Source organism: Fredinandcohnia onubensis (genome assembly GCF_002734285.1).
GTDB classification, from domain to species: domain Bacteria; phylum Bacillota; class Bacilli; order Bacillales; family Bacillaceae_L; genus Ferdinandcohnia; species Ferdinandcohnia onubensis_A.
In genome coordinates, this window is record NZ_NSEA01000014.1 from 173,014 (window position 1) to 230,684 (window position 57,671).

Below are 57,671 nucleotides of genomic sequence, written 5' to 3' on the forward strand. Positions count from 1 at the left end.
AACACCTATGATTGTTGGACTTTTCATCATTAAACTTCCTTTTGCTTTTTTCTTCATAGTAACATGATTGGAACAGTCCACCAAAACGAAAATCAAAATGAACGATAAAAAAGTGTAGACAAAGCCTTTTGAGACTTTGCCTACACCATGTGAGAGAACGGAATTTGTGATTGATTATTATTTTTTACCGATTGCAACGCGCCATACTTCTGGGCCCTGTTCAAGGTATTCCCAAGTGAATGCATCACCGCGTTCCATCATAAACTGATATTGGAGTGGTCTTGGATCATGGTCATTTGATAGCTCCATGATTTCACCTGGTTGTAAACTATCAAATGTTCTAAATATTGTTGGGTGCTTATCCTTCGGTGCATAATCTGGTGCGTTTACTTTCGCTGCAAATACCATATTAATATTCCTCCTTTTGATTTATGGGTCCATTGTACCCGAGTCTTTTTAGATCATGTTGTGAAGCTAATCACTATGTACGTATGTTTTTTATCATATGTACCGAAAACTATGCGATAATTAGATTGAACATGAATATCCCACGTAAACATCTTGTCATTCTTCATGATTGTGGAGTTTTAAAGAAATAACGGGGTGAACATATGAAGGAATTTGTTGGAAAATGTAAGGAATGTGAAAAAGAAATTTATTGTTTAGATGGTTTTATAAATGGGGTTATATTAGATGATAAAAATGGAATACTTTGCTTTGATTGTGCTGAAGAAAAGCAAGCGAACTAAGCTAGGAGTTTTGCTCCTAGCTTTTTTGTGTCCATTTTTCGAACATTGATTGTCATTCTCACCGACTATGATTTAAATCACTGTCTTAAAAAGTGGAATTGTTACACTAAATGTTGAGTAACCGAATATAGAGTTTATTTGAACAAGGAGTGAGACAGATGGGACTACCATCGATTCGTGAACAATTGAAAGGAGTACCCTTGTTTCGGGAACTAACACCAGAAGAACTCGACCCAATTGTAGAAATTTCACAGTCACGATTATATAGACAAAAGATGTTTATCTTTATGCAAGACGATCCACTTGATCGAGTATTTTTCATCCAATCTGGAAAAGTAAAAATTTATAAGTCTGATATGCATGGGAAGGAACAAATTGTTTCCGTTCTAGAAGCAGGTGAAATGTTTCCTCATGCCGGCTTTTTTCGAAAAGGTGGATATCCCGCACACGCCGAAGTAATCGAGGATTCAAATATCATCTTCACCCCCATTGATAAGTTTGAAGAGATATCGCTTAAAAATCCGGAGCTTTGCATTAAAATTTTTAAAGTGCTTGGTGAAAAAATTATAGACCTTCAAAAACGTCTAGAAGAACAAATTTTATTAAACACCCAAGAACAAATCATTATGCTTTTACTTCGTCTATGTAGGAGTAATGGAGAAAAAACTGGAAATCGTTTTAAACTCACAACTCATTTTACAAATCGAGAACTCGCCAATATGATCGGAACAACACGTGAATCGGTAAGTCGAACGATCTCTGTTTTGAAAAAGAAACAGATTGTTGATCTGACTACAGATGGTTATTACTTATTAGACCATATGAAACTGCATGATGAAATTTTCTAAGTTAATTCAGCCTGATTGAGCCTAAATAAAATTCGCATTTTTGTGATTCATGTCACAACTTTTCTCATTGAAAATGATTATCATTAGATTATAAATGTTAGATAAGGGGGACTTTTAAGTGGAATCAAAAGTAGTAGAAGTAGATGTTAGGGAAGATCTTAAAAATAAAATTGAGCCTTTTCAAAAGATTATGGAAGCCGTTAAACCTTTACAGGATGGAGGTACATTCATTTTACACGCACCTTTTAAACCGACTCCTTTATTTCCTATTTTAAAGGCAAAAGGATTTTCAAACGAAGCAGAGCAAATTGATAAAAAACAATGGAAGGTTACCTTTACTAAAGAGGTGACAAATAATGAAATTAGATAATCGAGGTCTTGAGCCACCAACTCCAATGATGCGAACGTTAAAGGCTCTCGAAAAACTAAACAAAGGTGAAACATTGACGATTATAAATGATCGTAGACCCATGTTTTTATATGAACAGCTTGAAGAACTTGGCTACAAGCACATAACAGAACCACATCCTGAGGGCGGCTTTCAAATTGAGATTACAAAATAAGGAGCTGCTTGATAATGATACCTCAATTATCAAATGAAACAAATATCAGGCTACCGCTTTCATTCATTATTTTTAGTGTTGTGGCATTGGTCGCATCCCAAGTCATCCTCCTATTCAATGGACATATGGTGATTGAAGGGAACTTTAGAAACCCCGCCATCTTATCATCAGCTCATTTACTTATCCTGGGTTGGGCCTTAATGGTTGCGATGGGGGCTATGTATCAGCTTGTACCAGTAGCCTTTTTAACTCCAATTTGGAGTGAAAAATTTGGATTTATTCAATTTTGGATAACTGCAATTGGTTTTGGTGGATTTGGTATCACTCTTTCCTTTTCACCTACCATATCTATTTTTACAGGTTCACTTGCTGTAATTGGAATATTTTTATTTCTTGTTCAAATGTTTATGACAATGAAAAAACAGGCAAAGAAAAACATTCTAACGGTTTTAGTTGGTAGTGCTTTAATTTGTTTGCTAGTCACTATCTCACTAGGAATCCTATTGATTGTTAATTTAGGAGCTGGAATCGCACACCTTGATCATTTCGCTGTTCTAAAAAGTCATATTCTACTAGGTGTGGCAGGATGGTTTACATTTTTAATTTTCGGCTTTTCTTATAAAATGGTCCCTATGTTTTCGTTAGCACACGGATTTTCGATGAAATTATCAAGTTGGGTCTATACTGTTTACGCCATCGGACTTGTAGTAACCATTTGCAGCTTTATTACTGAAGTGAACTTGTTGTTACAAGTTGGTATGGTCCTACTTTTTGCAGGTTTTGCCTTATTTTCTTACCATATTTCCACTATCATCAAGGTTAGATTAAAGAAAAAGCTGGATAAACCATTTATTTTTTCATTAGTTTCCATTTGTTTTGGCTTAGTTATTCACTTTTTCGGGATGGTTCTTGCGTTCCTACCAGGGTATTACGAAATTTATGGCGTCCTTGTCTTTCTTTATATCTTCTTGTGGATTGCAGGTAGCATTCTTGGCTATCTATATAAAATTATTCCTTTTCTCTGGTGGACACATAAATATAGCAAACTGATTGGTAAAAGTAATGTACCTACTCTAAAACAAATGATTGATGAAAAAATGGCAACTCCCATTTTTACAGGTTTCGTTGCTGGATGTGTTGTCGTAATTTTAGCCATTGCAACTGGACAATTGCTCATTTTTTCTATTGGCCAAAGTTTTGTTGTCGCTTCAACTTTCTTTTTCAGCTACAGCATTATAAAAGTACTATTTAAATAAAAGGGGAGAAACACAATGGAATTAAAAGAGAAAATCCTTGAGCAGTTAAAACAAGTGATTGACCCTGAATTGAATATTAATGTTGTTGATTTAGGACTTATTTATGAAATTAATATTAAAGAAAATAATAATGTATATATTGAAATGACGCTAACTACTCCTGGTTGCCCACTACATGATAGTATTACTAGTGGAGTGAAGCATGCAGTTGCCTACCTTGAAGAAGTAAATGATATTGAGGTATTAATGGTATGGCATCCTGCTTGGTCTCCTGAACGCATGTCTGAAGCCGCCATGAAGCAACTCAGAGGTTAACTTTATTCAGTAAAAAGCAGGGGATTTCACATTCTTAGATTGTTTCGTTATACTTAAGAAAAGCACAAGGCGCGCAGTCTTAGGCGACAAGCATAAGACGAGCGCTGACAGAAGGTGTTTTTTACCTTCAGAAGCGATTGGCTTATGACCTCGAGCCGATGGCGCCTGGAGCTAGACACCTTTTAAATAAGCTATTTCTCGAAAGGAGAGGTTTTAAATGGATGAAGCTTTAAAGGAAAATATGTTGGGTGCACTTGAGCAAGTTGTTGACCCTGAATTAGGTATTGATATTGTTAACCTAGGTCTTGTCTATGATGTGGATATGAATGATGAGGGTGTCGCACAAGTTTCGATGACATTAACATCAATGGGATGCCCACTTGCTGGAACGATTGCAATGGACGTAAAACGCGTTCTTACTGAATTACCTGAAGTAAAAGACGTAGATGTTAACATCGTATGGAATCCACCTTGGAACAAGGATATGATGAGCCGTTACGCAAAAATCGCTCTAGGAATTAGATAAAATAAATGGAAAAAGAACGTGTCGACTATGACACGTTCTTTCTCTATTTATAGGTGCTTTTTAAACCATTCAACTGATGCGAGTAGTCCTTCTCTTGTCACTTTATGATCTGCTCGTGTGTCAGCAATAAAAGATAGGTTCTCCTCTTTCCCTTTATACAGTGGTTTAATTTCTTGGTAAAATTCATACGTGTATTTAAAAGGAACCATCTTGTCTTTTTCACCATGCCAGAAAAACAATGGTCTTCCGTTTACTTTTTCAGGTTGCATGCTTAAATCATATTTCCGTAATTCTGCATATTTTTCTTCCAAATCAGCATCTGAGAAAGGAAGTTCAATGTCATGTCGCTTCAATTCCTCAATTTGGCCCCGACAGAATTCTTCATAGTAGGGACTCCCCATTAAACTTACTGCAGTCTTAATCCAAGGATATTGAGTCAGTGCTCCTAACGTCACGATACCTCCCATTGAAGTACCTGCCACACCGATTCTTGCCTCGTCAATTTGGCCTTGGTTTTGTAGCTCGTCCTTAATGATCTGAAGTTCTTTAATTTCATTGACGACAATATCCCAAAACTTAAAATCCATCTCATGATCATCTATGCCATTATCTCTTTCACCATGATAGTCTGCTTCAGGCAATACTACACGAAATCCTTGTTCTGCATAAAGATAGGCATAGTGTAAATTATGTTCTTTCGCACTACCAAATCCATGAACAAAGAGGATCAACGGCAACGCTTCATCTTTTAACTGATTTTTAACAATATGTAATGCTGGTATTTCTGCATATTTCTTATTTTCAATAATAATCATCTTTTGTATGTACTCCTTTTAAGAAAACTTTTGCCATCCTCTAGTGTATCATTTGTTGGAAGTTTATTGAAAAATATTGACTTTTCAATTGACGATTATTTTAATATCTGTTTAAGTTAAGGAAAGAGATAATAGGTTCACAAGGAGATTGATATGACTAAACAACACTTAATTGCACTTGACCTAGACGGTACTCTACTAAAAGATGATAAAACGATCTCAAAAAGAACAAAAGACACGATAGAAAAAGCCAAAAAAGCCGGCCATATGGTGATGATTGCGACAGGAAGACCTTTCCGTTCGAGCTCAATGTATTACCAAGAACTTAGTCTTACAACACCAATCGTTAACTTTAATGGAGCCTTTGTCCATCATCCACTTGATCAAAAATGGGGAGTGTATCACGATACACTCGATTTAAAAACAGTAAAAGAAATTGTTAATGTTGCCGATGAGCTCCGTGTAAAAAACATATTAGCGGAAGTAATAGATGATGTGTATTTTCATTATCACGATGAAACAATGTTAGATATTTTTGGAATGGGGAAACCAAATATTGAAACGGGTGATTTACGAAAAATTTTAAAACATGATCCAACTTCATTATTAATTCACCCTGATGAAGAAATTGCAGATAAAATCCGAAAGTATCTTTCTGACATGCATGCTGAAGTAGTCGATCACCGCAAATGGGCCGCCCCTTGGCATGTGATTGAAATTGTTAAATCAGGATTAAATAAAGCTGTTGGTATTCAGAAAGTTGCTGACTTTTATCAGATTCCAAAAGACAGAATTATTGCTTTTGGAGATGAAGATAATGATTTGGAAATGATTGAATACGCCGGTCACGGGATTGCCATGGGTAACGGGATTGACGAGCTAAAGAGTATTGCTAACCATGTAACAATGACTAATGAAGAAGACGGAATTGCTCTTTATTTAGAGGATGTTCTAAAATTGCAGAAAAATAAGTAGGTTGGTTCAGAAATAATTACCTGATATAACCCAAACGTAAAACTCAAACAATATAACTAGTGCTACAAAGAAGCACTTCTTTTAAAGCTGTTAAAGGGGGAATTTACGGATGGGTAGTAATAAATCAAAACGATTTGTTCATCAAGGTGCAGATGCTGTTCAACAACATGCTCAGCGCTTTCCTTACCGTTCCACTCTAGCTGAAGCAGAAGCAAAGAAAAAAGCGAATGTCGAAAACTCATCACTTGGAGGAATTTAGTATGGGAAACCGTTTATTCCAAAAGGCTCGTGAAACCGTAGAAGTTGCGAAATTAGCGAGTGCTGGCCAAAGTGATACATCCTTACAGGATGCTGTTTCGGTTGCTAAAAATGCACTTTCTTCTGCATATGCTAACTCTACAACAGCCGAAAAAGAACAACTCCGCGAATTACAAAATGAATTAGACCAACTTCAATAATCTTTGGCTAATTCAAGAAAAACAGGGTCAGACTCAACGTCTGACCCTTCCCCTAATTTTATTGGAATTGTTGAAGTTTTGCATGATAAAGATTTGTGATAGAACCGTCTTTTGCACTTCTTTCGTATAAATGAAGAATCAATGCTCCATTTGTCGGAATTTTATCCTTAGGAATCGAAATGTTAATTTCAAATGGTGACCACGCTGGTGCACCCTCTGATGCCGTTTGAAGTGTTTCAGGAATTACATAATCATGCCCATCCTCTACAGCATAGAAGAAGGTTGCTTCAAATACTCTTACTTCCCCAGTTACCGTATATTCACCATTTTCACCTAGTACTCGAACATTACGAAATGCTGTATTTCCTTCTTCAGGAATTGTAAAACTCTCTTCTGCCTGTAATGCATTGCTTTCAATTTTTTGTCCATTAACTTCTGATGCTGTTATGAAAATATGTGCTTTATATTCTCCGGGAGCAAGCCTCGTTCCCTCGTTTGAAGTGTAATCCCATGGCTCTTCCCAAACCTTTTCTTGACCAGGCTTTAATTCCATTTCCTCTATTGACTGGATAAACATTTTATCGATTGAATAGCGGTAAACTTCCTTTCCATCTGCATCCTTCACAATAATTTCATATTTTTGACCAGATGGTATCGTCAGTTTTACAGGATTGTCGCTTGTGTTTTTAATTGTAATAGTAAAAGTTGCTTCGTTTTCCCCTGTTTTAATTGAAAGGTCAGTTTGAAGTTTTTCAACCACGTTCTCTTCACCCCCAGGTTCTTCACCCTCTTGTGTTGGTGGTGTTTCTTTTTCTGTATCTACTTCTTCACCACCACCTGAATTTACTGGAAGTGCCTCTTCGGTTTTAGTTGAGCCACATCCTGTGATGATAAATAGACTCATTACAAATACTAAAGTCACTAGAAGCCATTTTCTCATGTTTGTCACCCCTTTACTCTATTTGTCGAAGTCTCCTACTAAAAAGTTACTACTCTTTGCGAAATAATCCATAAACGCCAATTGTTTGTACAATATTTGTAAATGCATGAGGGTCAACTTCTTTTATTATACGCTCTAAGTCATATAATTCATATCTTGTTAAAACAATCATTAACATGTCCTTCGTCTCACTTGAAAATGCTCCTTTGGCAGGTATCAACGTAATTCCTCTTACTAAATTTGAATGAATTGCACTTTTTAATTCGTCCGCTTTCTTCGTAACAATCATCGCTGTAACCTTTACATGACTTGTATGTACTGTGTCAATAACCTTAGTCAACACATACAAAGCAACGAGTGTATATAATGCCTTTTCCCAACCAAATAAAAATCCTGCAGTAATAATGATTAGCCCGTTAAGTGTAAAAATATAGGTACCAATTGGCTTATCTTTTGATCTTGATAATACAAGCGCTATAATATCAAGACCACCTGTAGATGCTCCCCACTTTAAGGTAAGACCGATTCCAATTGCTTGTATGACGGCCCCAAATACAGCATTTAGCAAAATATCATTTGAGATGCGTTCGAGTGGGATAATCGCCAAGAATAACGTTGTCAGTGCAACAGAAATAAAGCTATAAAGGGTAAATGACTTACCTACCTTTTTCCATCCCAAAATCGCAACGGGTATGTTTAATAATAGTAGTATCACACCTGTTGAAATATGAATTGGGGTGTAATCACCAAGGATTCTAAACAAAAGCTGTGACACACCAGTAAAACCAGAAGAATAAACATCAGCTGGAATTAAAAAAAGATTTAGGGCAGCAGCATTTAGTAGTGCACCAAAAGTCACAATCAATATTTTTTTTACTTCTCTATTCACCATTCAAATAGTCCTCCTGGAACAACATTCTTCAATCCTAGTAGTAAATTAGTCGTCATACAAAATTTTTCCTCAATTGTTGTATTTTTATCCAATACTCGCTACACTTACGATAGGCAAGTTTGTTTCAAATTTGACCAAAGAAAAGAAGGTGAGACTTTTGACCGTTAGAATTCTTACTGATAGCGGTAGTGACCTACCACTTCAATTTTTCAAAGAAAATAATGTTACATTATTCTCCTTAGGAGTTCATCTAGATGGGCAAGATTACGAAGATATTGCAACAATTAACCCTGTAAAAGTATTTGAAGCGATGCGAAATGGGAGTGCACCTAAAACATCCCAAGTTCCTCCACACCGTTTTAAAGAGGTTTTTACTGAAATTGCAAAAGAAAAACAATCTGCTGTCTATATTTCCTTTTCATCACAATTGTCAGGAACCTATCAAACAGCAGTGATGATGAGCGAGGAAGTAAGAGAAGATTATCCAGACCTTGACTTAACAATTGTGGACACAAAATGTGCGTCCCTTGGCCAGGGTCTTGTTGTTAAAGCTGCGGCTGAGCTTGCTAGCAAAGGTGCTTCAAAGGATGAAGTTGTGAACCTTGCTAAATTTTACAGTACTCATATGGAGCATCTTTTCACTGTGGATGACCTTGAATATTTAGCACGTGGGGGAAGAATTAGTAAGGCTTCCGCTTTTGTTGGTGGACTTTTAAACATAAAACCACTTTTAAATGTTGAAGATGGAAAGCTTATCCCACTTGAGAAAATTCGAGGTAAAAAGAAAGTGTATAAGCGAATCGTTGAGTTGATGGAAGAGCGCGGGACTGATTTATCAAAGCAAACGATTGGAATTAGTCATGGAGATGTAGAAACTGAGGCACTTGAGGTAAAGAAATTATTTGAAGAAAAATTCGGATGTAACTCCTTCTTTATTAATGTAATCGGTGCTGCGATTGGTTCTCATGCTGGTCCAGGAACGATTTCGATCTTCTTCCTAAACGAATTGCCAAACAGCTAATCTTACATAGTTTGAAAAACGACTGGATATCCTAAATTTGAACGGATTGAAGGGAGTGTTATTTATGCCAAAAACAAGTGACAATGATAAAAAAGCAAAAGATAACAATGCATTACGCCATGAAAAGAATATGATGAGAGAAAAGAATCGTCAGGCGGGCAAACATCAATATTCAAAGAAAACAGATCATCTTTAAAATGAAACGAAACGCATCGGTAACAGCCGATGCGTTTTTCTTTACTCTTCTTTTTTAAAGTATGTCCAACCATCCTCTTGGTATACTTTTCCTTCTTTCATTAGCTTTCCAATTGCTCGTTTAAACGCTGCTTTACTCATGTCAAACCTGGCTGAAATATCTTCGGGAGAGCTTTTATCCCAATATGGCATTGCCCCACCACGGCTTTCTATATACTGATAAATTTTTCCAGCATCGTCTCCCATTATTTCATGACTTCGGCCCATTAGCGACACATTTACAGTCCCATCTTCCTTTACGTCAATAATTCGCCCTTGCACCTTTTCTCCGACTCTTGGTTCCCTTGTTCTTTGAGACTCGTGGATAAAGCCGAGGAACCCTTCCTCTGAAATCATAAAAGAGCCAACCATTAATAATCGGTAAACAGTTCCAGTTATGTTTTTATTAAAATCTTTTCTTGTAGCTGGTTTTGAAATAGAACGAATGACATCCTCAGTCGCAAGCTTTCCAAAAAGTCGTCCGTTTTTATCTGTTCGCAATGAAATATATAGTTGATCGCCTGGCTCTGGCCAAAGATCCCACACCTCATGCAAATCATCCTTTGAGACTAAAATATCCTTACTAATCCCAATATCAACAAAAACTCCCAATTCACGTTTGACCTCAACTACACCGGCCCAATCATAGGTATCGATTTGAATAGTCGGTATTGTCATAGAGGCTGCCAGTCTTCCTTGATGATCTTGAAAAAGAAAAACAGTTACGTCCTCTTCCGGATCGAATCCGTCTATAATTTCATTTTCATGTAAAAGCACATCTTCTTCACCGTTTGTTAAAAAATAGCCAAACGGAGCATCTCTATCTACACGTAAAGTTACAACCGTACCCGGTATTAATTCATTCATTTATTAAAGCCCTCTTTCTTATGTACTTAGCTTATCTTGCTATTGTCTTTCATAGTATAGACGTTTACGACCATCATTTACTAGTATTGTTTTGGAAAAAGTTGTCCTAATTGCTAAGATTGACTATAATCAAGGGAAATAAACTATTTTTTTGGAGGTTGGCAATGGCAAAGGAAAGCTCATTCGATATTGTGTCAAAGGTAGATTTGCCTGAAGTAACAAATGCAATAAGTATTGCAAAAAAAGAGATTCAAACTCGGTATGATTTCAAAGGTAGTAAAAGTGACATCACGCTTGATAAGGAAGAACTTGTTTTAATATCTGATGACGAGTACAAACTGGAGCAACTGAAGGATGTTCTGATCAGTAAAATGATTAAGCGTGGGGTTCCAACTCGTAATATTGATTATGGAAAAATTGAAAATGCATCTGGTGGAACCGTACGTCAACGTGCGAAACTCATTCAAGGCATTGACAAGGAGAACGCGAAGAAGATTAACACCATTATTAAAAATAGCGGCCTAAAAGTAAAGAGCCAGGTTCAGGATGATCAAGTTCGTGTAACAGGAAAAAGCAGAGATGAACTTCAACAAATTATCAACGCCATCCGTGAAGCCGATTTACCGATTGATGTGCAGTTTATAAACTACAGATAATAAGAATGCAGCGGACTAATACCCGCTGCATTTTTTTATTCAAATATGTAAGTTAACACTTCTAGTGCTTGATCAACTGTTTCAACAGTGACGTTTGCTTTATTGGATAGTTCCTTTAATGGATGAATCAGTGATGGTGGTCTAACAATAATGGTTGGTTTATTCATCGTAATGGCTGCACTCGCATCCATTGCTGTATTCCACTGTTTGTATTTTTCCCCGAACAAAGCAATGACCACATCAGACTTTTGCATTAATACTTGTGTTCTGAAATTATTAATGGCTGATGCTGCATCGTCCTTGTAATAACTACCAGGTTGTTCACCCAAAATTTGTTCTCCAATATCATCAGACTTATCATGGTCGGTTTGTGGTCCAACAAATGTTAACGGAAGATTTTTTGACTTCGCTTTATCCTTAATTTCCTCTCGCCAATTGTCATGAATTTGCCCAGCTAAATATACTGTTAATTCCATGTTTTCTCCTCCTATTCTCTTTTCATTATCTTATCATACAACTATGACTATTTTACAAATTTATACATTATGATTTCATCTTCATAATGCGTATCACTAAAATAAATAGAAGACCTCCTTTTAAGAAAGTCTCCTGACTAAAACTTAGTAAAAACCAACAACTTGCAAAACAAGCACGCCCACGATTGATATAATACTGCCTGTTAAAAGCACTATAAGAAGAGTCCTTAATTTCCTTGTATCTATCCAAACGACGCCCCCAACCAAAATTGTAAACAGCAATCCAAAAAAGAGAGATGCATATGGATTTGTCGGGGTGATCCAATCATTTACACTTAGGAAATCCATTTACTCAACTCCTACTCTAGGATTGTATCGCAGGTGTACTCAAGAAAACTGTAAGTCCCCCTGCAATCGCCAAAACCACTCCTACGGGGGTATATGACGATAAGTAAATACCTAACGGGAAAACAAGCGCCCCAAGAACGAATAATACCTTTGCGATTTTCATAACCTCACCTCTTCTATCTAGATACTGACTCCTTCAAACGATCAACCATCCAGCGATTTCGGATTTTTCTCCCCCAGCCCGCTTTGTTTTCTCTTAAGGACTGGACTCTCCAATACATCGGTGGGTGGAGCATGAACTGAAATTCAATAAGTCTCCATATTAGGGAATCTCGTTCAAGCGATGACTTTGCCTCATCTTTCTCCTCTTTGCGAACCGTACTGTACGAAAGTGATTTATTAATTGCTTCGTCCTGTTTCTCTGCTAAAACAATTAAACTGTTTGACATTTGCTCATTTCCCCCAGCCAAAAGGGATGCCCCAAGGTGATCTGCACGAACCTCCATCCATTGTGAACAAAAAGATTGATATATCGAGTAAAAAATTGTTAAGAAAAAGATTGATAAAAAGATTGATATCCCATGTTCCTCGATATTAGTAATATTTTTTTGAATCAATAAGACATACCCAATTAGAATCCCAAGATAACCGAGTCTACAAAGTTGCCCCCACAACACATCGCGCTTTTTGACATGAATTGCTTCATGGGCAAGGATACCTTCTATTGCTTCAGATGGTAGTTTTAATGTAGCAGTAGTTAGGGTAACCATTGCTTTACCAATATTCATACCTGTCGCAAGGCCATTATACTCGCTGCTTTCGGTTTCATAAAGACGGATATTGGGAACACCGGCCTTTTCAAAGATCCGTTGAGAGGTTTCGATTAGATGTGGATTCTTAGTCTCCTTTGCATCCATTGCTACCTTTAAGACCTGGTCCGATATATATAGATTAAAAAGCCAATAGGCTAAAATGACTGTAACCATGATCCAAGGCTCAACTTCGAAATAATATAAAAGGAGAAGTAAACCTGTATAGGCTGATATACCTTTTACCGTTGTTGCAAAATAAAGCTTTCCAATTAATCGTTTTAAATTTTTTCGATGCCAAAATGGTAAAACAATTTGTGGCTCTTTTACATTTTCCTCAACTTTGGTCATTTCCTCGAACGTTCTTTTCCATTTTTCTGGTTCTAGGATTGTTAAATAAATTGTCTCCCCAGGTACAGATAGACGTAATACCTTCTGAAAGTTTGTTGTTAAGTCAGTATTAGAAGAAAACATCGTAAATAATGGATGAAGCTTTAACAAGTCTACATTCGTTTCTAGTTTCACTTCCTCCAAATCTTCTATTGGAATCTTTCGAGATTCAAAGCGTGAGGTGAGATATAATTGCTTTTCTTCTATGTCAAAAAATATTTTTACAGTTGCATAACTGCCGATTCTTTTTATGACCTCTGTAAATGTACTGACCAGTCCGAAAACAATAATGTATTTTAACGGACTATATTCAGGACCAAAGATGTAAAACATGATACCACCAAACACAACTAATCCCGTCATTAATATATCGGATGCAATTCTCTTCAAATTCCGTTTTAAAGTGATTTCCTCCACTACTATCAGACGTAATTCTTTTTCAATTTCAATACGTTTTTCATTTCCTGTAGTTAGCGAGATTGCAAGAAAATAGCCACTAGAAATAAACGCGATATAGATGAACCCATTCATAAAGGAAAATTGATAAAACACAAACCCGATTGAAAGAAGACCCAGGAGTATTTCAATTGTCGTTCCTACTTTTTTATTTAACTTTCCGAAAACCAAACCAATGATTTGGATTCCTGCCCCTACTAATATATACAATACGATCAAATGCCAACTTGGTAGCAATGGCCCCACCTACATTTCATTATTGAGTACCATTTTTTCCGTCATCTCGAGAATATCTTCCATAGCTAAATCGGGATTTTGATTGATAATTGTATAACGCAGACCGTTCTCATCCCAGCTTAACGCATCAATAAAATCATCATATTCTGCATTCTGGCCACGCACTTGCCATTTTCCAGGTTTAATTTCCGTTCCTGCTTCTTCTGGAGTTGGAAAGATTGAAACTAATACAGAAGGGACAGCTCCATATAAATAATAAACAGTAATTTCTGGACGATTGACCACACCTTGAAGGTTTATAACTTCAACATTCTCGACAGTCAAGTCTTCTCCCGCAAAAACAAGGAATGGTTGTGTTAATGCTGTTTGCGCATCTTCAAGTGACCCATAAGAAGGTTCAAGTTGTGACTCAATTGGGGTAATTGTCACATTTTCAGGTATATCTAAAGTGAAAGTATCCTGCTTAAAATTTGGTGAAAAATCGAGCACCTTATATTCAAACACAGATTTCGTATCTCCGACGACAGACATCGATTTCACTACAAACCAAGTCTTTTGATCAATCCAGAATTCAACTTCTCCAAATAAATTAGAATCTGTATTCGGTGTTGCCTTTATATGATATACATCTAAATCTACTAATTTTTCTTCACCCACAATTTCATATTCATGTGTTTTTTTAATAGCATCTAGCGTTGTCATGAGTTGTTCTTTCGGTGAGGCATCTAATAACGGCATACCTTCCTCTGTTAGATCGATACTTAATGCCGTTTCACTCCCCGTTTCATAGGAAATCACTTGGTTTCCGTCGTTTAACACATATGATTCAAGGTCATTCGTAAGACCTGTTGTAATGATTTTTCGTTTTCCATCTTCTGCAGCGTACTCTTTAAAACTAGCATTTTCAGTGACCTCACCATTTGTCTCAAGCTTTATGACACCTTCTCCATAATAAGAAAGCTTACCTTCCTTTGCTGATAAGACTTTTGTGACAATTTCTTCTGACGACACAGCCATATCCCCCTTACAACCTGATAAAATCCCCGTTATTAAAATAGCAATTAGCAAGAATCGTTTTTTCTTCATATTAATCCCTTCCTTCCCTAATCCAGCAAGCCAGTAATGTCCCATCTTTTTGCGCTGACCAGATTCCAATTTTTCCATTTTGTTGTTCCATTAACATTTTTGCAATACTTAATCCTAACCCAGAACTTCCACCATTATTTCTAGCATCCTCTGCCTGATAAAAGGGGTAAAATACTTTGTCCAGTTGTTCTTTCGGAATTCCTTTTCCCTCGTTTTGAATTAAAATGACGGTACCTGCTTTTCTCCATGTTTCAAGTTCTACCTGAAATTCTTTAAATACCCAATCTGGTAGTTTTGTGTCACTTGAAATAGCAGCAAGCCAAATTTGTTTACCTGTTTCAGTATGACGAATAGCATTACCCATGATGTTATCTACAACTCTCACCATTTGTTTTGGGTCAACCTTATAGGATTTTTTTACAGATTGAAGTACATGTAGTGAAACTTCTTTTCGAATACATGGTTCATCATATCCTGATAACAACATCTCAAAATATTCTTCACCTTCTACTTCAACAAGCTCAGTCCGTTGTTTAGAGGATTGTAATGCAGTATACATTGTTAAGTCATCAAGCATACGTTTCATGTACTCAAGCTTCTGAAATAAGATTTCCTTATATTCTGCCCTTTCATGCTCGGTTAGCGTTCTATCATTCTGGAGGACTTCAGTATAAGCCTGTATCACTGTTAAAGGTGTTTTTAAATCATGTGATAATGACGCCACAATAAATTCTTTTTCCTTTTGTTGAACAGCTAAAGCCTCTTGCGTTTGTTCAATCTGTGCTTTCATTTTCCAAAAATGTTTAATTAAATCCCCTATTTCATCATTTGATTCACGAATTTGAGTTGAAGGACTTTCCCCATTTGCAAAAGCTGTCATTTGAGCTTGCAACTGGCTTAAAGGACGATTCAACTTACGATTTAATAAAATTACTACAATCGTATAGAGTAGGATAAAAAAGATACTAAAAAGTACACCCAAATAGATATAACGGTTTGTTACCCCTTCTATCCACTCGTCTCTAGCAATGGATATTTCAAAAATTCCAACAACATTGCCATCTTTACTAACAGGTTTTTTCAACGAATAAGTACGAGCATTCTTTTGGAGATCATTTAAATTTCGATATACCTGTTCCATGTTTATTGTAGGAAATCCATATGAACCTGGTTCAGGTAAACTAGAAAACAAAACGACTCCATCAGCTCGATATAATGTAATTTTGATAGATTCATTTGTTAAAGCTTGAATAGAATCATACATTTCTTTTGATTGTGGTCTGTATAAATTGGGATCCAGGAGCTGTGGCTCAATTTCCTCCATTTTATTGGTCATCTCAACGTATTCCACAAATGCTTGCTTATCATCGAGGTTACTTATACTTATATAAAGAAAATAAAGGGCGACAACCGGAAGCAGCATTACGATAAAAAAGCTGATCATCAACCACTGTTTAATTCTCATACAAGTGTTCTCCTATAAAACGATAACCAACGCCCCAGACCGTTTGGATAAACTTTGCTGATCGTGTATCATCCGTTAATTTAGATCGTAAGCTTTTTATATGAACAGTGACTGTATTATTTCCGTCGACATCTTCCTGCTGCCAAATATGCTCATAAATCTCTGTCTTCGAAAAAGTTTGTAATGGATTCTTAGCTAAGAGAAACAATAACTCTCTCTCCTTAGAGCTTATCTGGACAACGTCACCGTTTAAATAAACAAGATCATTTGTAAAATCAATGGTCAACCCATTCATATAAGTAATGCGATTATCATTTACTGTCTTATTGTTGTATCTTCTATATCTTCTTAAATGGGAGCTAATTCTCGCACTCAATTCCTCAAGACTAAATGGCTTTGTGACATAATCATCAGCCCCAATATTTAACCCTTTTATTTTGCTTTCATCCTCATTTCGTGCACTTAAAATGAGTAAAGGAATTTCACTTTCCAATCGAATGGTTTTACATAATGTATACCCATCCATTTCTGGTAGCATTAAATCAATTAAGGCAAGGTCAAATAGATCCGCTTTAAAATCCTCCCACCCTTCTTTTCCAGTTGATGCCCAAGTTACGGTATAGCCTTCTTTCCGTAAATGATCACAAACAATACGGGCGATTTCCTTATCATCTTCAACAAGTAGAATTTTTTCAGGTTTTTCCATGGATAACCCCTCTTTCTATCTATTTTCATTATATCGGATGTTTTGTAGAGCTTTTTGATTTTTTATAAATACTTAATATTTATCCTGAATGTATATTAATGGCCTTTTTATAAAAAAGTAAGTAAGGCGCAGTTACTACATAAAAGAGGTGTTTATTTTGTCTAAAAGTCAAGGGAAGAATATTTTGCCTCCACAGCATCAAAATCAACAGCCTGGAACAGAAACAGAAATGGTACCAAGACCTGTATCTGAGGATCATTCCTATCAAGGAAGCAATAAGTTAGCAAATAAGGTTGCCATTATTACAGGTGGGGATAGTGGAATAGGAAAGGCAGTTGCGATTCATTATGCAAAGGAAGGCGCAAATGTTGTCATCGTATATTTAAATGAACATGAGGATGCTAAGGAAACAAAGCGCCAAGTAGAAGAAGAAGGACAAAAATGCTTACTTTTATCTGGTGATATTGGAAATGAAGAGTTCTGTAAGGAAATAGTAAAGAAAACAATTGATACATTTGGACAGCTAGATATTTTGGTCAATAATGCAGCTGAACAGCATCCTCAAAAGAGTATTTCTGCTATCACAGCTGAGCAGCTTGAAAAAACATTCCGAACCAATATCTTTTCTTATTTTTATTTAACGAAGGCCGCTCTTCCCCACTTAAAACAGGGAAGCTCCATCATTAATACTGCATCCGTTACAGCATATAAGGGCAATGAACAACTTGTTGATTATTCTGCAACAAAAGGAGCCGTTGTCTCTTTTACAAGGTCACTTTCGATGCAATTGGTCGGTAAAGGAATCCGTGTCAACGGAGTAGCTCCAGGACCGATTTGGACGCCACTTATTCCATCTACCTTTACAAGTGATCAAGTTGCGAAATTTGGTTCGACAACACCGATGAAACGCCCTGGACAGCCCGAGGAAGTCGCACCCTGCTATATCTTCCTAGCAAGTGATGATGCTTCCTATATGTCAGGCCAAATCCTTCACGTTAACGGTGGAGAAATTGTAAACGGATAAAAAAGAAAGCATCACCCAATGTTGGATGATGCTTTCCTTATTATTCAGGTTTTATGCGTCCATGCCTTTTTTTATTTAAATAAATGAAGCCAATCATTAACACTGGCACGATAAAAACTGCAAAGAATAAGGTATAATTAATTTTCGTCGTGTCCCGAACTACGAATACTTCTGAGATATCACGATTAACAACAACATGAAATTCACCATCTGTCGGACGGATAAGGTCCTCTGTAATCAGTCCGGTTAACTCCTTGTCTTGTCCAACTTGATCGGTTGTTAGGGTGAAGCTTTGAGTTTTCGTTGTGTTATTAATTGCAACAAACGCTATTTGCCCCTCAAACTCTCTTTTAAAAACAAGTAAACCTTCATCATTTCTAACCAATTCAATGGATCCCTTTGTTAGTGCAGGTACTCCTGATCGGATCTTTGATAGCAAAGTTATATATTCCACAAGCTCTTGGTCTGTTCGAAAATCCATTAATCCAAGATTGTCCGGTGGCTCACTTCCATTTAATGCTATTTCCGTCCCATAAAATACAATAGGAATCCCAGGTGTTGTATACAAATACGTTAATGCTGACTTTAAACGGGGTGCTGGGTGCTCATTCGCTTCTGTTGCCAAATATGTAAATCGAACTGTATTCGTGTTATCCATGAAATGAATTAAGGAATTGGTATTTTCAAATTCTTGATTCCGTTCCCATATGGATTCTACATTGTTAAAAGGTTGATCTGGAACACTAAAACTTGTGATTCCTTCATAAGGTGTCGGATTGAAAACAGCATCAAGTCCTGCTGCTTCAAACTCACTCAGATTATTTAGACCAGCAGACTCACCAATTAAAATCAAATTTTCTTTTTTTGATGTAAGCTCTGCTGATAAAGTAGATATATCATTGGGGGTAACCCCTTCTACGAGGTCTAACTTATATCCATCAATATCTGTTTCTTGAACCCAGCTTAATGCTGTCTTGACTAATTCACCATCAAGAGGACCTTCGCTTGAATTGATTCCAAGGTCTAGAATAATTTTCATATCCTTCTTATGTGCTTCTTTTACAAGTTGTTTTAAGTCATCTTTCGTACCATAATGCTTATTGATTTGTTGTCTGTCAGTTACATGATACGGATAAAATGTATTCGAATCATTTTCAAAAACAGGAGATAATAATAGTGAGGTAAACCCCATATCCTTTATGTAATCGAGTTGGCCAATAATTCCCTGAATGTCTCCTCCATGGTAGGCGATTGGACTTGAACGATCCACATCAAGATCATTCGTACTGTCTCCATTATTAAAACGATCGACCACTATGTAATAAATACTTTCTTCTTCTATCTTAAAATCATCAGCAGCCACAACAGGCATGGCTAACATAAGTAACAATGGTAGTAGAAACGCTATTATGTATAACTTCTTCTTCATCATTTAACTCCTATCGTATTAGTAATCATCATACTTAAAAGTAACCTTTTCCCCCCTAAAAATCAAATATAACAGCGGTTTGTTCAAATTTTGTACAAATTTAACATCTAAAAAATTCGGGATTATTCCCAAAAAAATTACGTATCTTTCCCTCTTTAAACTGTGATAAACTAATATAGTTTTACACCTATGAATCAAAGGGAGTGGACCGCTTGGCAACTTCTATCAATACGAAAAAATTAACACTGTTTGCATTGACATGGCCAATTTTTATTGAATTACTTCTACATATGTTAATGGGTAATGCAGATACATTAATGCTAAGCATGTATTCCGATAATTCCGTTGCGGCTGTTGGGGTTGCAAATCAAATCTTATCCTTAATTATTGTCATGTTTGGTTTTATCGCAACCGGTACTGCCGTATTAGTGGCCCAACATTTTGGTGCAAATAATGAAAAAAGCGCAGCGGAAGTTTCGGTTGTCTCAATTATTGCGAACCTAGTATTTGGTCTTATTTTAAGTCTTATCGTTTTTATTTGGAGTAAGAAGCTTTTGCTATTAATGGATTTGCCTGTTGAATTATTAGACGAAGCAGATAGCTATCTAAAAATAGTAGGTTTATTCTCCTTCCTCCAAGCACTAATTATGACGATTGGCGCAGTCATACGAAGCTATGGTTTTACACGGGACACCATGTATGTAACGATCGGTATGAATATCCTAAATGTGATTGGTAACTATATTTTTATCTTTGGTCCTTTTGGATTGCCTGTACTCGGGGTTGAAGGAGTTGCCATTTCTACTTCTATCAGTAGATTAGTAGGCTTACTTGTCATCACCTATCTCTTAGTAAAGCGAGTAGATCATGGTCTTCCATTTAAGAAGTTTTTCACTTTACCAAAACAGCATATCCAAAACCTTCTTAAAATAGGGATACCTTCTGCCGGTGAACAACTCTCTTATAATTCCTCCCAGATGATTATCACCTATTTCATTACAATTATGGGGACACAAGCGCTGACTACGAAGGTATACGCACAGAATCTAATGATGTTCATTTTTTTATTTAGTATTGCGATTAGTCAGGGAACACAGATTTTAGTTGGACAAATGATTGGAGCCCGTCAGATTAACGATGCATATCAAAGGGCATTAAAAAGTCTAAAACTCGCAATTTTAATCTCAGCTGCAATGGCTATTATTTTTTCAATCTTTAAAGAACCACTGCTCTCTATCTTTACGAATAACCAAGACATAATAAAAACCGGTGGTGTCCTCATTCTTTTAACCATTATTCTTGAACCCGGCCGAGCCTTTAACCTTGTCCTCATTAATGCATTAAGGGCGGCTGGAGATGTTAAATTACCGGTTTATATGGGAATTCTTTCGATGTGGGGGATTTGTGTACCGATTGCCTATGTGCTTGGAGTACATTTTGATTTAGGATTAATAGGTATTTGGATTTCCTTTATTGTGGATGAATGGCTCCGCGGAATCGTAATGCTGTGGAGATGGCGTTCTCGGGCGTGGGAAAAGAAATCATTTGTTACACCTGTTGAGAATGCAAACATAACAGTCTGAATGAATCAGGCTGTTTTTTTTATGGAAGAAATAATCCAAACTATGGGTAAATCCTTGGTTATAAATTTCCTTCTTTTTGTCTAAAAAGAGGATAACACAACTTATTATAGATAACACATGATGGATGGAGGATTTGCATTGGATTTACAACAACGTCTCGGCAGCATAAATGAACAAAAACGCTCTTTTATTATGGGAACGACTGAATGTATAAATGACCAGTGGATCTTCTTTGATGCAGAAACAGATGAAGCATCTATGCTTGAAGAAATGATTGGGAAGGAAGTAGAAGTTTTCACTTTGAACAAATGGGAAAAAGGCATTTTTGTGGAGGATGGCCTTATCCAAATGAATAATTATTTTTACAAGCTTGATAATGGGGACTGCCTTCGTTTTCGTAAAAAATTATCACTTGCCTATAAGGAACTTTTGGAGAATTTCTCAGAAGATCAGTTTTTGCGCTTTACGTCTACCTTAAATAAACTTTCCTTCTCATTATATGATTGCATCCATTGTCATAATCAATTGATGTACCAACTAGACAATGATGAAAATGAGGGTGTTAATTTTATCATGTTTGATAATACAGAAATGCTCCTATCTGTTCACCATCACTTTTCACGAGGAAAATTAAAGAAGGATCGTTTTGAATTTACGTTAGCAAATGGAAAGAGAGCGGTTCTTTCAACACTATGCAAATAATAATAGGGCTGTTCATCCGTGAACGGCCCTTTTTATTTTTACAATGCCTTAAGTTTAGTTAATCCATTCTCAAATTCTTCACTTTTCATTGGCTTGTCAATATAAAATCCTTGTGCATAATGGCAATCAAGTTCTTTTAGTAATTCGATTTGCTCATCGGTTTCAACACCTTCTGCCACTACCTTTACAGATAAACCATGCCCCATCGTAATAATCGCCTTAACGATCGCAATATCAGAGGTATTGACCCTCAGATTATTAATAAAGGTCCGATCAATTTTCAAGGTATTGATAGGTAAATCCTTCAAATAACTTAAAGATGAATAACCCGTTCCAAAATCATCAATAGACACCTTTACACCGAGCTTTTGCAGCTCTTTCATCACAATTACACTGTGTGTGATATTTCGAAGCATCACACCTTCTGTGAGCTCAAGTGTTAAAAATTGCGGTGGAAGACCTGTTTCTAATAATGCCTCCTTCACCTCATCGATAAAGCTAATTTGTTGAAACTGATTAGCAGATACATTAACGGCAATGGTTAAATAATCATACCCCATATCATGCCATTTTTTATTTTCCTGACAGGCTTTTGTTAAAACCCATTTGCCGATATCATGAATCAAACCTGTTTCTTCAGCTAATGGAATGAATTCCCCTGGTGAAACTAGTCCAAGCTTTGGATGTTCCCATCTTAAGAGAGCTTCACTGCCATAGACCCTTCCTGAGGCTAAATCTATAAGGGGCTGGTAGCATAAATGAAATTCACCTTTCTCAAGGGCTCTGCGCAAATAACCTTCGAGCTCAAGTTTATACAAAACTTGCTGATTCATTTCCGCCCGGTAAAATTTCATTTTGTTTCCGCCCTGCTGCTTTGCAAGGTTCATCGCGGTATCAGCATGCTTAAATAGCAATTCAGTTGTTATACCATCATTAGGATAAAAACTAGCTCCAATACTACCCGTTAAAAAGAACTCACGTGCTTCAAACATAATTGGTTTGGCGATATCATGCAAAAGATTTTGTCCAAGGTCAACAATCTTTTCAACCTCAACATCATTGGTTATTAGAATCGTAAATTTATCACCGCTAAATCTTGCAAGATAGCTCTTATTGGGGAGTAACGCTTTAATGCGATTTGCAAGTTCCTTTAATATAATATCTCCCGCATAATGTCCTACTGTATCATTGATAATTTTAAAACGGTCTAAATCTATAAATAACACAGCAAATTTAATATGTTTCTTTTTCTGCTTAAACCTTTTCACATATGCCTCTACTTGATTCGTAAAAAGCTGACGATTCGGTAAGCCAGTATCAGCATCATAAAAGGCTAAACGCGTAATCTTTTCCTTAGCCTTTTTTTCATAAAAAGCCTCAATATTTTTAATTTTTTCGGTAGTAAGTTGGTGTTGCTCTATTAATTCAATGATATCTATCAATTGTTTATATACAAAGCTATTCGTTCTCAATACGAGATTCACCACTCTTTTTCCCTCAAGAAGTATGTATATCTATTCATAAAGATAGCATAGATTTTGTCGAAAAACATAGAAAAGAAAAGAAAAAGCCACCCAGATTGGTAGCTTTTTCACAAATTTTTTAGAAACTCCACATACCGAGTGGAAGTTTTGCTCCTAACACAATGGTTAAGATTAATACAATAATAAACAATACCCAGAAGAGTCCAGTTGATTTTCCCTTGCCGGAACGTGCTAAAATCATTTCCATAAATCCAATCGTTAATACGCCAAGTATTGCTTTTCCTATGTATTCACCGTTAATCTCAAATACACTAAATAAAAGCAGTAAACCGGTTGCTAAAATGAATAAATAAAATAAACGTAATGTCATTTTAACAATCTTTTGAGATTTTTCTTTTCCAGCCTTATTTAAAACTGTTGCTGCAATCACAAAAAGAATAATAGCAACTACCCAAGAGGTAACATGTGCGTGTGTCATGTACTACTCCTCCTTTTCTTTTTTATTCCAGAGATTATCATAGCATGTTTATCAGGAATTTCAAAAGGTTACATCTATCCTTTTTCACTGTGCACATAGTAAATATGTCTTTTTTGTGAAATCCTATTCCTTTCAATTATTCCTCAATTTTATTTCGCAATGTTCCAAGGCCATCAATTGTAATTTCAATGACGTCTCCACCTTTTAAGAAACGTGGAGGATTAAAACCTTTACCCACTCCTGATGGTGTTCCTGTAGCAATAATATCTCCAGCTTCAAGCGTCATTCCCTGTGAAATGACCGAAATAATCGTTTCAATCGGGAAAATCAATTGACTAGTATTACCTGACTGACGAACCTCCCCATTTACCTTCGTTTTTACTGACAGAATACTCGGATCTGTAATCAACGATTTATGTACTAGCACTGGACCCATTGGACATGTCGTATCTAGGCTTTTTCCAAGAAAAAATTGTTTATGTTTTGATTGAATATCACGGGCTGTTATATCGTTTAAGATTGTATATCCAAAAACATAGTCAAAAGCTTCACTTTCTTTAATGCCTCGACCAGTTTTACCAATAACAACTGCTAACTCTCCTTCGTAATCTAACTGTTCAGTGATATGTTTATGATTTAGCACAGTTTCTTCTGGACCAACTACTGTTGTTGGTGTTTTTGTGAACATTACAACATGCTCGGGGATATCTTTTGCACTTCCCATTTCAATAACGTGTTCTGCATAATTTTTGCCGACACAGAAAATATTTTTGCTCGGTCTTGGAATTGGAGCATTTAACGTAATTTCTTCAATGGGATAAATACAATCAGTATCAGGATTTTCGCGAACCCACAATTCAATCTCCCGAACTCTCTCAAGACACTCCTCCCCTTGAGTAATCGCTTCGATCATTGTTTCTGGAATAGTTGTTGTGCCCTTCATTTTCAATTCAGCAACTTTTACATCTATAACTTGATTAAGCTGCTCGTTTACAATTCCAATAAATTGTTTTCCATTCTTTTCAGCTGTTACAAACCTCATTTTCATCACCTCTTATTTAGTCTTTTACTTAATTCTATTTTAGATGTTGAATTTCCTCTTTCTATACTTTTTGTTGAATTTTGTATGTTTTTGTAACATTATAAGATGTTTTAGCGAACTTGTTTTAATCCCTGTAAAGGCAGGTATAATAATGGTACAAGGCTTGTATGTACTACTTTAGTCTAAGCATTCATGATTATAATGTACTATAAAAAATTGGAGAAATGAAAATGTTCATGTTGAAGATTGCAATTGAATTAAAACGCCGAAGAATGACAGTTTTAGCAAATCGGCACGGCTTTACTGCTTGGGAGACAGTAAAGTGTAGTCAAGAGTTAGATCAATTATTGAATATTTATCAAAAGACAAAACAGAAAAAATTAAAAATGGTAAACTAAAAAAGACTATTCGCATTAGCGAATAGCCTTTTTTCTTATATCAACCTTATTAGCATATGTTAATGTTCTCCAAACCCATTCAAATGGACCGAATCGGAATTTTTTCAACCAGAAATAACTTAGGATGATCTGAACAATGTAAATACCAATAGTTAGAAGGAAACCTGTAAATGGCTGTAGCTTGCCATATAATCCAAAACCATATCCATAAAACAATATGGTACAGACTATTGATTGGAACAGATAATTACTCAGCGAAAGCCTTCCAACAAGAGCTAATGGAGATAACAGCCTTTTCCAAACGGGTAATCTCATTAACAGGACTATCGATGTCGCATATAAAAGGGCAGTGCTCGGACCGCCAATTGTATCCTGTAAATAATCAGTTGCCGGATTTTTAGCCGTGTAATAGGGGAGCAGTTTCAAAGGAACCCCAATTACCAGTGAGATCAACCAAAGAATCTTAACCTTCTTAACGTCCTCATCACGGCCTTCAAACCATTTTTTCTTAGCGATAAAGGCACCTAGGAGGAACATTGGTAGCAAAGTAATAATCATTACAAATATGCTTGCAACGTTATTAACAAAGTACCAATCTTGAAATCTTTGAATCGTAATCTCCCAAAATCCACCGTTTGCATAAATTTCTGCTGATTTTAAAGCAAGCTGTTCATTGTACATAACAGCATTTAATCCTGGTTCAAACAAGACCGCTACAAACATAAGTCCACCAAGAACTACATTTGGTACAAAGATAAGGACTAATGCCCAAATAAGCAAGGTAATCGGCTTTGCTTTATGGAACAATAATAAAATAGCGCCAATTACAGCATAGGTGATTAAAATATCACCGTGCCAAACGAAAAATGCATGTAAACATCCAAAAAGTAATAGCACAATTAATCTTCTTGAAATCAATGGATAAAACGAATAGCCTTTAGCAATCGCTCTTTCCTTAAACAAAATAAAACCAAAGCCAAATAGAAAAGAAAATAAAGTATAAAAACTGGCTTGTGCAAAAATATCAATAATACTATTTGTCCACTGATTGAGTTCCCCTGTCCACCATGTTTCTGGATTTAAATAGAGAATGGGTGCAAAAAACGATGGCATATTGACAAAAAATATCCCTAATATCGCTAACCCTCTTATCACATCAATTGAGTGAATCCGCTCTGCTCCTAATACGGGACTTAATCGTTCATTACTCATTCATACAACTCCTTACCACTTTTACATACATTCGATTATAAGAGAACTAAATTGGAAACACTAGAAAAATTTTCTAATTTTGATTTTAGACTTCAGAGGACTATGTTAAAAAATCACATCTTCTGGGCATTTCTCATAGAATAAAAAAACTGTTAATATCCGTACAGATGTTATCACTATTCGTAATTCTTCAAATTCGTTTTGTAAAAGGGTGTTTTTGTATGCCAGCAATCGTAGGAGCCGTAAAAGTAAATAGTGTTGGAAATAGCAGTGTCTTCAATATTGGTGATGTCTTTCAAATCTCCCCTACCAGCACTGCTAAGACTTTTGCAGGGGCTGGCTCATTTAATACAGGGGATGGTCTTCGAGTCTATAATAATCAAAGTGTTACGAACACTTACGATACAGATAAAATTGACAATGTCATTGTTGGGAATGCTTAAGGAGGGATGAGGACATGAACTTTTATATTAACCAAAGTATTTGTATTCATACATTGCGAGTAGGCAGTGTTAGTAATTCATCGGTATTACAAATTGGAAGCGCTGGTCTGATAAAGCCATCATCTCACCTTTATAACACAGGAGAATTTACGGAACCAGCTCCAGAAATCGAAGCTAAAACCTCACCTGGTACAAAACCAAACGTTCCACTTGTTGCACCAACTCCTTCATAGGCATTCACCCATATTAATGTGCATGCATACTGTAAACCATAAATGTTTATAGAAAGGGTGAATGCCGTTGTACACTTATCCTTATGAAATCAACTCTTATATCCGAAGCCTTCATTACTATATCGAACAACAGAATCAACGAATCGCACAATTAGAAGAGACACTGCAGCTCATCCAGGGAGAACTTAAAGAAATCAAGAATAAGCCAACCACTCATATAGAAAAAATCGAATATAAATTTGATCAACTTAAGGTTGAAACGTTAGAAGGTACATTAAATATCGGATTAAACCCTATGAACGGAGAACAAATTGAAGATTTTGCAGTTTCACAAAGTAAGATGAATATACCTGACGTCCGACATACCCATAAAGACTTAATTGGTGAAATTGAAAATGAAATTGATGAATACTTAAGTAATGATTGCTCGGTTTATATCCAAAGTAAGTTAAACCAACAAAGGACTTCAATCCCTGACGAGCATGTTCAGTTTGTTGTAGAAGATATTCGTAATCAAATCAATGAACGGATTATTTTTTATTTAGAACAAAAGCAAGCTGAACTCCAAGATCCTACACGGATACATGAGGTATATTCAGCCATTGTTGACAGAATAAAAATGGATATTCAAAACTCAATTACAGCTTATCTGAATAATCTTCCAGATAATTTGAAAGAAGGTCAAAATACATGAACTTTACTGTTGTAAATAAAGAAATCCATGTTGGGAATATTGAAATCGTTGGAGTATCCACTTCATCTGTTTTTATTATCGGGGACGCTAAAACAATTTCAATGGCATCTGCCTTTGATACTCCACCGGAATCATTGATTATTGGACCATACGTTCCATTAGCACCACAAGGTTGATGTCCATGCAAAGAATATCCGTTGTTGACCTTATTTATGTCAATTCTGTATCTTTTAGTAGTATTTTAGAAATTGGAGACTCCAAAAGAATCACCCCTGTTTCTCAGGCACTTGCGGTACAACGAGAGGTTCCACTTTTTTTTACAAATGAAGGGGATTTTTCACAATATCCTATTTTTTCAAGGGAACTTCCGAAAGTAAAAGTGGCCGAAACCGTTAAAATGGAGATATTTAATCAAAACCCAGTTATTAAGGTAGATACCATAAAGGTCATTGGAGTTTCGTCTGCTGCCGTTATGCAAATTGGCTCAACGGAAACCATTCATACTGAATCAAAGGTAAAACATATTCGAAAGCTCCTTGATGACAAATCAAAAACGAACAGGTAACGAAATACCTAGTTTTTCATAAAGTAGTAGTATGATAAATTAAATTGTACACTTAAAAGGATGACGCGATATGCCCTCAATAGTAGGACCAATCAAAATAAATAGTGTCGGTGGTGGAGTTGTGAATTTCGGTGACTCCTTCTATGTTTCACCAAAGAGCACAGGCAAGACATATTCAGGCTCAGGCTCGTTGAATACAGGTGACTTTATCTGTACAAATAACGGTTTGAATGCTACAACTACAAATGATGAAGATTTTGCAGACCAACTTATAAAAAAGAATGCGTAGAAAAAACTAAGAGTAAGTAATTTTAACCGATGCGATTGGCTAGATTCTTAAGCTAATGTTTTTTCGGTATAGTGCCACATCGTTTTACGATAAGTGGTATATCGATTAGACTTTATTCGGTATACCTCCATCTCGTTTTACGATAAATGCTATATCGATTAAGCTCTTTTCGGTATACCTCCACATCGTTTTTCGATAAGTGGTATATCGATTAGACTTTATTCGGTATACCTCCATCTCGTTTTTCGATAAATGCTATATCAATTAAGCTCTATTCGGTATAACTCCATATCGTTTTACGATAAATGCTATATTGATTAGGCTTTATTCGGTATACCTCCACTTCGTTTTACGATAAATGCTATATCGATTAGGCTCTTTTCGGTATACCTCCACTTCGTTTTACGATAAATGGTATACCGCAACAGCATAATGAATATGTTTCAACCACGAATGTTTCGGCAATTACTTGCATTGTTCAGAAGAAAAAGGCCATTTCTGGCCTTTTTTCTATTTCTATAAAGATTCTAATTTGACAAGCGTACCTCTGCCCGAAGGCTCTGCTGGTTCAACAATTAGACGTTTTGGTAATCTTGCCCTTAATTCCTGAACATGGCTAATGACGCCTACCGCTAACTGTTTTGAGTGAAGTTTTTCAAGTGCCGATACAACTGTATCCAATAAATCTGCGTCCAGTGTTCCGAAACCTTCGTCTAGGAAGAAGAACTGTAATGGATATTCTCCCCTTAGCTGGATTTGAGCAGAGAGTGATAATGCCAACGCCAATGATGTTAAGAACGTTTCTCCACCGGAAAGGGTTGTCACAGGTCTTCTTACACCACCATTTGCATCATCCCTCATAATAAATCCGCCCTGCGAATCCACTTCAACAGCATAACGCTGCCTTGTCAAAATACCAAGACGCTCTGTAGCATCATGACTTACTTGAACGAGTTGTTCTTCGGCAATATATTCTACGAAGCTATTTCCTTTGAATACGGATTGTAGCTTATTATATTGCTCTACTAATTTTTCTAATTCGATGCGTCTATCTTCAAGCTCGTTGAAACGCTCATGTTTATCTAAAAGCACTTGGAGAGCTTTTAAAGCTGCTCCTTTCGCTTCTACTGCTTGATTTAGCATCTCTTTCATTTCCGTACGGATTATTTGGATTTCTTCCCATTTTTCTTTTGTTAGTTCTTCACCATTAAGTAAATCATTTACTTTTTGCAAATCAGTTTGGATTTGCTTGTAACGATCCCAAAACAAGTCAATTTGTTTTTTTAGTTCTTCCTGCACGTGTTTGGAAAGAAGCGATTCCTTCACATCGGATATTGTATTAAAGCTTGTAGTCTCAAGCACTTCAGTCCATTTTGCTGTTGCTTTTTCACTTCGAACCTTACCATCTTGTAAGGCCTGTAAGGCGGCATGGGTTTCGTTTTCGAGTTTTTGACATTGTGATTGGACCATTTGCCAAGCTTCATACGCGATACTCTCAGTTTCTTCAAGCTTTTTAACCATTTGCTCGGTTTCAGCCATTAGCTGTTTGATGTTGTTGTCTCCAACTTCTTTTGAAAGCTTTTCATGTGCCTCTGTTAATGCCTCGAGTTTACCCTTTAAGGTTGAATTGAGTTCAACAATTTGGCGATCAATGGTATTACAGTCATCCTGATATTTCTTCTTTTCCTGTTCTTTTCGTTCTAATACATTATTTGCATTTTCGATTTCAACAGAAAGACTTTGTGCCAACTTATCATTTTTCGAGATTTCCCCAAGCTTCGCTTCGATTGTTTCTAGATCAAGCTGAGGGAAAGTTCGCTTCCAATTCATGAACTGTTCCTTCATTTTTTCTTGTAAACTCGCAACACGCACTTCCAGTTCATTATAGGATTTCGTGCTCATTGATATGGTCTGTTCAAGCTGACTTACTTTTTGCATGACCGCTCGAATCTCTTGGATCACTTTTCTTCCTGTTTCTTGAATCTTTAAGTAATCCTGATGTAATGATTTTTGTTCGACAAGTAGAAATTGAAGTTTTTCGGTGACATCTTCCATTTCCTGATCGCTTACCACCATATTAGCTTTTGGAGGGATAGTCATTTCACCTGGATATTCTTGTACAAGTCCCCCAGAAATTTGTTCAAGTTTAATTTTTAATGTAGAAAACTCCTGTTTCATATTACGTGCTGTTGCTATCTCATTTGTCAATTTTTCAATTTGTGTTTCTAAGGCATCTCCATGATCCTCATGAACAACTGGATTTGGGTGATGGGTAGAACCACAGACTGGACATGGTTGCCCAGATTGAAGCTGGCTAGCAAGTCTGATGGCAAGATTCTTTCTACGGCTATCCTCTAATTCTTGCTTGAGCCTAGATAATTTAACCTCAGCAACTCCTATAACTTTTTCGCATTCTCTATCCCGTTCACAAACCGTTTCATATATTGATGCATTTTTTATAAAGATGGTTTCCATTTTGTGTTTAGCTTGGGCAAGAGTCTCATTTTGAGAATGTAGCTTTTCTTGCGTTTGCTCAAGCTGTACTCGACTCTTTTCCATTTCCGTCTGTTGTTCCTTAAGGTTTTCTGTGGAGAACATAATGGATTGTTTCATTTGATTCGCTTTTTGAAGCTCTTCACGAACATCGGCTGAAACAGTTAACTGAGATAGTTTTTCTCTCCGTTCTTTTTGCATTTCTGAATCTGATGTAATGGAAACTGTGATCGCTTCAATCCGATTTTGTTTTTCACGTACAAGTGATTGTAAGTTATTCACCTTTTGTTTTAGAACATTTACTTCCTTTTCAAGCCCGATTGCTCTTTCCTGAACAATAATCGCATCTGAAAGCTTTTGCTTCTTGGTTAGATAATACGGTAGCTTTTCAGTCTTTTCCTGACGTGCCTGATGATAATCATTAGCCTTGATTTTATTTTCCTCTTTTTTTGCCGTTAACTGGGTTTGTAGGGATTGATAACGAACAGTTGCTTTTTCTAAAGCATCCTTCGCGGTTTCGTATTCCTCCAGATATGGCAGGATAAGAGCAGCTGTTTCTGCGTTCTTCCGTTTTTGCTCTAGCTGAAGAATTTGCGGTTTCTCTTGTTCAATTTCAACTAATTTTTGTGATAGAACACTCTTTTCCAGCTGCCATTGCCAAATATTTTTATTTTTTTCAAAATCAGCATCTATTTTATTAACTTCGTTTTGACGTTTTTTAAGAAGGACCTCTGTTTCTTTTAGCTCTTGTTCCGCAGCTTCAATTGCTTCTGTTGAAGCATCCCCTAGACCAGTCTGCTCAGCTGTTACTTCGTTCAACTCATTTTTTGCTGTCGTTACTTTATTCTTTAACTTTTTATTAAGCTTGTCCCCATATTGTTCAAGATTGAATAGACGTTGAAGCATTTGTCTACGGTCCGCACCCTTCAGTGATAAAAACTCAGAGAATTTTCCTTGTGGTAACACGACTGCTCTCGTAAAGTCATCAATCGTCAAGCCTAATAAATCCTGTACGCACTGATTGACATCACCAATTTTATCAGCCAGGACAACAGATTCCTCACCTACTTCAATGATCCGACTCACTGAAGATTTGACCTTTAAGTCGTCCTGTCGTTTAAAGCTACGTTCAATCATATATCGCTTTGTTCCTTTGGCATTTTCAAGTTCAAATATAAAAGAAACATGAAGCTGATTTTCTGCATGATTCAGAATCCCATGGGTATTATTCGATGCGCGCTCCACCTTTCCGTACAAGGCGAGTGTCATAGCATCAAGGATTGAGGACTTTCCACTTCCAGTCGGACCAAATATCCCAAAAACTCCACCTTCACAAAGGGAGCCAAAATCAACAGTTTGTTTCTCTCGGAAGCTATGAAGTCCCGCTACTGTGAGTGTAATTGGTTTCATGCTTCGTCACCTTCCTCATCTTCGTCTTCGGTTATGAGTTCTAAAAACAATTTTGTAAGTTCAGGCTCTGGTTTAGCCCCACCAGTTTGTTTTTCATAAAAACGTGCAAAAAGTTCATCGATTGGGGTATTCGTACTTACAGTCCGTTCCAGTTTATCTTTTTCAAGTTCTTCAAATACAGGCCGAATATGGATCAATCCGCTATGATACTTACGCAATCTATGAATCTCTTCGATTGATAACGCATTTGTTACATGAATTTCAAGGTCAATCCATGCGTTTGCATCCTTGCCTTCATCAAGCCAACTGTATACTTGAGAGAGCCCTTCTTTTGCCTTCCATCTTACAAGTGGCCTTCCACTTGATAAAAATACCTCAGACATTTCAACCGGCTGGCCAGGTTTTGCGTCTAAAATTGTGACTGACTTCGCATAACCAGCCTCTGAGAAACTATAGGCTAATGGTGAACCTGAATATCTTGCCATTGTTTTCGCTCTTGATACCATTTGCGGGCGATGCAAATGCCCTAATGCAACATATTGTGCTGCTTCCGGTAGGCTTGTGGCTGCAACGGTGTATGCTCCGCCCACTTCAATTGGTCGCTCAGAATCAGTGCTACTGCCACCTGTCACATAGATATGGCTCATTGCGATATTAATCGTTTCAGGTGTGAAAGCTTTACTCATTTGTTCAAAAATCCCTTGAATCCGTTGGTCATATTTATCGCGAAGCATTAATTCTTCATGAGATTCAGATAGTACTTCAGCCAATCGTGACTCAGACGGGTATGGTAACGCTGCTAGTTTAAGAGTTTCATTTGTAGAAGGTACATAGATGGTTTGGACATCCATCGTTGGCAAGCCCAGTAATTGAATTCCTTGACCGTGTGCAAGTGGTGATGCCGCTGACAAGCGGTCAGGATTATCATGGTTTCCTGCAATAATTGATATGGGTCTCTTACCTCCATTTGATAAACGAGAAATACTTTCATAAAATAAGCTTTCAGCTGCAGCTGGTGGATTCACTGTATCGAAGGCATCTCCAGCCATTAGCACAACATCGATTTTTTCTTCCTCGACAATTTTTACAAGCTCATCCAAGAATTGTGCTTGTTCTTCTAATCTACTTCTTCCCTCAAGTGATCGACCTAAATGCCAATCGGCGGTGTGAAGAATTCTCATTTGAAAGTCCCCTTTCTAAACCGTAATCCAGTACTATTATTTTAACATAGGAGGCTGCCTTGAAATGGTAGAGTTAACTGGAAATTGACATAAAAAGTACTGCCCTTAAGTAAGAGCAGTACTTCTTAAACTACACCTCTAACAAATGGCCACCATCAAAAAAGTATAAATACTTTTCTGTAAGTGGTTTTCTCCAAATGTGTTCGATGGCCTTACTATATAATTCAAGCTGTACACGATAACGGTCTTCAAGCTCAGGCTTTGCATCTTCAAAGCTTCTGAACTTCCCCGTTATCGTATCTGTTTTATAATCAATCAGAACAATTCCTTTATCGTCTTCAAAAATACAGTCAATGACCCCTTGGATGAGGACATTTTCCTGTTGTTCATCAGACCAGTCCGCATAGGCTTCAATAGCCGGAATAGCTACACTAAACGGAACTTCTCGTCTTACATTTTCAGCTGTAAGCATACGCTTTGCAAGATCCGATTTAAAAAATCCCAAAATACTTGTTACATCAATAACATCAGCCTGCTCCTGTGTTACTAATTCATGATGAACCATTTTTTGAATCTGCTCACGAATTGATTCTTCATTTATTGGTTCACTAAGGCTAATATGCTGCATAACCATATGCATCGCTGTACCACGTTCTGCAGGTGTTAATGATTTTTGTTGCATGAACCTTGGCCGGTCTGCAGAACTTGAGCGGAACTTTGGAAGAAAGAGTGTGTCACTATGTTCATCCATGCTCTCTCTTTGTCTTTTGATTTCTGAAACAGACTGTTTGGAACGTTTATTTGCTGCAGATTTAAATGGATATTTCCAAGTTAATTGATGTTCAATTCTTTCTAAAAGTTCACTACTAACTGGAATTGGCTTTCCATCTTTCATTGCTGCCTCTATTAGTTCTTGCTTGCTTTCTTCCTCAACCTCAATTTTTTGTAACTCTACAGCTGGAATTGTCCTAATCTCCCATTTTGCTGGATGATTTACGATATCGTCTGGGAGCTGGTCTACTGTTTCTTCCCCTCGTAGCAACACGGCATCCTTATGTCGAATTAAACCGTGGCCGATCCAATCTAAATAGGATTTTGCACCTGCTCTTAAATGGTCTGCAATTAACCATTCTTTGTTTTGAAGTGTGGCCTGCCATTTACCAATTTGCTTTTCTACATCCTTCACCGTACCTACAAGATATAGCTTTTCCTTTGCTCTCGTAAGGGCAACATAAAGGACACGCATTTCTTCTGAGATTAGTTCTAGATGCATTTTCTTCTTAATCGCAAGCATTGGTAGAGTTGGATAGCTAATCCGAAGCGTTGGATTCACATATTTCGTTCCAAATCCAAGCTCCTTATCTAATAAATATTTTTTATTTAAATCCATCATGTTAAATTGCTTTGAAAGTCCACCAACAAACACAACCGGGAACTCTAGTCCCTTACTTTTATGAATTGTCATAAGGCGGACAACGTCCTCTTGTTCACCAAGGGCTCTAGCTGTACCTAAATCATCCCCACGATCCTGCATGCGTTCAATAAAACGCAAGAATCGAAATAAGCCTCTAAAGGATGTTGCTTCATATTGACGGGCACGGTCGTACAGGGCACGAAGGTTTGCTTGACGTTGCTTTCCTCCAGGCATGCCTCCTACAAAATCATAAAAGTACGTTTCTCGGTACAGTTGCCATATCAAATCAGATAATGAACCTGTTCTTGCTCTTGTACGCCAGCTATCTAATTTATGATAAAAATCGGATACTTTCCCGTGTGTTGCATCATCAAAGGATACTTCTTTTAGAAATACTTTCAACGCCTCATAGTAAGGACTGTTTTTTTCATACGTTCGAATTTTGGCAAGCTCATCGGCTTCAAGTCCAACAATTGGTGAACGTAAAACGGATGCGAGTGGAATATCCTGGTATGGATTATCAATTACCTTCAATAATGACATCATAACGCTGACTTCTGTCGCATCAAAATAGCCAGTTGAAAGATCGGCATAAATCGGAATGCCTTGTTGTTTGAATTCCTCCATAATTTGAGGAGCCCATGGCATTGAACGCATCAAAATGACAATATCGCGATAAGTTATGCTCCTCATTCGATTTTCTTTACGATCATACACTTGGAACCCAGAAGAAATCATGTCCTTGATTTGCTTCGCCATCGCGCGAGCTTCAAGCTGTGCTGTTTCAAGCTCTGCCTCGTCAAAGAGAATCATTGGCTCCTCATCTTCTTCGTTATCCTCTGGCTCAAAACTTGCCACTTCTTGGCCATTCTTATCAATTAACAATAGTTCAGCAGCCATTTGACTACTTTCGGGATAATCAGCGCCTAGTTTTAGCTCAGCATCATCGTCATATTCGATTTCACCAACGGCTTCACCCATGATTTGTTTGAACAAATAATTCGTTCCGTCCAAGACCTCTGCACGGCTACGGAAGTTTTTCGATAAATCAATTCTTAATCCAGTATCTTCCCCTAATTGGGTAAACCTTTTATATTTACTTAAGAACAACATTGGTTCTGCAAGCCGGAAACGGTAAATCGACTGCTTCACATCCCCAACCATAAACATATTTCCAGTTGCTTCTCCGTCTTTTGTTACGAGCTTTAAAATGGACTCCTGTACCATATTGGTATCTTGATACTCATCCACAAAAGCCTCTTCAAATTGGAGCCGGTATTCAAGCGCTGCTTCGGAAGGCACTAACTCGTCTGACGAAGTCCCACCTTTTCGTAGAATCTCAAGGCAATAATGCTCTAAATCAGAAAAGTCAACTAGCCCCTTTTCTTCTTTTACCTTCTGAAATCTGTCACCGAATTCAATTACAAGTTCAACAAGCATCTCGATCGAAGGCTGCATTTCTTTAATGTTGTCTAAATAGCTTTCTGGAGGACGGCTAAACAAATCTTCCTTTATTTTTTCAACCAGCTTTTTCGCGTCATCTCTGAGCTTTGATACCTGTTCCTTCAGATTTTCATCATACTCATCACCCTTAACAGGCTTCGCTCTCCCAAACACTAGAGTCTGCATTTCATGATAAAGAGCCGTCCATGAGTGGTTCTTCGCATGTAAGAGTCGATGGATCTGTTCAAGGTCTGCTTCAATATTTTCTGCCCTTGGAGCAGGTCCCCCAGGCATTCGAATTAAATCCATCGCATGTTCTAAATTAGCTTTTGCCCCCTCAAGCTGAAGAGAAATATCCGCTAACAAATATGGAATATACGGGGTTTGATCCAAACTCTGATCATCTACTCGATAATCTTCCACAATTTGCTTAAGCCACTCATTAGGCGCTGGATGTGCTCGTGAAAATTCATATAGTTTCCGAATCATATTTTGCAATTCAACATCGGTGCGGTCATTCGTAAAACGATCAACTAAGTCAAAGAAATTCGTGTTTTCGAGTTTGCTGTAATGCTCTTCAAAAAGTTCTTCCATTACCTCATCCCGCATTAACTCCGCCTCAGTTGAGTCTGCTATTCGAAATCCAGGGTCAATGTCAATTAAATAGTAAAACTTCCGAATGACCTCCAAACAGAAAGAGTGAATCGTTGAGATTGAAGCACGATTGAGTAAGCTAAGTTGACGTCTAACATGTAAGGAGGCTGGATCTTCCTTTAATGCTTTTTCTAGTGCTTCTCCAATTCGATTTCTCATTTCAGCCGCAGATGCATTTGTAAAAGTCACAACAAGTAAACGGTCAACATCAACTGGATGTTCCTTAGATAATATTTTTCTGATAATCCGCTCAACGAGGACTGCCGTTTTACCAGAACCCGCTGCAGCTGCGACTAAAATATCTTGACCACTTGAGACAATTGCTTTCCATTGATCATCGGTCCATTGACTTCCTTCTGGTTTTGGTATGAGATTAGTCATGAATTTTCACACCTCCATTTAGAATTTTCTCGAGGATAACGTCTTTACTTTCATTTGGGAGAACTCGGTACTTATTTTCCTCTAAACTTTGGTCAAACTGACAAACAGATTTAAACGAACAGAACGTACAAGGGGTTTTATCCTTAAGCTTATATGGTGCAATATCAATCTCACCATCTGTTATCCTGTTTCCAGTGTTTTTAAAGACTCCACGTACATGGTTGCGAAGATATCCCAATTCTTCTTCACTTGCAACTTGTGAATTAGAGTAAAAGCTACCGTCCTTCTTAATGGCTGCAGAAACAATTTGGGAGTAGCCTGTCCCGAGTGATTGGTCCATTAAACGAACAGATTCCTCATCCCCTAATAAGAGTCCTTTCATTTTAAATCTCTTAAAGATTTCCTCTTCAATCTTATCCTCAGACAGTACTTTATTTGAATGAATTAATGGATCATGGATATGGAAATATAGAACACCTGCAGGTTTTGCAGCAGTACCGATCCAATCTTTCGAATGCGTAATGATTACATCCAAATACGTTAACATTTGTAGAGCAAGTCCATAATAAACCTCTGAAAGATTAAGTGCCTTTTGACTAGACTTATAGTCGATCACTCGTAAAAGCACACCATTTGAGCTTTCTGCTTTATCAACGCGGTCTATTCTACCTATGAGCTCCATTGTACTGCCATTATCCAAATTAAAACGAATTGGTGGAAGTGGCCCCTTCTTTCCAAAGCCTAGCTCAATTCCTACTGGGGCAAAGCCACTTGCCTTCGCATGGTCACTTAAAATCTTTGATGCACGACTGATGATTTTTTGTAATTTATGCATGATATAGTGATAACGGTTTGAGCTTAATAAAATTTCTTTCTGTAATCGTGGAGCTAATTCTTCTACTGCTTTTATAGCTAACTTGTCACATTGCTCTTTTGTTAAGTCCCGCCAATCGATACCATTCTTCCGTAAAAAGTCGGCAATATTCTTTAATGCGGCATGGAATAAATCACCGATATCAGGAGATTCCAAGCGGAATACTTTCCGTTCTTTCAACTGAAGTCCATAGCTTGCAAAATGGGAGAAAGGACAGCCCTGGAACACTTCCATTCGAGAAACGCTCCCTTGAATATGGTCACCATATAGGGCATCCGTTATTTCTTTTGATAGCTTTTTCGGTTTGTTTTTATAAAATAAACTACTTAATACAAGCTGACTTTTATCTTTCATTTCATCGTGGTTTGCAAAATAATTGTATACATCCCACCATAAATCCTGAATTGGATACTGCTTTTTCCAAGCCTGTAATTGTGTTGCCAATGAAGATAAGGCAACATCAGGATTCACAATGTATTCTAACTGCTCTATAGCTGGTAGCTCAGAAGGTTCATTCATGTAAAACTTTTCTTCTGCACTTGGAAATAGATCCTTCAGACGTTTTATGATTGGTGATGGAAGAAGTGACTTTCCTTCTTCGTTAGCTAAAGGATAGCTAATATACAAAGCTTCCTGTGGACTAGTTAGTGCACAATAAATAAGGAAATTTTCATCTAAAAGAGTCTCTCGACTTCCTGGCGCTAATTGTAAACCAGCATCACCTAATGTTTCTCGGTCTGACTCCGAAAATACACCTTCTTCATTTGGACGTGCAGGAAGGACACCATCATTCGCACCGATAATAAAGGTACATTTAATGTTTGAAAATCTTGACCGTTCCAAGCTTGCGACAAGGACTTGGTCTATCGCAGGCGGCACTAGTGCAAATCGCATGCTTTCCAAACCAGTTTCAATCATGTTACTAAACGTAGTAAGGGAAACTTTTTCGTCACCAACGATTTCAACATATTGATCTAGTAGTTCTAAAACAGCATTCCACACCTGATCATTTTCTCTTGCTTCCGAAAGTCGTCCAGCGAGTTCTGCGTTCAACTTTAACTCTTCCATTTTTGCAGGGATTTCAAGATCCTCTAAATAAAGAAAAAGAGCCTCACACATCCCTCTACCGTCCTTCGCCTTTTGAAGACGTTTCCCGAGGGAAACTAATGGGCGGGCAATCATGTCTCGAAGGTCATTTAGCTTGTCCTCATATTCACGTTCGTTGTCTGTTTGCGGTAGGTCTGAATCCTCTAAACCCCTTATCCGCTTATATTTCCATCGCTTACCATTTGTCCATTTATAGCCTTGAATCCCGTACTCAAGGACATAGTTTTCAAGCTTGTCCATGTCCTCTCGAAGTGTTGGAATCTCTTCACCAAAAGGATATAGGAGATCTGTTTTAACACAACGAAATACAGACTCATAGCGCCAATTGCTATTTACGACCTCAAGACTTGAACGAATCAATTCAATTAATGGATGATTTAACATCGATCGTTTTTGGTCAATGAAAAATGGGATGTGATAGTCTTGAAAGATCGTTTCGATAATTTCATGATAATCACTCGTATTTCGAATCATAATCGCAATATCACGATATCGATAATTTTTATCCCTTGCTAATTTTTGAATTTCACGCGCAATCCCTTCAATTTCAGCACGTCGATTCACCGCTTGGCTTAGTGTGATTGACGTCTGACCTTGATATGGAACTGTTGGTCTTTCATCAAAATATCGTTCTAAATGTGCTAACGAAGGTTCAGAGGAGTATCGGTATTGACTTGTTAACAAAATGGGCTCCTCAACCTTTATGTTATTTTCTTGAGCGAACTGAATAATAGATTGATAGGTTTTTCCAGTCATTCGGAAAAGACTTAAATCATGTGGTGGAACTTCATACCCCTTATCAATCGTTAAAGCAATTTTTACTTTCTTTGAGACTTTCATAAGCTGCCCTATGACTTCAAGCTCCTGAGGGGTAAAACTATGGAATCCATCAATCCAGATTTCTGCTTCTTTAACATAGGTAGATTGAGGAATTTTTTCCGCTAAAAGTCGTAAATAATCTTCTGAATCTACGTATTTCTCAAATAGATGTTTTTCTAATTCATCATATAAAAGTTGAAGATCATGTAGTTTATCTGAAAGTACTTTGTTATCAGATGCAACTGTTTGTTTTTGTTCTTCAAGAGTTTCAGGAGTGACACAATATCGTTTAAACTCCGCAACCATTTCTTCCATTTGTGTAATAAATCCATTTTTATCAGCAGCACGAGAAAAAACCTTGAGTTCCTGTTTTTTGGAATCAATGATTTTACGAAGGAGCATATTCACTCCAACATTATTCACGTGATAACGGCTCATTCCCCCTGTTTCCTGCAAAACCCGCCATGCCAAACGAGTAAAACTGAAAACTTGAGCTCTCATCATACCTCCAATTCCAGGTGTGTTGATTAAATCATATTCTGATTGGAACGTCATTTGGTCTGGAACTAAATACACAATCGGAGAACCTGTTGGGTCGTCAAGAAGCTTTAATCGAATATCTTCAAGACATGTGTATGATTTCCCTGTACCAGCACGTCCCAATATAAATTGTAAAGACATATAGTAACCTCCTAAAGAGAGAAGAATCATTCGTTTCATTCTTATCCTCTAATTGTATCAAAAAAAATGTCGAACAGTGAATTGTATCATCATCCAGATTCTAGAAAGTGTCAAAGAACCCTCACAATCTGCTATTTTTCAGGATGTTATAATTTTTGTAAGGTACTTCCAATATATTTGAATGAGAAGATTTTATTATGTAGAAAGAAGTGATGTTAATGTCACAATGGTACAAGAAATCGATAGCAGATGTAGAAACTGAACTTACCACAAATATTGAAGCAGGGCTTTCAGAAAGTGAAGCCGCTGAACGACTTCGAAAATTTGGTCCAAACCGATTCGAGGATCACAAAAAAACATCGATTTTAAAAATGTTTTGGGTTCAAATTAATAGCATGTTAATCTACATACTTATTGCTGCAGCTGTTATTTCGGCTTTTGTTGGCGAAATGGCCGATGCCGCCATTATTTTTATCGTTATCCTTCTTAATGCTGTAATTGGGGTTGTTCAGGAATCTAAGGCTGAAAAAGCTTTAGAAGAACTAAAGAAAATGTCCACTCCAAAAGCGATTGCCAAAAGAAATGGGGTCCTGAGGGAAATTCCATCTGAAGAAATTGTACCAGGTGATATTGTCGTTTTAGATGCTGGGCGCTATGTCCCTGCTGATTTACGCCTCGTAGAATCAGCGAATATGCAAATCGAAGAATCAACTTTAACAGGGGAGTCTGTTCCAGTTGAAAAAAATGCTACTTTAATTACAAGTCACGAGGCATCCATTGGTGACCAAAGGAATATGGCGTTTATGACAACTCTTTCAACTTACGGTAGAGGAATTGGCATCGTTGTTGATACAGGTATGAATACGGAAATCGGAAAGATTGCTAGAATGCTTGGCAAACAACAAAAAGAAACAACCCCTCTTCAAAAGAAATTAGATGAATTAGGTAAGTTCTTAGGAATAGGCGCGATTATTGTTTCCATTGTCATCTTTTTCATTGGTTTCTTTCAAGGTAGAGAACCGTTGGATATGTTCCTTATTGCTGTTAGTTTGGCGGTCGCAGCGATTCCCGAGGGTCTTCTTGCAATTGTGACGATTGTACTCGCTATGGGTGTCGGGCGGATGATTAAGCATCATGCGATTGTACGTAAGCTACCTGCCGTGGAAACTTTAGGTGCAGTAAGTGTGATTTGCTCGGATAAAACAGGAACGCTAACGCAAAACAAAATGACAGTCACCACTATATTTATGGATGATTGTTATCAGGAGATTGGTGAGGTTCCTTCTGACTTCGCACAAAGCCATCCTTTTTTTTATGGGATTACATTATGTAATGATGCCCAGGTTTCTGAGGATCAAAGTACAGGAGATCCAACCGAAATTGCACTTGTTCAAGCGGGGTTGAACATTGGCTTGCATAAAGAGAAACTTGAAAATTCCTTCAAACGGATCTACGAACTACCCTTTGACTCTGATCGAAAAATGATGACAACTGTTCACGAAGATAACGATAGGATTGTTTCCTTTACAAAAGGAGCTTTGGAGAGCATATTACCTAGGGTAACAGCTATTTATAAAAATGGGGAAGTTACCCCACTTACTGATATTGACGAAAAACGTATTCTACAAGCAGCAGGAAAAATGTCTGATAAGGCCTTACGTGTTCTAACTGTAGCTATGAAAAATGTATCAGAAGATGACAGCCTTGATGACAACTTAGAATCAGATTTTATTTTCCTTGGCCTAATCGGTATGATAGATCCTCCTCGTGAAGAAGTGAAAGCATCGATTGCCTCTTGTAAAGATGCGGGCATTCAGACCGTTATGATTACGGGTGACCATCAAAAGACAGCATTGGCAATCGCGTCTGAACTCGGAATAGCAAACCATGAGGCACAAACGTTGACTGGCCAAGAACTACAAGCACTTAGTGATGTGGAGCTACAGGAAAAAGTGAAAACTGTTCGCGTATTTGCACGAGTTTCCCCCGAGCATAAGGTGCGTATTGTGAAAGCATTAAAAGATAATGGACATATCGTCTCTATGACTGGTGACGGTGTAAATGATGCTCCTTCATTAAAGCAGGCTGATGTGGGAGTAGCCATGGGGATCACAGGTACAGATGTTGCAAAAGGGGCCGCTGATATCATCCTTACAGATGATAATTTCGCTACAATTGTATCAGCAGTAGAACATGGAAGAAATATCTATCAAAATATCAAGAAATCGATTTTATTTTTACTCTCTTGTAATCTAGGAGAAATTACTGCGTTATTTATTGGTATTTTACTTGGATTACCCGCTCCATTAACAGCCGTACAAATTCTGTGGGTGAATCTAATTACAGATACCCTTCCCGCAATTGCATTAGGGATGGATCCTGATGATCCCGATGTGATGAAGGAAAAACCACGGGATCCAAAGGAAAGCATCTTTTCCAAAGGGAGTGGTAGCTTCACCGTATTGAATGGGTTATTAATTGGTTTTATTACCTTATTTGCATTTGTAGAAGGCCTACGTTTCTATTCTGGTGCAAGCTCAGTCTTTTCAATTAATTATAGTAACATTACAGCAGATGCATTAATTCACGCTCAAACAATGGCGTTTATTACATTAAGTATTTCTCAATTATTTCACTCTCTCAATCTCAGAAGTCGTAAGAAATCGATCTTTAAGGTGGGACTATTTACAAACAAATACTTAATCGCCGCAATCTGTTTAGGTATCGCCATTCAAGTCGGGCTTGTCTACATCCCGTTCTTCAACAATGTATTTGGAATTCATTTTCTTACAGGTAATGATTGGCTTCTCATTCTTGGACTATCCATTGTACCTGTTATAGGAAATGAATTTATGAAAGTATGGAAACGAATATTTTCTGCTTAAACGTTCAAGAAGGTCCAGTGCATGATATTTCTGCACTAGGCCTATTTTTTTTGAACCCGCATTTTAAGTTAGGCATATGTTACAAAGAGGTGGTGGTTTATATTGAATCGGTTATTTCTTGTAGCATTTTTGCTTATTATTACGGGCATATTTGTAGCCTCCAACATTTATACTTTGATCCCCATTTATCCAAGCATTTCAGATTCCATCGATATTACGATTGAAAAAGCCGTGCTTGGTGGGAGCATTTTTTCATTTTTCTATGCGATAGGATTACTAACCTTTGGTCCACTTTCTGAAAGAGTAGGTAGAAAAAAAGTGATCGTCTCTGGCTTATTCTTCTCAATTGTTACGACCTGGTTAGTTGGTTTTTCCTTTAATGAGGCAAGTCTATATGTTTTTCGAGGATTGCAAGGGATTGCTCTTGGAAGCTTTGCACCGGTTGCGTTCGCCTATACATTTGAAATATTTCCAGTGCGACATCAAACCCTAGTTCTTGCCCTTATCAATGGCGGTTTTTTAATTGCAGGAATCCTTGGACAGCTCATGAGCTCAAGTATCACTTATTTTTATGGTTGGGAGTATGTTTTTTATAGTTTTGCCGGGATCTATCTTGTCCTTTTTATAGGTAGTCTGTTTATATACCCCAGTGTGCCACTTACGAAAGAAGCCGATGCCTCTCTCTTACAAGACTTTTATAAAATCGTAAAAAACCCTTCATTAGTCATTTGCTATTTAATCACTTTTTCAATTTTGCTATCCTTTATTTCATTTTATGATGGCATCGGTCAATACTTAAATGAACGGCATGGGGTCGACGAACAGACATTATTCAAGATCAGGGCAATTGGCCTTATCGGAGCTTCTCTATCTCTATTCACAGGAAAATTGGTTCAACAATTCGGCGACCGTCGAACATTATTAATTGGATTAAGTTTAGCTACCACTAGCCTACTTTGTCTTTTAATGTCCAAAACACCAGGAGTTATTGCTGTTTTAAGCATACCTTTTGTTGCTTCAATATCATTGCTCTTCCCTTCGATTATATCCCTAGTAGGCAAATTGGGAGAACACGCACGTGGTTCCGCTATTTCATTATATTCCTTTACATTATTAACCGGCGCTAGCTTTGGTCCGATTATAGCCTCAGCTTTAGATTTTCCTATTTTACTAGTAAGCCTTATTGGAGTGTTTATCTTCAATATAGCCTTAAGCATGCGATTAAAATTATCCTATGAAAAAGGGTACCACTAGACAGTGATACCCTTTTGACTATTAACTCGTTCTGTTACAACTTGGGCAAAGCGCTTAAACCGAGGCTCATCGATCCGTTGTGGCATTAATTCAATTTTTAAGGTCGCCGCTAACTTCGAGTGTACATAAAGCATATCGCGAAATTCATCAACCGCCCCACAAAAATTCGGATAGCATTGGTCCCCAGTACCAAAAACTCCTGTTACAATACCGTTTGTAGGACCGTTCTCAATAGCTCGATAAAGCCGAAGCATTTCGTGCGGAATTTCCCCATCCCCCCATGTATAGGTCCCTATGATAATGACATCAAATGATCCTAATTCGTAATAAGGAAAGTATTCCACCTGATAAACGTAACACTCACTTGTATACCTTCTCATATAATAGTTGATGATTTTTGCTGCTTCCTCTGTATTGCCTGTTATTGATGTATAGACAATGGCGACCTTCATACTTATAGCTCATCAAATCCATTGGATTGGGATACCTTTGTATAAGTCCGTGATTTTTGCTCGAAGAAGTCAGATTTGGTATCATTCATCATCTCATCACTAAATACCTGAATCCATGGCATTGGATTTTCTTTTTCTTCATACAGATTTTGAAATCCAAGTTGACGGAAGCGCTTGTTCGCAAGGTACTCGACATACTCTTCAAATTCACGTAAATCAATTCCATCAATGTCTTTTAAAATATAGCGTGCCCACTCTTTTTCAAGTTCCACTGCCTGTCCAATTGATTTATAAACATACTCTTTGTTTTCTTCGGTATTCAATTCTGGGTTCTCTGATAAAAGAATTCGAACAAATTGTGCAATGAAATATGCATGTTGCATTTCATCCCTTTGAATATAGCTAATCATTGTACTAGTCTTAAGCATTTTTTGTTGCCTAGCTAGATTATAGAAAAAGGCAAACCCTGCATAAAAATAGATGCCTTCTAGATTAATCGAATTAATTGCTAACTTAAATAAGTTTTCCGGAGTTGGATTTTCCCTAAAACCTTCGTAAGCCTCTAGAATCAATTGATTCCTTTTTCGGACAATTGGGTCCTCCTTCGCCTGATTAAAACGTTCCTTTTGTTCAGGTAAAGGCACAAGTGAGCTCAGAATATAAGAATATGATTCATTATGAACGGCTTCCTGTTGCGAAATCACTGCAAAAATGGCTTTAAAACTAGAGTCCGTCACATAATCCATTACCTGGTTCATTGTCGGTGTTTGCAAACTATCTAATGATGCAAGCTGCGTGTTGATTCGTAAAAACACATCCTTTTCAATAGAACTTAATTGGTCCCATTGTTTGATGTCATCCTGCATATTAATTTCTTGTGCTTTCCAAAAATTCGAAAGCAAGGTTTGATAGAGTGTATACATTTGTGGATATGCGATATCGTTCCAATTCAATAGTCCTGAGGTTTCTCCATTAATGATTCCTGTTGATTTATTCGGATACTCTGGATTAAACAATTTTATTTTTGTTAATGGCTGATTATTCGTCATATGCTTGATCCTCCTTAACTATGGCATAGTTCACATTCTTCAATTTCTGCTTGTGACGTGCTTCTCACATAATACGTTGTCTTAAGTCCTTGTCTCCACGCCTCTAAATGAAGCTGTAAAAGGTCCTTTGCTTTAATGTCATGTCTCACATACAAATTGAAGCTAATTCCCTGGTCGATATGACGTTGGCGTGCTGCATTTTGTCTAATGCTCCAAATCTGATCCACCTCATGACGTGCTTTACGATAAAACTCGTACGTCTTATGATTGATATCTGGGGCGGTAACTTTAAACTTAAAATTCTTTTTTTCCTCCGCATATTCAGCCGCATAGATTGGGTCAATTCCATCTGTGGAACCTCCGATTTTAGCTGTCGATGAATTTGGAGCCACAGCCATTAGCCAGCCATTGCGCATTCCATGTTTAGATATATTTTCTTGAAGCTTCCTCCATCGTTCCGACGAATACTTTCTGCGAGTAAAATAGATGCCCGATTCCCATTCAGAACCTTTAAATTTACTATAAGCTCCTTTTTCCTTCGCTAGCTCCATCGATGATTTGATTGCTTGATAAGCAATTGCTTCATATAGTTCATCTGCAAATTGAACAGCCTCATCTGATTCCCAGTAAATACCCTTTAATGCTAAAAGATGATGCCAACCGAAGGTACCTAATCCTACTGCTCGAAACTTCTTATTTGTAAGGTCAGCTTGTTTAACCGATATCGTATTTAAATCGACAACATTATCAAGCATCCTAACCTGGATTTGAATTAATCGTTCAAGGACATCGTCTCCGATAGCTCTTGGTAGATTAACAGATGAGAGATTACAAACCACAAAATCACCTGGTTTTCGAATGATGACAATATTTCCTTCATCGTCGATAAACTCCTTCGTAATCGCTGTTGCTGACATATTTTGAGCGATTTCTGTACATAAATTACTGCAAAAAATCGAGGTTCGTCCAGTTCCTAAAAGGTGTTTGTTCGGATTCTGGCGATTTACTTCATCGCGATAAAACATGTATGGTGTTCCAGTTTCTAATTGAGCAATCATGATCCTTGCCATGACATCCATAGCACGATAGGATTTCCGTGGTAAAAGTGGATGGTTCACAGCTTCCACGTATTTTTCAGTGAAGTATTTTTCATCCTCTTCATCGTAAAAATCCTCGAGACCTAATGGGTTTCCTTTCTCATCTTTCCAACCCATGATTTGCTTTACTTCATGTGGACAAAAAGTGTGCCACTCCCCAATACTTCTGCCATTCTCATCTACCTCTTGCAGCTTTTCCATAAATAAGTCAGGTACGGAAACCCCTGTAAAAATATCGTGCGCCTTACGCCTTTCGTCTCCATTATTTGTTTTTAAATCTAGAAAGCCATTCATTATATCTTTGTGGAAAAGGTCTAAATAGATAGCAATTGCTCCTTGGCGTTGTCCTAATTGATCAACACTTACTGCTGTATCATTGATAAGGCGAATCCATGGAACAATCCCAGAAGAATTCCCTTTAAATTTCTTTATGTCAGAACCTAATGCGCGAACCTTGCCATAATATACACCAATTCCGCCACCATCTTTTGATAATCTAGCAATATCCCAGTTGTTTAAATAAATTCCATCAAGTGAGTCTTCAACTGTATCAATGAAACAAGAGGACAACTGACCAAAGCTTTTACCTGCATTTGATAGAGTAGGAGTAGCGACTGTCATATATAAATTACTTAACGCCCAATAGGCTTCTTTCACGTAAGTAAGACGAACTTCCCTTACCTCATGCTTCATTAATGTCATCGCGATTATCATGAATCGCTCCTGTGGAAGTTCGTAAATATTTCGTTCGTAATCCCTTGCAAGATAGCGATCCGCTAATAAAAATAAACCGATGTATGTAAATAAATGATCTTTAGAAGGATCAATGACATCTCCTAGTTCAAGTATTTCTTCCTTAGAATAGGAGTTTATTAATTCATTAGAATATATTCCTTTTGATGTTAGTTCCTGTAGCAACTCATACAAACTGCCATATTTTAGAGCACTGTTGTAATTTCTATTAGTTGCAGCTTTTTCATACAGTTCATTTAAATAGAGATTTGCCGCTAAATATGTCCAGTTGGGTTGATCCATGGCAATTTTATTTAAGGAATAAAAAAGTGCATGCTGGTTTGCTTCAAATGTCTTGAAATTCATTCCATCCAATTTGTTTCGAATTTCGGTCGTGTCGAGCTGGTAGGTACTTTCTGCATATTCAAGCGAGTGTAAAACTGAATCCAATTCCCCTTGTGTTGTAATATTCATCTATTTCTCTCCCTTAACAATTTATTCGCTAAAATAAAAAATCCGCCCAATTGAATTGAGCGGATGAAACGATAACATCAAGAGAGCACAAGAGTTGCCCTACCTGTCGCCACCGTTTCATCTTCCCAATCCCCGAAGAAGGTGAAACATCTTAAGAAAAGACAGGTCTCCTGACTAATACTTCACTCTACTTTGAACCCTTCCCATATAAGCACCTTAGAGGACATTCAAATAGTCCGGTGAAAATGACACTTCGAATTTCTTTGTTGGCTTGCTCTTCCGTTCCTCACGTATAAATTACATACGTTCCGTTACTCAAAGCTTCGCCGCCTCGAACTTCTTGGTCCTTTTCATCCTCCTATTTGAACTCTCTAACTAAAGTTATCTTATACAGTGGCCTGTTCATTTCGTCAGCATTTACAGTTGCGGGGGCAGTTCTGGATTTTCACCAGATTCCCTTTTAAGCACAATTGGCATCTTTTTCCCAAGGCTAAACACAATATGTAGTTGTTAATATTCAAAATCTATCAATATATACTATTACATTTAATAATAAGGGACACCTACTATTTTAGCAAGACAAAAAATGACAATTATTTCTCGAGAAATAATACCTTTTAATTTTTCTCCTGGGGAAAAAGTGTATGATATCTTTATTAAATAGAAATCATAGTGTAGGGCAACTTACTGATTTTATAAAAGGAGTGTTTTGTGAATGAAAGGACAAGCGACACCTTATTTAATGTTTAATGGGAATGCGAAGGAAGCTTTGGATTATTATAAGGAGATATTTGAGGGCGAAATATTGGATGTTCAAACATATGCTCAGGCAGGTTTTGAAACTCAGGACTGGGCTAATGACCGACTCATACATGGTAAATTCAAAAAGAACGAACTCTTACTAATGGTATCAGATGACTCTCCCGACCAAAGTGTAACCTTTGGAAACAATATCTCTTTAGTTATAGAATTTGAAAGTGAAGAGGAAATTACGAAAACTTATAATGACCTAAAGCAAAAAGGCACTGTGTTCATGGAATTACAGGATACATTTTGGGGTGCAAAATATGCAAAAGTAAAAGACCAATTCGGGATCATATGGGACTTAAACTATGAGAAGAAGTAAATGAAATTCCCCTAGCATCTAGGGGAATTGTTTTTATTTCTTCCATTCATGTTTAAGCAGCCCATAAAAATACATATCAAATCGCTTCCCGTCACGCTCTAGAAATTCTCTTGAAATTCCTTCTCTAACAAATCCTAACTTTTCATACAAGGCGATGGCCCTCTCATTGTACTGAAAAACGGATAATTGGATTCTATGAAGATTTAATTCTTGGAAAGCAAAATCCAACACGAGTTGCATGGCTTCATATCCAAGCCCTCGATTACGGTTTCCTTCTCCACCTATTGCGATTGCTAGCCATGCATTTCGATGTGGCCAAATAATACTGTCAATGTCCACAAATCCAACTAATTTATTAGTCTCCAATTCTTTAATTCCAAAAACAAATTCTTTCTCGTTCTTCTGCTCAACCCACTCTTTAAAAGCTGAAGGATGTTTAGGAAAGGATGGTAAAGTGTCTAGATTTCTAAGAAACTCTTGATCCTCATACCAACTTACAATGGTCGGAACATCTTCTTCTTTAATTCTAACAAGCTGGACTTTTTTTCCTCTTAACAAATTGTACGTAATCATTTGAATTACTCCCTTATTTTTACTATGAGAGTAATTCAACATTTTTGGTAAAAATCCTTTAGAAATATTTTTCAGGTCATATAAAAAACGAGAGAAAAACACTACGTTTTTCTCTCGTTACTAGCTTTTTGATAGTCTATTAAGCTGTTTTTCTTCTGTTTACATAGAGGAGACCAACAGCAACTAGGATTAGCGAAAGTCCAACCACTAACATGTTAGCCATATTTGTAGCTGTGATAGGAAGTTTTTTCCCTCCATTAGAATTCTTCGAATCAGAATCTTTTTCAGTTGATTCATTTGTATCAGAATCCTTCACTTCAGTACCGGGACTTTCTTTAGTATCTTCAATTTCTAACACACCAAATGTACTAAAGTGATCGGTAGTAGCAGTAATTTTGCCATCTTTGTATTCACCACCGACCAATTCCCATTCCTTACTTTGTGGATTCCAATAGAAAACCTTCACTTTCTTCGGATCATCCACAGTTTTAGGGTCAATCGAAAAAGTCATTGTGACTTTTTCGTTGAATTTGTGATAGCCCTTGCCTTCTGATTTGATTGTGAAATCATAGGCAACTAAAGCATCCTTACGATTGTCCTTCTGTACTTTAATTTCCGTTTCACTATCAGGTAAGATAGATGAAGGAATTTGAAGGTCAACCACACTATTTGAGATGACTAATGTTGCATTTGCTGCTTTAAGTTTCGCAATTGCTTCAGAGCTTAATGATACAAAAATTGTATTTTTCTTTTCAGGAACTTCAACTCTAACAATAGCTCCTTCTTTTAGTTCGCCTAAATCATCTGGAGATACTACATATTTGTTTCCTCTCTCGACTTCTGGAGTAACAACAATAATCTGCGGTTCCTCTTCGCCTGGTGTTGTAGTAACATCAACGATTCTACCTTCTGTTTCAGTTGGGATTCCTTCACTACCAAGGCTTACTAAATGCTCACGGAAGTTTTCCCAATCAGAAAGTCCTAAATCAGTTACACGGCCTTCTTCGTAAGCTTTTGCAAATACGTCATAGCCGTCTCCACCTTTAGCTGTGAAAGCATTTGTAGCAATAATATAGGTAGTATTATCGTCAACAGCTACAAGGTTTCCATTCGCATCTTCGATGAAAACAGCAATTACACGTTCGCCTGCTGGTTTCGAAGAATCGAATTCTACCTTACCTCCAGCAACATGTAGGAAACCACCATTCTCATCCGGATACTTGCTAACAGAAATTTCAAACGCTTCTTTCAGCTCAGCACCTGTTAATTCCATCGTAGCTAACGTGTTACCGAATGGAAGAACTGTGATTACTTCACCTACTGTGATTGGACCTTCATTAATTGCTGCACGAATCCCACCACCATTTTGTAAAGCCATCACTACATTTTCACCAGTAAATTCTCTTGCTTTTTTAAGCATTCCATCTGTAATTAAGTTTCCTAAGATTGTTTCGTTTTTCCGTACACTTGGTTTTGTATTATCACCATTTGTACGTGGGTATGCTAATTCTATAGGAGTTGATACTCCGATTTTCTCTTGTGCTACTTTGTCAACCTGGGCTTTGTACGGTGCTAATACTTCTGCTGCTTCAGGATCAGCCTCTTGATCACCAATTGAAATTAATTCCCCAGCATGTTCAATTACTACACCTTTTTCATCGAATACTACATCTAGCACACCTAGGTTGCTATTCGCATTACCTGTTTGAACGATTACTGTTGGTGTTTTATCTTTTGCAACTACGGATGGCACATCCAATGCTGTATGACTATGTCCACCTACAATAACGTCAATGCCTTCTACTTTTTCAGCTAGGATTAAGTCGTTATCAACCGCAGCATTATCATCATAACCAATATGTGTTAATGCAATAATCTTGTTGACACCTTCTGCTTCAAAAGCTTCAACAGCTTTTTCAGCTTCTTGTAGATAGTTTTCAAATGCTATTGAACCCGGGCTTGAAATGTCAGCAGTTTCTTCTGTTGTTAAACCGAAGATACCGACTTTCTCACCGTTAATTTCTTTGATGATTCCATTGTAAATTTGTCCATTATCAATTTCAGATGCGATAGAATCATTGAAAATCCCATCAAATTTAGCATCCTTCGAGAAATCAACATTGGCACTTACAAATGGGAACTTAGCTCCCTTGATAAATTCAACTAATTTTTGATGTCCTTCAGATGAAGAACCTAAATCAAATTCATGGTTACCAAAGGTCATTGCATCGAAGCCCATTAAATTCATCATGGCTAAATCTGCTTTTCCAAGGAACTCATTAAAATACAGTGTCCCTGTAAATGCATCTCCTGCATGAAGAAGTAGTGCATTCGGATCTTTGGCTCTTTCATCTTTCACTGCCGTTACCGTTTTAGGCATCTTATCTAAGGCAGCATGCGTATCGTTTGTATGCAATACCGTTAAGTTAAATTGACCTTCCACATCAACGATTCTACCTTCAACTTCAGTTGGAATTCCCTCGCTTCCAAGACTTACTAAATGGTCACGGAAGTTTTCCCAATCAGAAAGACCTAAGTCTGTTACACGGCCATCTTCGTAGGCTTTTGCAAATACGTCATAGCCGTCTCCACCTTTAGCTGTGAACGCGTTAGTTGCGATAGTATACAATTTATCATCTTGTACCTCTATATACTCACCATTTTCGTTCAGGTAAGATACGGATACCACACGTTCATGTTCTGGTTTAGTCGAGTCAAACTTAACTTTACCGCCAGCAAGATGTAAAAATCCACCGTTTTCACCAGGGTACTTGCTTACGGAGATTTCGAATGCCTCTTTCAATTCAGCACCTGTAACATCCATTGTAGCTAACGTGTTACCAAATGGAAGAACTGTGATTACTTCACCAGTTGTGATTGGGCCAGCATCGATAGCAGCACGGATACCACCACCGTTTTGTAGAGCCATTATTACATCTTTACCTGTGAATAACTTTGCTTTTTCAAGCATTCCGTCTGTAATTAAGTTTCCAAGAATCGTTTCGTTTTTACGTACGCTTGGTTTTGTATCATCACCACTTGTACGTGGGTTTTCTAATTCAATAGGAGTTGAGACTCCGATTTCTGTATTAGCTACTTCTTCAACTTTTGCCTTATACGGTGCTAATACGGCCTGAGCTTCCTCGTCAGGATCTTGTCCTTTAATTTCAATTAATTTACCATTATGTGTCTCTACTACACCATTTTCGTCGAATTCAACATTTAGAACACCTAAGTTACTGTTTGCATTACCTGTTTGAACGATTACTGTAGGTGTTTCATCTTTTGCAACAACGACTGGTTCAGCCAATTCTGTATGGCTATGTCCACCAACAATAACGTCAATTCCTTCCACTTGTTCAGCTAGGATTAAGTCGTTATCTACAGCAGCATTATCATCATAACCAATATGTGTTAGTGCAATAATTTTGTTAACCTCTTGTGCTTCAAAAGCCTCAACAGCTTTTCTTGCTTCATCAAGGTAGTTTTCAAATTCAATCGAGCCTGGGCTTGAAATATCAGATGTTTCTTCTGTTGTTAAACCGAAGATACCCACTTTCTCACCGTTTACTTCTTTAATGATTCCATTGTAAATTTGTCCATTTTCAATATCAGATGCGATAGAATCATTGAAAATCCCATCAAATTTAGCATCCTTTGAGAAATCAACATTGGCACTGACAAATGGGAATTGTGCACCTTGGATAAATTCGACTAATTTTTGATGTCCTTCACTAGAAGAACCTAAGTCAAATTCATGGTTACCAAAGGTCATCGCATCTAAGCCCATTAAATTCATCATGGCTAAATCTGCTTCTCCTTGGAACTCATTAAAATACAGTGTTCCTGTAAAAGCATCTCCCGCATGAAGAAGTAGCGAATCAGGATTTTCTGCTCTTACTTCCTTCACTGCAGTTACCGTTTTTGGCATGTTGTCTAAGGAAGCATGAGTATCATTTGTGTGCATGATCGTTAAGTCATAATTAGCTTTTAGGTCAACTTGAACCATAACCGGGTCATGGTCACTCGCACGCCCCGCCATATCTGTAAAGTCTGCATTAATGTGTAAAATATCAATTTCAGTTCCAGGTACTAAGTTATTTGATACCAAAATGTGATCTAAAACTTGTGAGTTACCTTGGAACAAATATGTGTAGCGATCACTTTTTCCAACATGGTTAATCATGTTGGTCATTAAGTCGCCTTCATGAATTTTAAGGGACTCAGCGAACTGGTAATCGTTAAAATCACCAACTGATACAACATTTGCATCAGGGTTATCAACTTTTATTTCTTCGATAAAGTCATAAACAATATTTGCAATTTGTTTCCGTTGAACTTCACTTCCATATACCGGCGGTTGTGTTGAACCGAATAATGGAGTGTCTCCAGATTTGGAGTTCCAGTGGTTAACAATAACCACTACATCTTCACCTTTGAAGGTAAATTGTGCTGCTAAAGGTTTACGACTGTTATCAAATGCAGCATTTGTAGGATCGATTCGTCCAGGGTTATGTGTTAATTTACCATCTTCATAACCAACAGCTGTTGTTGCATCACCAGCTTGAATGCCTTCTGGTAAAGAAACACGTTCTGGATTATATAAGAATCCAACACGGATGTTTGCATTTGGTGCTCCACCATCTTGGTTATTAACAGGATCAATATTTAAATATTGATATTCAGGACCACCCGCAGCAACAATTGCTTCAATCAAACGTTCATAACTTTCGTTAGCGGCTGAATCTCCTGCGCTTTGTCCATTGTTATCTTGAACCTCAGTTACCCCGATGATGTCAGGACTCTTCATGTCTTGAACAAAAGCTCTTGCTAATTTTTGAGCTTTATCGTCTGAAGTTTCTTTCGTATTATTTGAGAAGTTTTCTAGATTGTAAGAAGCAATCGTTAGCTTATCGTCTTCTTTAACAATCGTTGTTGTCTCAGGTTCTGCATTACCTTTTACATGGTTTGATTCCATGTCATCTAAATCAACATAGATCTTATAGTTTTGGAAACCATAGTTTACGACACCTGTGATCGGTCCTGTAAATTTGTCTCCTGTTGCTACCTCGAAATCTCTAGCAGCATTATTATCATACATTTTAAACTGGATACGATCCGGATTCGCATTGTCTTCCGTTAGTAATACTCCACCATGAAGGGTATCCGTTTTTCTGTTCTCTAAAACAGTAATCAAATCTCCGTGTTCTTGAGGTGCAACAGCCTTAACTGTTCCAACTTCAACAAGCATTCCTTCAATACTTTCCCAGAAATCAATTGCATCTTCTTCTGGGTCAAACTTTGCGAAACTATCATTATCAATCACTTGATTTGGTAGGTTTTCGTTTGTAAGTTTTACAGTTGTAGGTAATGCAACCTCTTCCTCAATTACTGTTACGACACCACCGCGGTCATCTCTAGCATTGATTTGTGTTACAGCTAAATCGGATTTGTTTGCATCACTATAGCCATCGATATGATATTCATCAACTGTACCAGTTACAGTTACTAAATTACCTACTTTTACATTTGCTTTATTTCCTGTGTATACTACAATACCCTCAGATGTATTTGCATTGTCATCCTTTTGATCATCTGGTGTTTGCATATGGAAGTAGTTGCCGCCTTTTATACTATAAATATACGTTACGACACCTTCGACGTTATTTACCACTACACCATCTAACGGTGAATTATGTGATTCACTTTGAATATCATGGATTTTAATATCTGCTGCATCATATACGCTATAAGTAAATTCTTTTACTTCACTAGTTGTTAAACCAGCTTTTACAGCAATGGCTTTAATGGTTACATCTTCATCAACTGTAATTGGTTCACTATATTTTTGACCGTTTTCTACTGTTGGTTCAGTACCATCTGTTGTAAAGTAAATCTCTGCATCCGCAGTTGAAGTAGATAATGTTACTTGAGTACCCGCAGGAATTGTACCTGATGGTTGAGATGCACTAACTGGTTGTACTTTTGAAGTATCTTCAATAATATCAGCTTGTCCACGCGGTATGATTTGATAATCTTGATCAAATTGTTGAACGATACCAGTGATTGATTCGTAAGTAGTTCCAACAGATAACTCTAAAGTACCGTTTTCATCACGCACTAAAAATTCTGTACCATCTTCGGCTTTGGCTGTATAATTTGCCCAGCCATTCCCTTTATTTACATCGATTAATTCTACATTTTTTACTAGAGCTAATTTAGATTCATTTTCTTCATTAACTTTAGCCCCTACTAATTCAGCTGGAGAGGGAACACCTTTATCCTCTGTTTTTTCAATCAATGTTGCAGAATCTAATTGTAATAACCCTCTATAATCTTGTAATGAACCACTTACAGTGATTTCATCTCCAAGTTGAACATCTAAAGAAGTTGGACGAACTGCAATTGCAGCTGTTTCATCTTGAATGTGAATTGTATTCTTTAATAATGCAGTTACTATACCTTTGACTGCTGCTTGACCAGTACCTTGGGTGCGAGCTTCAGCAATTGTGATTACAGTTGGTTGCTCAGGTTCTGGGTCTGGTTCACCAGGGTTGGAATCACCGTCAAGAAATTCATATGAAGATGCGCTTTTTAATCCTGGAACACTAAAATATGCTTCAAGGCTCCCTGTAATAGCTACTTTTCTTTTAAAATTATCTGGATGATCTACTAAGTTTATTCCTGTTCGAACATCACCTTTTGGTAACTGTACAGGTAAAATCTTAGCTGGATCCGTTTCGTTTTGATCATCAGCTAAACCAAGATTTGTATTAATATCGAATGGGCTTTCTTGGTCGTAGCTTGTTCCACTCTTAGTAGTGCCAACAATATATCCTTGTACTGTAGCTTTGCCAGTATTATTTGCAATTGCTTCTGCTACAGTTATATAGGATGTTTGTTCGGCA

53 protein-coding genes and 1 riboswitch (2 of these 54 only partly in view) are annotated in these 57,671 nt (G+C 37.3%); of the genes, 26 read left to right on the forward strand and 27 right to left on the reverse strand.

Going from position 1 to position 57,671, the window contains the following annotated elements:
- Positions 1–27 carry the beginning of a molybdenum cofactor guanylyltransferase gene (locus CKJ95_RS14970; RefSeq protein ID WP_180271527.1) on the reverse strand. The gene continues 579 nt to the left of window position 1, outside the view, so the window shows 27 of its 606 coding nt (coding positions 1–27); it begins with the start codon at positions 25–27; its stop codon lies off the left edge, out of view.
- Positions 28–177: 150 nt separating this feature from the next.
- Positions 178–408 (reverse strand): DUF2249 domain-containing protein, encoded by a 231-nt coding sequence (locus tag CKJ95_RS14975; protein ID WP_099354248.1) that lies wholly within the window; start codon positions 406–408, stop codon positions 178–180.
- A gap of 203 nt (positions 409–611) precedes the next feature.
- Here CKJ95_RS14975 and CKJ95_RS23440 point away from each other — a divergent pair, with 203 nt between their 5' ends.
- From CKJ95_RS23440 to CKJ95_RS15005, 7 genes are all read left to right on the forward strand, one after another.
- Positions 612–749, forward strand: coding sequence for a hypothetical protein (locus CKJ95_RS23440; protein WP_180271528.1), 138 nt, complete (start codon positions 612–614; stop codon positions 747–749).
- 158 nt (positions 750–907) lie between these two features.
- Positions 908–1,597, forward strand: a complete 690-nt coding sequence (locus tag CKJ95_RS14980) for a Crp/Fnr family transcriptional regulator (RefSeq protein WP_099354249.1) — start codon at positions 908–910, stop codon at positions 1,595–1,597.
- Positions 1,598–1,715: 118 nt separating this feature from the next.
- Positions 1,716–1,967 (forward strand): DUF2249 domain-containing protein, encoded by a 252-nt coding sequence (locus tag CKJ95_RS14985; protein ID WP_099354250.1) that lies wholly within the window; start codon positions 1,716–1,718, stop codon positions 1,965–1,967.
- Complete coding sequence (locus CKJ95_RS14990; protein WP_099354251.1) at positions 1,954–2,160, forward strand: DUF2249 domain-containing protein; 207 nt, start codon at positions 1,954–1,956, stop codon at positions 2,158–2,160. The genes CKJ95_RS14985 and CKJ95_RS14990 overlap by 14 nt, the downstream gene beginning before the upstream one ends.
- 14 nt (positions 2,161–2,174) lie before the next feature.
- Entirely contained in the window at positions 2,175–3,416 is a 1,242-nt protein-coding gene (locus CKJ95_RS14995; RefSeq protein ID WP_099354252.1) for a hypothetical protein, read from the forward strand.
- Positions 3,417–3,431: 15 nt separating this feature from the next.
- Positions 3,432–3,731: a metal-sulfur cluster assembly factor gene (locus CKJ95_RS15000; RefSeq protein ID WP_099354253.1), complete on the forward strand. Its 300-nt coding sequence runs from the start codon at positions 3,432–3,434 to the stop codon at positions 3,729–3,731.
- 217 nt (positions 3,732–3,948) lie between these two features.
- The gene (locus CKJ95_RS15005; RefSeq protein ID WP_099354254.1) at positions 3,949–4,257 is read left to right on the forward strand and encodes a metal-sulfur cluster assembly factor; all 309 of its coding nucleotides are present in this window, start codon (positions 3,949–3,951) and stop codon (positions 4,255–4,257) included.
- Between the two features lie 47 nt (positions 4,258–4,304).
- Here CKJ95_RS15005 and yjfP read toward each other — a convergent pair whose 3' ends face one another.
- Positions 4,305–5,072, reverse strand: a complete 768-nt coding sequence (gene yjfP, locus CKJ95_RS15010; protein WP_099354255.1) for an esterase — start codon at positions 5,070–5,072, stop codon at positions 4,305–4,307.
- A gap of 153 nt (positions 5,073–5,225) precedes the next feature.
- On the opposite strand from yjfP, the gene CKJ95_RS15015 reads away from it, so the two are divergent.
- From CKJ95_RS15015 to CKJ95_RS15025, 3 genes are all read left to right on the forward strand, one after another.
- On the forward strand, positions 5,226–6,047 hold the full coding sequence (locus CKJ95_RS15015; RefSeq protein WP_099354256.1) for a Cof-type HAD-IIB family hydrolase: 822 nt from the start codon (positions 5,226–5,228) through the stop codon (positions 6,045–6,047).
- A gap of 109 nt (positions 6,048–6,156) precedes the next feature.
- Positions 6,157–6,306, forward strand: coding sequence for a competence protein (locus CKJ95_RS15020; RefSeq protein WP_099354257.1), 150 nt, complete (start codon positions 6,157–6,159; stop codon positions 6,304–6,306).
- A gap of 1 nt (position 6,307) precedes the next feature.
- Positions 6,308–6,505, forward strand: a complete 198-nt coding sequence (locus tag CKJ95_RS15025; protein ID WP_099354258.1) for a DUF3813 domain-containing protein — start codon at positions 6,308–6,310, stop codon at positions 6,503–6,505.
- Between the two features lie 58 nt (positions 6,506–6,563).
- Here the strand turns inward: CKJ95_RS15025 and CKJ95_RS15030 are convergent, their stop codons facing one another.
- Both CKJ95_RS15030 and CKJ95_RS15035 read right to left on the reverse strand, forming a co-directional pair.
- The gene (locus tag CKJ95_RS15030) at positions 6,564–7,445 is read right to left on the reverse strand and encodes a BsuPI-related putative proteinase inhibitor (RefSeq protein ID WP_099354259.1); all 882 of its coding nucleotides are present in this window, start codon (positions 7,443–7,445) and stop codon (positions 6,564–6,566) included.
- A 49-nt stretch (positions 7,446–7,494) separates the two neighbouring features.
- Entirely contained in the window at positions 7,495–8,337 is an 843-nt protein-coding gene (locus tag CKJ95_RS15035) for a YitT family protein (protein ID WP_099354260.1), read from the reverse strand.
- A gap of 157 nt (positions 8,338–8,494) precedes the next feature.
- Between CKJ95_RS15035 and CKJ95_RS15040 the strand changes: the two genes are divergently transcribed.
- Both CKJ95_RS15040 and CKJ95_RS15045 read left to right on the forward strand, forming a co-directional pair.
- Positions 8,495–9,358: a DegV family protein gene (locus tag CKJ95_RS15040; RefSeq protein ID WP_099354261.1), complete on the forward strand. Its 864-nt coding sequence runs from the start codon at positions 8,495–8,497 to the stop codon at positions 9,356–9,358.
- A 64-nt stretch (positions 9,359–9,422) separates the two neighbouring features.
- A complete protein-coding gene (locus tag CKJ95_RS15045) occupies positions 9,423–9,554 on the forward strand; it encodes a DUF3941 domain-containing protein (RefSeq protein WP_099354262.1) in 132 nt (43 codons plus the stop codon).
- 41 nt (positions 9,555–9,595) lie between these two features.
- On the opposite strand, the gene CKJ95_RS15050 is transcribed toward CKJ95_RS15045, so the two are convergent.
- Positions 9,596–10,459, reverse strand: coding sequence for a CvfB family protein (locus tag CKJ95_RS15050; RefSeq protein ID WP_099354263.1), 864 nt, complete (start codon positions 10,457–10,459; stop codon positions 9,596–9,598).
- Positions 10,460–10,623: 164 nt separating this feature from the next.
- Between CKJ95_RS15050 and CKJ95_RS15055 the strand changes: the two genes are divergently transcribed.
- A complete protein-coding gene (locus CKJ95_RS15055; RefSeq protein ID WP_099354264.1) occupies positions 10,624–11,115 on the forward strand; it encodes a YajQ family cyclic di-GMP-binding protein in 492 nt (163 codons plus the stop codon).
- 35 nt (positions 11,116–11,150) lie between these two features.
- Here CKJ95_RS15055 and CKJ95_RS15060 read toward each other — a convergent pair whose 3' ends face one another.
- The 7 genes from CKJ95_RS15060 to CKJ95_RS15085 all read right to left on the reverse strand — a co-directional run bounded on the left by CKJ95_RS15060 (position 11,151) and on the right by CKJ95_RS15085 (position 17,088).
- The gene (locus tag CKJ95_RS15060; protein ID WP_099354265.1) at positions 11,151–11,591 is read right to left on the reverse strand and encodes a YtoQ family protein; all 441 of its coding nucleotides are present in this window, start codon (positions 11,589–11,591) and stop codon (positions 11,151–11,153) included.
- Positions 11,592–11,735: 144 nt separating this feature from the next.
- A complete protein-coding gene (locus CKJ95_RS15065) occupies positions 11,736–11,939 on the reverse strand; it encodes a hypothetical protein (protein ID WP_099354266.1) in 204 nt (67 codons plus the stop codon).
- Positions 11,940–11,955: 16 nt separating this feature from the next.
- Complete coding sequence (locus CKJ95_RS23445; RefSeq protein ID WP_180271529.1) at positions 11,956–12,102, reverse strand: hypothetical protein; 147 nt, start codon at positions 12,100–12,102, stop codon at positions 11,956–11,958.
- Between the two features lie 13 nt (positions 12,103–12,115).
- The gene (locus CKJ95_RS15070; protein ID WP_099354267.1) at positions 12,116–13,831 is read right to left on the reverse strand and encodes a M56 family metallopeptidase; all 1,716 of its coding nucleotides are present in this window, start codon (positions 13,829–13,831) and stop codon (positions 12,116–12,118) included.
- Positions 13,832–13,840: 9 nt separating this feature from the next.
- Entirely contained in the window at positions 13,841–14,995 is a 1,155-nt protein-coding gene (locus CKJ95_RS15075; protein ID WP_142353955.1) for a LolA family protein, read from the reverse strand.
- Positions 14,919–16,382, reverse strand: coding sequence for a HAMP domain-containing sensor histidine kinase (locus tag CKJ95_RS15080; protein WP_099354269.1), 1,464 nt, complete (start codon positions 16,380–16,382; stop codon positions 14,919–14,921). Before CKJ95_RS15080 ends, CKJ95_RS15075 begins: the two co-directional genes overlap by 77 nt.
- Entirely contained in the window at positions 16,372–17,088 is a 717-nt protein-coding gene (locus tag CKJ95_RS15085; RefSeq protein WP_099354270.1) for a response regulator transcription factor, read from the reverse strand. Before CKJ95_RS15085 ends, CKJ95_RS15080 begins: the two co-directional genes overlap by 11 nt.
- A 157-nt stretch (positions 17,089–17,245) precedes the next feature.
- Here CKJ95_RS15085 and CKJ95_RS15090 point away from each other — a divergent pair, with 157 nt between their 5' ends.
- Complete coding sequence (locus tag CKJ95_RS15090) at positions 17,246–18,112, forward strand: SDR family oxidoreductase (protein WP_373604857.1); 867 nt, start codon at positions 17,246–17,248, stop codon at positions 18,110–18,112.
- Between the two features lie 40 nt (positions 18,113–18,152).
- Here the strand turns inward: CKJ95_RS15090 and CKJ95_RS15095 are convergent, their stop codons facing one another.
- Positions 18,153–19,541, reverse strand: a complete 1,389-nt coding sequence (locus CKJ95_RS15095) for an alpha-amylase family glycosyl hydrolase (protein ID WP_180271530.1) — start codon at positions 19,539–19,541, stop codon at positions 18,153–18,155.
- A gap of 212 nt (positions 19,542–19,753) precedes the next feature.
- Between CKJ95_RS15095 and CKJ95_RS15100 the strand changes: the two genes are divergently transcribed.
- A complete protein-coding gene (locus CKJ95_RS15100) occupies positions 19,754–21,124 on the forward strand; it encodes an MATE family efflux transporter (protein ID WP_099354272.1) in 1,371 nt (456 codons plus the stop codon).
- Between the two features lie 138 nt (positions 21,125–21,262).
- Positions 21,263–21,826, forward strand: a complete 564-nt coding sequence (locus CKJ95_RS15105; RefSeq protein ID WP_180271531.1) for a DUF2777 domain-containing protein — start codon at positions 21,263–21,265, stop codon at positions 21,824–21,826.
- 38 nt (positions 21,827–21,864) lie between these two features.
- On the opposite strand, the gene CKJ95_RS15110 is transcribed toward CKJ95_RS15105, so the two are convergent.
- From CKJ95_RS15110 to CKJ95_RS15120, 3 genes are all read right to left on the reverse strand, one after another.
- Positions 21,865–23,313: a putative bifunctional diguanylate cyclase/phosphodiesterase gene (locus CKJ95_RS15110; protein ID WP_306475366.1), complete on the reverse strand. Its 1,449-nt coding sequence runs from the start codon at positions 23,311–23,313 to the stop codon at positions 21,865–21,867.
- A 115-nt stretch (positions 23,314–23,428) separates the two neighbouring features.
- The gene (locus tag CKJ95_RS15115; RefSeq protein ID WP_099354275.1) at positions 23,429–23,788 is read right to left on the reverse strand and encodes a YisL family protein; all 360 of its coding nucleotides are present in this window, start codon (positions 23,786–23,788) and stop codon (positions 23,429–23,431) included.
- A gap of 136 nt (positions 23,789–23,924) precedes the next feature.
- Complete coding sequence (locus CKJ95_RS15120) at positions 23,925–24,830, reverse strand: fumarylacetoacetate hydrolase family protein (RefSeq protein WP_099354276.1); 906 nt, start codon at positions 24,828–24,830, stop codon at positions 23,925–23,927.
- 230 nt (positions 24,831–25,060) lie between these two features.
- Between CKJ95_RS15120 and CKJ95_RS15125 the strand changes: the two genes are divergently transcribed.
- The gene (locus CKJ95_RS15125; protein WP_099354277.1) at positions 25,061–25,228 is read left to right on the forward strand and encodes an aspartyl-phosphate phosphatase Spo0E family protein; all 168 of its coding nucleotides are present in this window, start codon (positions 25,061–25,063) and stop codon (positions 25,226–25,228) included.
- Positions 25,229–25,243: 15 nt separating this feature from the next.
- Here CKJ95_RS15125 and CKJ95_RS15130 read toward each other — a convergent pair whose 3' ends face one another.
- Entirely contained in the window at positions 25,244–26,440 is a 1,197-nt protein-coding gene (locus tag CKJ95_RS15130; protein WP_099354278.1) for a DUF418 domain-containing protein, read from the reverse strand.
- Between the two features lie 221 nt (positions 26,441–26,661).
- Here CKJ95_RS15130 and CKJ95_RS15135 point away from each other — a divergent pair, with 221 nt between their 5' ends.
- From CKJ95_RS15135 to CKJ95_RS15160, 6 genes are all read left to right on the forward strand, one after another.
- The gene (locus tag CKJ95_RS15135; protein WP_099354279.1) at positions 26,662–26,883 is read left to right on the forward strand and encodes a spore germination protein; all 222 of its coding nucleotides are present in this window, start codon (positions 26,662–26,664) and stop codon (positions 26,881–26,883) included.
- A gap of 14 nt (positions 26,884–26,897) precedes the next feature.
- On the forward strand, positions 26,898–27,116 hold the full coding sequence (locus CKJ95_RS15140) for a spore germination protein GerPB (RefSeq protein WP_099354280.1): 219 nt from the start codon (positions 26,898–26,900) through the stop codon (positions 27,114–27,116).
- Between the two features lie 67 nt (positions 27,117–27,183).
- Positions 27,184–27,810, forward strand: a complete 627-nt coding sequence (gene gerPC, locus CKJ95_RS15145) for a spore germination protein GerPC (RefSeq protein ID WP_180271532.1) — start codon at positions 27,184–27,186, stop codon at positions 27,808–27,810.
- A complete protein-coding gene (locus tag CKJ95_RS15150; protein WP_099354282.1) occupies positions 27,807–27,986 on the forward strand; it encodes a spore gernimation protein GerPD in 180 nt (59 codons plus the stop codon). Before gerPC ends, CKJ95_RS15150 begins: the two co-directional genes overlap by 4 nt.
- Positions 27,987–27,991: 5 nt before the next feature.
- Positions 27,992–28,375 carry a spore germination protein GerPE gene (locus CKJ95_RS15155; protein WP_099354283.1) on the forward strand — a complete coding sequence of 128 codons (384 nt, stop codon included), beginning with the start codon at positions 27,992–27,994 and terminating at the stop codon, positions 28,373–28,375.
- A gap of 70 nt (positions 28,376–28,445) precedes the next feature.
- Positions 28,446–28,664, forward strand: a complete 219-nt coding sequence (locus CKJ95_RS15160) for a spore germination protein (RefSeq protein WP_099354284.1) — start codon at positions 28,446–28,448, stop codon at positions 28,662–28,664.
- A gap of 516 nt (positions 28,665–29,180) precedes the next feature.
- On the opposite strand, the gene CKJ95_RS15165 is transcribed toward CKJ95_RS15160, so the two are convergent.
- From CKJ95_RS15165 to addB, 4 genes are all read right to left on the reverse strand, one after another.
- Complete coding sequence (locus CKJ95_RS15165; protein ID WP_099354285.1) at positions 29,181–32,567, reverse strand: AAA family ATPase; 3,387 nt, start codon at positions 32,565–32,567, stop codon at positions 29,181–29,183.
- Complete coding sequence (locus tag CKJ95_RS15170) at positions 32,564–33,748, reverse strand: exonuclease SbcCD subunit D (protein WP_099354286.1); 1,185 nt, start codon at positions 33,746–33,748, stop codon at positions 32,564–32,566. Before CKJ95_RS15170 ends, CKJ95_RS15165 begins: the two co-directional genes overlap by 4 nt.
- Positions 33,749–33,878: 130 nt before the next feature.
- Positions 33,879–37,640, reverse strand: a complete 3,762-nt coding sequence (gene addA, locus CKJ95_RS15175) for a helicase-exonuclease AddAB subunit AddA (protein ID WP_099354287.1) — start codon at positions 37,638–37,640, stop codon at positions 33,879–33,881.
- Complete coding sequence (addB, locus tag CKJ95_RS15180) at positions 37,633–41,121, reverse strand: helicase-exonuclease AddAB subunit AddB (RefSeq protein ID WP_099354288.1); 3,489 nt, start codon at positions 41,119–41,121, stop codon at positions 37,633–37,635. Before addB ends, addA begins: the two co-directional genes overlap by 8 nt.
- Positions 41,122–41,339: 218 nt before the next feature.
- On the opposite strand from addB, the gene CKJ95_RS15185 reads away from it, so the two are divergent.
- Positions 41,340–44,006, forward strand: a complete 2,667-nt coding sequence (locus CKJ95_RS15185) for a cation-translocating P-type ATPase (protein WP_099354289.1) — start codon at positions 41,340–41,342, stop codon at positions 44,004–44,006.
- 102 nt (positions 44,007–44,108) lie between these two features.
- A complete protein-coding gene (locus CKJ95_RS15190; RefSeq protein WP_180271533.1) occupies positions 44,109–45,260 on the forward strand; it encodes an MFS transporter in 1,152 nt (383 codons plus the stop codon).
- On the opposite strand, the gene CKJ95_RS15195 is transcribed toward CKJ95_RS15190, so the two are convergent.
- Genes CKJ95_RS15195 through CKJ95_RS15205 form a run of 3 tightly spaced genes read right to left on the reverse strand, consistent with a single transcriptional unit; the run spans position 45,257 to position 49,064 of the window.
- On the reverse strand, positions 45,257–45,712 hold the full coding sequence (locus CKJ95_RS15195; protein ID WP_099354291.1) for a flavodoxin domain-containing protein: 456 nt from the start codon (positions 45,710–45,712) through the stop codon (positions 45,257–45,259). The two genes, CKJ95_RS15190 and CKJ95_RS15195, sit on opposite strands and share 4 nt — an antisense overlap.
- A gap of 2 nt (positions 45,713–45,714) precedes the next feature.
- Entirely contained in the window at positions 45,715–46,761 is a 1,047-nt protein-coding gene (locus CKJ95_RS15200; protein ID WP_099354292.1) for a ribonucleotide-diphosphate reductase subunit beta, read from the reverse strand.
- 14 nt (positions 46,762–46,775) lie between these two features.
- Positions 46,776–49,064, reverse strand: a complete 2,289-nt coding sequence (locus CKJ95_RS15205) for a ribonucleoside-diphosphate reductase subunit alpha (protein ID WP_099354293.1) — start codon at positions 49,062–49,064, stop codon at positions 46,776–46,778.
- A gap of 143 nt (positions 49,065–49,207) precedes the next feature.
- Positions 49,208–49,560, reverse strand: a riboswitch (cobalamin riboswitch).
- Between the two features lie 219 nt (positions 49,561–49,779).
- Here CKJ95_RS15205 and CKJ95_RS15210 point away from each other — a divergent pair.
- Positions 49,780–50,190: a VOC family protein gene (locus CKJ95_RS15210; RefSeq protein WP_099354294.1), complete on the forward strand. Its 411-nt coding sequence runs from the start codon at positions 49,780–49,782 to the stop codon at positions 50,188–50,190.
- 33 nt (positions 50,191–50,223) lie between these two features.
- Here the strand turns inward: CKJ95_RS15210 and CKJ95_RS15215 are convergent, their stop codons facing one another.
- Positions 50,224–50,763 carry a GNAT family N-acetyltransferase gene (locus tag CKJ95_RS15215; RefSeq protein ID WP_099354295.1) on the reverse strand — a complete coding sequence of 180 codons (540 nt, stop codon included), beginning with the start codon at positions 50,761–50,763 and terminating at the stop codon, positions 50,224–50,226.
- A gap of 139 nt (positions 50,764–50,902) precedes the next feature.
- A protein-coding gene (locus CKJ95_RS23855) for a 5'-nucleotidase C-terminal domain-containing protein (RefSeq protein WP_257215809.1) crosses the window boundary here: on the reverse strand, positions 50,903–57,671 show its 3' portion. 110 nt of this gene lie beyond the right edge of the window; only the last 6,769 of its 6,879 coding nucleotides appear in the window; its start codon lies beyond the right edge, outside the window — the gene reads right to left on this strand; its stop codon occupies positions 50,903–50,905.

What these genes read in the sequence shown, in the direction of transcription:
- CKJ95_RS15200 (WP_099354292.1), bottom strand. Translation starts at nt 46,761, where the DNA reads ATGACGAATAATCAGCCATTAACAAAAATAAAATTGTTTAATCCAGAG.
- addA (WP_099354287.1), bottom strand. Translation starts at nt 37,640, where the DNA reads ATGACTAATCTCATACCAAAACCAGAAGGAAGTCAATGGACCGATGAT.
- CKJ95_RS15150 (WP_099354282.1), top strand. Translation starts at nt 27,807, where the DNA reads ATGAACTTTACTGTTGTAAATAAAGAAATCCATGTTGGGAATATTGAA.
- CKJ95_RS15170 (WP_099354286.1), bottom strand. Translation starts at nt 33,748, where the DNA reads ATGAGAATTCTTCACACCGCCGATTGGCATTTAGGTCGATCACTTGAG.
- CKJ95_RS15075 (WP_142353955.1), bottom strand. Translation starts at nt 14,995, where the DNA reads ATGGAAAAATTGGAATCTGGTCAGCGCAAAAAGATGGGACATTACTGG.
- CKJ95_RS14995 (WP_099354252.1), top strand. Translation starts at nt 2,175, where the DNA reads ATGATACCTCAATTATCAAATGAAACAAATATCAGGCTACCGCTTTCA.
- CKJ95_RS23440 (WP_180271528.1), top strand. Translation starts at nt 612, where the DNA reads ATGAAGGAATTTGTTGGAAAATGTAAGGAATGTGAAAAAGAAATTTAT.
- CKJ95_RS15030 (WP_099354259.1), bottom strand. Translation starts at nt 7,445, where the DNA reads ATGAGAAAATGGCTTCTAGTGACTTTAGTATTTGTAATGAGTCTATTT.
- CKJ95_RS23445 (WP_180271529.1), bottom strand. Translation starts at nt 12,102, where the DNA reads ATGAAAATCGCAAAGGTATTATTCGTTCTTGGGGCGCTTGTTTTCCCG.
- CKJ95_RS14980 (WP_099354249.1), top strand. Translation starts at nt 908, where the DNA reads ATGGGACTACCATCGATTCGTGAACAATTGAAAGGAGTACCCTTGTTT.
- CKJ95_RS15035 (WP_099354260.1), bottom strand. Translation starts at nt 8,337, where the DNA reads ATGGTGAATAGAGAAGTAAAAAAAATATTGATTGTGACTTTTGGTGCA.
- CKJ95_RS15115 (WP_099354275.1), bottom strand. Translation starts at nt 23,788, where the DNA reads ATGACACACGCACATGTTACCTCTTGGGTAGTTGCTATTATTCTTTTT.
- CKJ95_RS15160 (WP_099354284.1), top strand. Translation starts at nt 28,446, where the DNA reads ATGCCCTCAATAGTAGGACCAATCAAAATAAATAGTGTCGGTGGTGGA.
- CKJ95_RS15015 (WP_099354256.1), top strand. Translation starts at nt 5,226, where the DNA reads ATGACTAAACAACACTTAATTGCACTTGACCTAGACGGTACTCTACTA.
- CKJ95_RS15085 (WP_099354270.1), bottom strand. Translation starts at nt 17,088, where the DNA reads ATGGAAAAACCTGAAAAAATTCTACTTGTTGAAGATGATAAGGAAATC.
- CKJ95_RS15130 (WP_099354278.1), bottom strand. Translation starts at nt 26,440, where the DNA reads ATGAGTAATGAACGATTAAGTCCCGTATTAGGAGCAGAGCGGATTCAC.
- addB (WP_099354288.1), bottom strand. Translation starts at nt 41,121, where the DNA reads ATGTCTTTACAATTTATATTGGGACGTGCTGGTACAGGGAAATCATAC.
- CKJ95_RS15025 (WP_099354258.1), top strand. Translation starts at nt 6,308, where the DNA reads ATGGGAAACCGTTTATTCCAAAAGGCTCGTGAAACCGTAGAAGTTGCG.
- CKJ95_RS15125 (WP_099354277.1), top strand. Translation starts at nt 25,061, where the DNA reads ATGTTCATGTTGAAGATTGCAATTGAATTAAAACGCCGAAGAATGACA.
- CKJ95_RS15080 (WP_099354269.1), bottom strand. Translation starts at nt 16,382, where the DNA reads ATGAGAATTAAACAGTGGTTGATGATCAGCTTTTTTATCGTAATGCTG.
- CKJ95_RS14975 (WP_099354248.1), bottom strand. Translation starts at nt 408, where the DNA reads ATGGTATTTGCAGCGAAAGTAAACGCACCAGATTATGCACCGAAGGAT.
- CKJ95_RS15055 (WP_099354264.1), top strand. Translation starts at nt 10,624, where the DNA reads ATGGCAAAGGAAAGCTCATTCGATATTGTGTCAAAGGTAGATTTGCCT.
- CKJ95_RS15155 (WP_099354283.1), top strand. Translation starts at nt 27,992, where the DNA reads ATGCAAAGAATATCCGTTGTTGACCTTATTTATGTCAATTCTGTATCT.
- CKJ95_RS15020 (WP_099354257.1), top strand. Translation starts at nt 6,157, where the DNA reads ATGGGTAGTAATAAATCAAAACGATTTGTTCATCAAGGTGCAGATGCT.
- CKJ95_RS15095 (WP_180271530.1), bottom strand. Translation starts at nt 19,541, where the DNA reads ATGAAGAAGAAGTTATACATAATAGCGTTTCTACTACCATTGTTACTT.
- CKJ95_RS15195 (WP_099354291.1), bottom strand. Translation starts at nt 45,712, where the DNA reads ATGAAGGTCGCCATTGTCTATACATCAATAACAGGCAATACAGAGGAA.
- CKJ95_RS15140 (WP_099354280.1), top strand. Translation starts at nt 26,898, where the DNA reads ATGAACTTTTATATTAACCAAAGTATTTGTATTCATACATTGCGAGTA.
- CKJ95_RS15000 (WP_099354253.1), top strand. Translation starts at nt 3,432, where the DNA reads ATGGAATTAAAAGAGAAAATCCTTGAGCAGTTAAAACAAGTGATTGAC.
- CKJ95_RS15045 (WP_099354262.1), top strand. Translation starts at nt 9,423, where the DNA reads ATGCCAAAAACAAGTGACAATGATAAAAAAGCAAAAGATAACAATGCA.
- CKJ95_RS15065 (WP_099354266.1), bottom strand. Translation starts at nt 11,939, where the DNA reads ATGGATTTCCTAAGTGTAAATGATTGGATCACCCCGACAAATCCATAT.
- CKJ95_RS15060 (WP_099354265.1), bottom strand. Translation starts at nt 11,591, where the DNA reads ATGGAATTAACAGTATATTTAGCTGGGCAAATTCATGACAATTGGCGA.
- CKJ95_RS15165 (WP_099354285.1), bottom strand. Translation starts at nt 32,567, where the DNA reads ATGAAACCAATTACACTCACAGTAGCGGGACTTCATAGCTTCCGAGAG.
- CKJ95_RS15205 (WP_099354293.1), bottom strand. Translation starts at nt 49,064, where the DNA reads ATGAATATTACAACACAAGGGGAATTGGATTCAGTTTTACACTCGCTT.
- CKJ95_RS15050 (WP_099354263.1), bottom strand. Translation starts at nt 10,459, where the DNA reads ATGAATGAATTAATACCGGGTACGGTTGTAACTTTACGTGTAGATAGA.
- CKJ95_RS15215 (WP_099354295.1), bottom strand. Translation starts at nt 50,763, where the DNA reads ATGATTACGTACAATTTGTTAAGAGGAAAAAAAGTCCAGCTTGTTAGA.
- CKJ95_RS15120 (WP_099354276.1), bottom strand. Translation starts at nt 24,830, where the DNA reads ATGAGGTTTGTAACAGCTGAAAAGAATGGAAAACAATTTATTGGAATT.
- CKJ95_RS15005 (WP_099354254.1), top strand. Translation starts at nt 3,949, where the DNA reads ATGGATGAAGCTTTAAAGGAAAATATGTTGGGTGCACTTGAGCAAGTT.
- CKJ95_RS15135 (WP_099354279.1), top strand. Translation starts at nt 26,662, where the DNA reads ATGCCAGCAATCGTAGGAGCCGTAAAAGTAAATAGTGTTGGAAATAGC.
- CKJ95_RS14990 (WP_099354251.1), top strand. Translation starts at nt 1,954, where the DNA reads ATGAAATTAGATAATCGAGGTCTTGAGCCACCAACTCCAATGATGCGA.
- CKJ95_RS15210 (WP_099354294.1), top strand. Translation starts at nt 49,780, where the DNA reads ATGAAAGGACAAGCGACACCTTATTTAATGTTTAATGGGAATGCGAAG.
- yjfP (WP_099354255.1), bottom strand. Translation starts at nt 5,072, where the DNA reads ATGATTATTATTGAAAATAAGAAATATGCAGAAATACCAGCATTACAT.
- CKJ95_RS15185 (WP_099354289.1), top strand. Translation starts at nt 41,340, where the DNA reads ATGTCACAATGGTACAAGAAATCGATAGCAGATGTAGAAACTGAACTT.